Annotated in this window: 42 protein-coding genes; 19 read left to right on the plus strand and 23 right to left on the minus strand. The window is 68.2% G+C overall.

The features are described from left to right. Positions 1 to 227 precede the first annotated feature (227 nt). Positions 228 to 1,058, minus strand: a complete 831-nt coding sequence (locus ABGI63_RS24550) for a DUF429 domain-containing protein (RefSeq protein ID WP_349745187.1) — start codon at positions 1,056 to 1,058, stop codon at positions 228 to 230. A 35-nt stretch (positions 1,059 to 1,093) separates the two neighbouring features. Between ABGI63_RS24550 and ABGI63_RS24555 the strand changes: the two genes are divergently transcribed. Then, positions 1,094 to 2,572, plus strand: a complete 1,479-nt coding sequence (locus tag ABGI63_RS24555; RefSeq protein ID WP_349745188.1) for a S10 family peptidase — start codon at positions 1,094 to 1,096, stop codon at positions 2,570 to 2,572. Between the two features lie 11 nt (positions 2,573 to 2,583). On the opposite strand, the gene ABGI63_RS24560 is transcribed toward ABGI63_RS24555, so the two are convergent. From ABGI63_RS24560 to hutC, 6 genes are all read right to left on the minus strand, one after another. Beyond that, positions 2,584 to 4,140 (minus strand): methyl-accepting chemotaxis protein, encoded by a 1,557-nt coding sequence (locus ABGI63_RS24560; RefSeq protein ID WP_349745189.1) that lies wholly within the window; start codon positions 4,138 to 4,140, stop codon positions 2,584 to 2,586. 111 nt (positions 4,141 to 4,251) lie between these two features. Next, entirely contained in the window at positions 4,252 to 5,649 is a 1,398-nt protein-coding gene (gene hutF / locus ABGI63_RS24565; RefSeq protein ID WP_349745190.1) for a formimidoylglutamate deiminase, read from the minus strand. Beyond that, positions 5,646 to 6,446, minus strand: a complete 801-nt coding sequence (hutG, locus tag ABGI63_RS24570) for an N-formylglutamate deformylase (RefSeq protein ID WP_432767468.1) — start codon at positions 6,444 to 6,446, stop codon at positions 5,646 to 5,648. The genes hutF and hutG overlap by 4 nt, the downstream gene beginning before the upstream one ends. Continuing rightward, entirely contained in the window at positions 6,446 to 7,639 is a 1,194-nt protein-coding gene (hutI, locus tag ABGI63_RS24575; RefSeq protein WP_349745192.1) for an imidazolonepropionase, read from the minus strand. Before hutI ends, hutG begins: the two co-directional genes overlap by 1 nt. Beyond that, positions 7,636 to 8,202 (minus strand): HutD/Ves family protein, encoded by a 567-nt coding sequence (locus ABGI63_RS24580; protein ID WP_349745193.1) that lies wholly within the window; start codon positions 8,200 to 8,202, stop codon positions 7,636 to 7,638. Before ABGI63_RS24580 ends, hutI begins: the two co-directional genes overlap by 4 nt. Continuing rightward, on the minus strand, positions 8,199 to 8,918 hold the full coding sequence (gene hutC, locus ABGI63_RS24585) for a histidine utilization transcriptional repressor HutC (RefSeq protein WP_349745194.1): 720 nt from the start codon (positions 8,916 to 8,918) through the stop codon (positions 8,199 to 8,201). Before hutC ends, ABGI63_RS24580 begins: the two co-directional genes overlap by 4 nt. 76 nt (positions 8,919 to 8,994) lie before the next feature. On the opposite strand from hutC, the gene hutU reads away from it, so the two are divergent. The 7 genes from hutU to ABGI63_RS24620 all read left to right on the plus strand — a co-directional run bounded on the left by hutU (position 8,995) and on the right by ABGI63_RS24620 (position 17,801). After that, complete coding sequence (gene hutU / locus ABGI63_RS24590; RefSeq protein ID WP_349745195.1) at positions 8,995 to 10,677, plus strand: urocanate hydratase; 1,683 nt, start codon at positions 8,995 to 8,997, stop codon at positions 10,675 to 10,677. An 11-nt stretch (positions 10,678 to 10,688) separates the two neighbouring features. Further along, positions 10,689 to 12,242 carry a histidine ammonia-lyase gene (gene hutH, locus ABGI63_RS24595; protein WP_349745196.1) on the plus strand — a complete coding sequence of 518 codons (1,554 nt, stop codon included), beginning with the start codon at positions 10,689 to 10,691 and terminating at the stop codon, positions 12,240 to 12,242. Positions 12,243 to 12,369: 127 nt separating this feature from the next. Beyond that, positions 12,370 to 13,317: an ABC transporter substrate-binding protein gene (locus tag ABGI63_RS24600; RefSeq protein ID WP_349745197.1), complete on the plus strand. Its 948-nt coding sequence runs from the start codon at positions 12,370 to 12,372 to the stop codon at positions 13,315 to 13,317. Positions 13,318 to 13,324: 7 nt separating this feature from the next. Continuing rightward, positions 13,325 to 14,104: an ABC transporter permease gene (locus tag ABGI63_RS24605; protein WP_432767469.1), complete on the plus strand. Its 780-nt coding sequence runs from the start codon at positions 13,325 to 13,327 to the stop codon at positions 14,102 to 14,104. Beyond that, positions 14,101 to 14,886: an ABC transporter ATP-binding protein gene (locus tag ABGI63_RS24610; RefSeq protein WP_349745198.1), complete on the plus strand. Its 786-nt coding sequence runs from the start codon at positions 14,101 to 14,103 to the stop codon at positions 14,884 to 14,886. The genes ABGI63_RS24605 and ABGI63_RS24610 overlap by 4 nt, the downstream gene beginning before the upstream one ends. Positions 14,887 to 15,010: 124 nt before the next feature. Beyond that, entirely contained in the window at positions 15,011 to 16,645 is a 1,635-nt protein-coding gene (locus tag ABGI63_RS24615) for a rhodanese-like domain-containing protein (RefSeq protein WP_349745199.1), read from the plus strand. Between the two features lie 43 nt (positions 16,646 to 16,688). Then, positions 16,689 to 17,801 carry an ABC transporter substrate-binding protein gene (locus tag ABGI63_RS24620; RefSeq protein WP_349745200.1) on the plus strand — a complete coding sequence of 371 codons (1,113 nt, stop codon included), beginning with the start codon at positions 16,689 to 16,691 and terminating at the stop codon, positions 17,799 to 17,801. Positions 17,802 to 17,828: 27 nt separating this feature from the next. Here ABGI63_RS24620 and clsB read toward each other — a convergent pair whose 3' ends face one another. From clsB to ABGI63_RS24640, 4 genes are read right to left on the minus strand one after another with little or no spacing between them, the layout of a single operon-like run. Then, entirely contained in the window at positions 17,829 to 19,136 is a 1,308-nt protein-coding gene (gene clsB / locus ABGI63_RS24625; protein WP_349745201.1) for a cardiolipin synthase ClsB, read from the minus strand. Further along, the gene (locus ABGI63_RS24630) at positions 19,133 to 19,939 is read right to left on the minus strand and encodes an endonuclease/exonuclease/phosphatase family protein (protein WP_349745202.1); all 807 of its coding nucleotides are present in this window, start codon (positions 19,937 to 19,939) and stop codon (positions 19,133 to 19,135) included. The genes clsB and ABGI63_RS24630 overlap by 4 nt, the downstream gene beginning before the upstream one ends. Then, positions 19,936 to 20,412 (minus strand): dihydroneopterin triphosphate diphosphatase, encoded by a 477-nt coding sequence (nudB, locus tag ABGI63_RS24635; protein WP_349745203.1) that lies wholly within the window; start codon positions 20,410 to 20,412, stop codon positions 19,936 to 19,938. The genes ABGI63_RS24630 and nudB overlap by 4 nt, the downstream gene beginning before the upstream one ends. A 23-nt stretch (positions 20,413 to 20,435) precedes the next feature. Next, the gene (locus ABGI63_RS24640; protein ID WP_349745204.1) at positions 20,436 to 21,404 is read right to left on the minus strand and encodes a helix-turn-helix transcriptional regulator; all 969 of its coding nucleotides are present in this window, start codon (positions 21,402 to 21,404) and stop codon (positions 20,436 to 20,438) included. Between the two features lie 115 nt (positions 21,405 to 21,519). Here ABGI63_RS24640 and ABGI63_RS24645 point away from each other — a divergent pair, with 115 nt between their 5' ends. Beyond that, positions 21,520 to 22,131 (plus strand): glutathione S-transferase family protein, encoded by a 612-nt coding sequence (locus tag ABGI63_RS24645; protein ID WP_349745205.1) that lies wholly within the window; start codon positions 21,520 to 21,522, stop codon positions 22,129 to 22,131. Positions 22,132 to 22,147: 16 nt separating this feature from the next. Here ABGI63_RS24645 and ABGI63_RS24650 read toward each other — a convergent pair whose 3' ends face one another. Beyond that, on the minus strand, positions 22,148 to 23,068 hold the full coding sequence (locus ABGI63_RS24650; RefSeq protein WP_349745206.1) for a DMT family transporter: 921 nt from the start codon (positions 23,066 to 23,068) through the stop codon (positions 22,148 to 22,150). A gap of 132 nt (positions 23,069 to 23,200) precedes the next feature. Between ABGI63_RS24650 and ABGI63_RS24655 the strand changes: the two genes are divergently transcribed. Beyond that, on the plus strand, positions 23,201 to 23,659 hold the full coding sequence (locus ABGI63_RS24655) for an Lrp/AsnC family transcriptional regulator (protein WP_349745207.1): 459 nt from the start codon (positions 23,201 to 23,203) through the stop codon (positions 23,657 to 23,659). Between the two features lie 6 nt (positions 23,660 to 23,665). On the opposite strand, the gene ABGI63_RS24660 is transcribed toward ABGI63_RS24655, so the two are convergent. From ABGI63_RS24660 to ABGI63_RS24695, 8 genes are all read right to left on the minus strand, one after another. Further along, a complete protein-coding gene (locus ABGI63_RS24660; RefSeq protein ID WP_349745208.1) occupies positions 23,666 to 25,327 on the minus strand; it encodes an ATP-binding protein in 1,662 nt (553 codons plus the stop codon). Between the two features lie 90 nt (positions 25,328 to 25,417). Then, on the minus strand, positions 25,418 to 27,214 hold the full coding sequence (gene aspS, locus ABGI63_RS24665; protein WP_349745209.1) for an aspartate--tRNA ligase: 1,797 nt from the start codon (positions 27,212 to 27,214) through the stop codon (positions 25,418 to 25,420). A gap of 135 nt (positions 27,215 to 27,349) precedes the next feature. Further along, complete coding sequence (locus ABGI63_RS24670; RefSeq protein ID WP_349745210.1) at positions 27,350 to 27,982, minus strand: DUF502 domain-containing protein; 633 nt, start codon at positions 27,980 to 27,982, stop codon at positions 27,350 to 27,352. 27 nt (positions 27,983 to 28,009) lie between these two features. Next, on the minus strand, positions 28,010 to 28,300 hold the full coding sequence (locus tag ABGI63_RS24675) for an FmdB family zinc ribbon protein (protein WP_349745211.1): 291 nt from the start codon (positions 28,298 to 28,300) through the stop codon (positions 28,010 to 28,012). A gap of 68 nt (positions 28,301 to 28,368) precedes the next feature. Continuing rightward, positions 28,369 to 29,811, minus strand: a complete 1,443-nt coding sequence (locus ABGI63_RS24680; RefSeq protein WP_349745212.1) for a high affinity choline transporter 1 — start codon at positions 29,809 to 29,811, stop codon at positions 28,369 to 28,371. Positions 29,812 to 29,917: 106 nt separating this feature from the next. Then, positions 29,918 to 33,793, minus strand: a complete 3,876-nt coding sequence (locus ABGI63_RS24685) for a two-component regulator propeller domain-containing protein (RefSeq protein WP_349745213.1) — start codon at positions 33,791 to 33,793, stop codon at positions 29,918 to 29,920. Positions 33,794 to 33,883: 90 nt separating this feature from the next. Beyond that, positions 33,884 to 35,443, minus strand: a complete 1,560-nt coding sequence (gene ubiB / locus ABGI63_RS24690) for a ubiquinone biosynthesis regulatory protein kinase UbiB (RefSeq protein ID WP_349745214.1) — start codon at positions 35,441 to 35,443, stop codon at positions 33,884 to 33,886. Next, entirely contained in the window at positions 35,440 to 35,970 is a 531-nt protein-coding gene (locus ABGI63_RS24695) for a hypothetical protein (RefSeq protein ID WP_349745215.1), read from the minus strand. The genes ubiB and ABGI63_RS24695 overlap by 4 nt, the downstream gene beginning before the upstream one ends. A 186-nt stretch (positions 35,971 to 36,156) precedes the next feature. On the opposite strand from ABGI63_RS24695, the gene ABGI63_RS24700 reads away from it, so the two are divergent. Genes ABGI63_RS24700 through rfbC form a run of 8 tightly spaced genes read left to right on the plus strand, consistent with a single transcriptional unit; the run spans position 36,157 to position 44,705 of the window. Next, positions 36,157 to 37,551 carry an undecaprenyl-phosphate glucose phosphotransferase gene (locus tag ABGI63_RS24700; RefSeq protein WP_349745216.1) on the plus strand — a complete coding sequence of 465 codons (1,395 nt, stop codon included), beginning with the start codon at positions 36,157 to 36,159 and terminating at the stop codon, positions 37,549 to 37,551. A gap of 44 nt (positions 37,552 to 37,595) precedes the next feature. Beyond that, positions 37,596 to 38,798, plus strand: a complete 1,203-nt coding sequence (locus tag ABGI63_RS24705; protein ID WP_349745217.1) for an outer membrane beta-barrel protein — start codon at positions 37,596 to 37,598, stop codon at positions 38,796 to 38,798. 12 nt (positions 38,799 to 38,810) lie between these two features. Next, positions 38,811 to 39,830 (plus strand): UDP-glucose 4-epimerase GalE, encoded by a 1,020-nt coding sequence (galE, locus tag ABGI63_RS24710; protein ID WP_349745218.1) that lies wholly within the window; start codon positions 38,811 to 38,813, stop codon positions 39,828 to 39,830. Then, positions 39,827 to 41,266, plus strand: coding sequence for a mannose-1-phosphate guanylyltransferase/mannose-6-phosphate isomerase (locus tag ABGI63_RS24715; RefSeq protein WP_349745219.1), 1,440 nt, complete (start codon positions 39,827 to 39,829; stop codon positions 41,264 to 41,266). Before galE ends, ABGI63_RS24715 begins: the two co-directional genes overlap by 4 nt. A gap of 27 nt (positions 41,267 to 41,293) precedes the next feature. Then, on the plus strand, positions 41,294 to 42,352 hold the full coding sequence (gene rfbB, locus ABGI63_RS24720) for a dTDP-glucose 4,6-dehydratase (RefSeq protein WP_349745220.1): 1,059 nt from the start codon (positions 41,294 to 41,296) through the stop codon (positions 42,350 to 42,352). 12 nt (positions 42,353 to 42,364) lie between these two features. Further along, a complete protein-coding gene (rfbD, locus tag ABGI63_RS24725) occupies positions 42,365 to 43,246 on the plus strand; it encodes a dTDP-4-dehydrorhamnose reductase (protein ID WP_349745221.1) in 882 nt (293 codons plus the stop codon). A gap of 11 nt (positions 43,247 to 43,257) precedes the next feature. After that, on the plus strand, positions 43,258 to 44,142 hold the full coding sequence (rfbA, locus tag ABGI63_RS24730; protein ID WP_349745222.1) for a glucose-1-phosphate thymidylyltransferase RfbA: 885 nt from the start codon (positions 43,258 to 43,260) through the stop codon (positions 44,140 to 44,142). Between the two features lie 11 nt (positions 44,143 to 44,153). Next, positions 44,154 to 44,705, plus strand: a complete 552-nt coding sequence (gene rfbC, locus ABGI63_RS24735) for a dTDP-4-dehydrorhamnose 3,5-epimerase (protein ID WP_349745223.1) — start codon at positions 44,154 to 44,156, stop codon at positions 44,703 to 44,705. A gap of 121 nt (positions 44,706 to 44,826) precedes the next feature. Here the strand turns inward: rfbC and ABGI63_RS24740 are convergent, their stop codons facing one another. From ABGI63_RS24740 to ABGI63_RS24750, 3 genes are all read right to left on the minus strand, one after another. Continuing rightward, a complete protein-coding gene (locus ABGI63_RS24740) occupies positions 44,827 to 45,930 on the minus strand; it encodes a nucleotidyltransferase family protein (RefSeq protein ID WP_349745224.1) in 1,104 nt (367 codons plus the stop codon). Between the two features lie 58 nt (positions 45,931 to 45,988). Next, a complete protein-coding gene (locus tag ABGI63_RS24745; protein ID WP_349745225.1) occupies positions 45,989 to 47,329 on the minus strand; it encodes a UDP-glucose dehydrogenase family protein in 1,341 nt (446 codons plus the stop codon). A 207-nt stretch (positions 47,330 to 47,536) separates the two neighbouring features. Beyond that, positions 47,537 to 48,544 (minus strand): NAD-dependent epimerase, encoded by a 1,008-nt coding sequence (locus tag ABGI63_RS24750; protein WP_349745226.1) that lies wholly within the window; start codon positions 48,542 to 48,544, stop codon positions 47,537 to 47,539. A gap of 650 nt (positions 48,545 to 49,194) precedes the next feature. On the opposite strand from ABGI63_RS24750, the gene ABGI63_RS24755 reads away from it, so the two are divergent. After that, positions 49,195 to 49,860: carbohydrate-binding domain-containing protein (locus ABGI63_RS24755; protein ID WP_432767470.1), on the plus strand; the 666-nt coding region annotated here is incomplete at its 3' end.

Genomic DNA, 49,860 nt, shown 5'->3' on the forward strand with positions numbered 1-49,860 from the left:
CGCCGTGCCGTAGCGGGCCTGCAGGATCTGGTATTCGCCGTCGTCGTCACGGCCCCGCTGCGCGCTCGCCGTTGCGGCCAGCATCAGCATCAGCACCAGGGCGGTCCAGCCCTGACGCAGGATTGTTGCAAGACTCAAAATTTGCTCCCTTTGTGAGTTGTTTCATCAACGCCGCAGCCGCATGCGCGGTTGTCCGCCGGCACGCGCCGGCCTTGTTTGAATTTGTTTCAGGCGCTGGTGATCCAGCCTTCCAAGGGGTCGATCGCTGGCGGCAGGCCATAGCCCTCACGGTCCTGTGCCCAGGCCGCCTGCATCAGGCACAGCACCGCATCGAGCCGGTCGCCGCTGGCGTCGGCCACCAGCGCATCGCGCTGTGCATGGCTGAGCTTCAGGCGCAGCCCCAGCCGGCTGCGGCCCTGCTCCAGCGCTTCGAGCAGGTCCTTGCGCGCGATCAGGCGCTCGTCGCTTTGCTTGGCCTTGTCGTCGCTCTTGTAGGAGCGCCGCGCGATCAGCTCGCGCGCCAGCAGGCCGGGATAAGCCTCCAGCGCGACGCGACTCGCATCACCCGGATGAAGGCCCGGTAGATGCACACCGGCGCCCAGCAGCAACGGCACGCCGGCATGCAGCATATAGGCCACCGGCGGGTTGACCCATTTCATAGCCGGCGAGGCGCCGGCCGGCCCGTCGGTGGCGCGATGGGCAAACTTGGCGCCAACCGGGCGCGCATCACAGAAGGCCGCAAACTGCGCGCGGATCTCGGCGCGCGTCAGCGCCGCGTAGTGCGCGATCAGCGCCGGCCATTGCTGCGGCCAGTTCAAGGTCTGCACCAGCTCGCGCGGCAGGCCGAAGGGAAAGTCAAAGCCGCCCAGCCAGGGGCCGGGGCGCTGCAGGAACTCGCCGAAGGCCGGCAAGCTGTCCAGCGCCTCCAGCCGCTCCAGCAGCAAGACCTGGCCCCGGCGTCGGCCCAGCGCGACGGTGATGGGTTTGCGCCGGGTCGGCGCGCTGCTGAAATCGACGCCCAGCAACAAGGGATCGGCAAGAGGGGCGCTAGAGTGCATGGTCAGCACTGTAACCAGCCGCGGAGAGCGACACGATGACGAACGAGGACAAGGCCGAGATCACGGTCGAGGACAGAGGTGCTCCGCTGGTCGAGCGCCTGGTGACGACCGAGCACAAGCTCAGCATCGGCAAGAAGACGCTGGAGTACAGCGCCACCTGCGGCACCTTGTTGCTGCGCGAGATCGAGATCAAGGAAGGCGAACACAAGGGCGAGAAGACACGCGCCAGCGTCTTCTTCATCGCCTACACGCTGAAGAATCCCAAGAAGCCCGAGAACCGTCCGCTGAGCTTCAGCTTCAATGGCGGGCCGGGCTCCAGCAGCGTCTGGCTGCATCTGGGCATCCTCGGCCCGCAGCGTGTGCCCGCCGATGAGATGGGCCACTGCGGCGCGCCGCCCTACGGCCTGGTCGACAACGAGTTCAGCCTCCTGCTGGAGTCCGACCTGGTCTTCATCGACCCGGTCGGCACCGGCCTGTCGCGCATGGCCGAGGGTCAGAAGGCCGCCGAGTTCCACGACTACCAGCGCGACCTCGATGCGGTCGGCGAATTCATCCGCCTCTACCTGACGCGCTGGGGCCGCTGGGCCAGCCCCAAGTACCTGATCGGTGAGAGCTACGGCACGACCCGCGCGGCCGGCCTGGCCCGCCATCTGCAGGAAAAACATGATGTCCATCTGAACGGCCTGATGCTGGTCTCGCTGGCGCTGGACTTCCAGACCCTGAGCTTCGACGCCGGCAACGAGCTGCCCCACCCGCTGTACCTGCCCACCTATGCCGCCACCGCCTGGTATCACCAGGCGCTGCGGCCGGCGCAGCAGAAGAAGCCGCTCCAGCAGATCGTGGCCGAGGCCGAGGCCTTTGCCAACGGCGACTACTGGCTGGCGCTGATGCAGGGCAGCCGCTTGACGCCGGCCGAGCGCGCCCATGTGGCCGATCAGGTGGCGCTGCACACCGGACTGAGCGTCGACTATGTGCTGCGCTGCGATCTGCGCCCCACCGAGTTCCGCTTCTTCAAGGAGCTGCTGCGCGCGCGCGGCCAGACCGTGGGCCGGCTGGACAGCCGCTTCCTGGGGCTGGACCGCGACGACGCCGGCGAGCATCCCGAGGACGATGCCGGCATGAACAATCTGATCGGCGCCTATGCCACCGGCATCCACCGCGTGCTGCGCGAGCGCCTGGGCTGGAGCGGTGATCAGCCCTATCTGCTGCATGCGCCGCTGTGGAAGACCTGGGCCTGGAAGGGCTACGAGAACAAATACCTCAGCGTCGGCGACAGCCTGCGCCGCGCGCTGCAGGCCAACCCGGCGATGCGGGTCTATGTGGCCAGCGGCTATTACGACCTCGCCACGCCGCATGCGGCCGGCGATTACACCTTGGCCCATCTGGGCCTGCGCGAGCCGTTGCAGGGCCAGATCCGGGTCAGCTACTTCGAGGCCGGCCACATGATGTACATCCACCAGCCTTCGCTTGCGCGCATGGCCACCGAACTGCGCGAGTTTGTGCGCGCCGGCTGATCCGCCGGGCCTCAGGCCAGCTTGAACACCGAAACCGAGCGTGCCAGCTCGTCGGCCTGCATTTGCAGGCTTTGCGCGGCGGCCGCCGACTCCTCGACCAGGGCGGCGTTCTGCTGCGTCATCTGGTCGAGATTGGCGATCGCCTGGCCGATCTGGTTGATGCCGGTGCTCTGCTCGCTGGTGGCATTGCTGATCTCGGAGACGATGCCGCTGACCCGCTCGATCGCCCCCATGATCTCCTGCATCGTGTGACCCGCGCGCTCGACCAGCTGGGCGCCGTTCTCGACATTCTGGCCGCTGGCGGTGATCAGGGCTTTGATTTCCTTGGCCGCCTCGGCGCTGCGCTGGGCCAGGGTGCGCACCTCGCCGGCCACCACCGCAAAGCCGCGCCCCTGCTCGCCGGCACGCGCCGCTTCAACGGCCGCATTCAGCGCCAGGATATTGGTCTGGAAGGCAATGCCGTCGATCACCGAGATGATGTCGCTGATCTTGCTGGACGAGGCCGAGATGCGGCCCATGGTGCTGACCACCTCGCCGACCACCGCGCCGCCGCGCTTGGCCACCTCGGCCGCGTTCAGCGCCAGCTGATTGGCCTGGCGGGCCGAGTCGGCGTTGTGCGTGACGCTGGCGGTCAGCTCCTCCATCGCCGAGGCGGTCTCCTCCAGGTTCGAGGCCGCCTGCTCGGTGCGCATGCTCAGGTCCTGGCTGCCCACCGCCACCTCGCGAGAGGCCGTCGCGATGCTGTCGGTGGCGCTGCGCACGCCGCTGACCACCGAGCTCAGCGAGCCCTGCATCGCCGCCACACCGCGCATCACGGCGGCGGTCTCGTCGGCCCCGGCCACATCGATGCGCTCGCTCAGGTCATGGCGCGCGATCTGCTCGGCGCTCGACACGGCCGCCTTCAGCGGCTGCAGGATCGAGCGGATATTGAAGAAGGTGTAGGCGCCGATGACGGCAATGGCCACGATCATGATCAGATTCAGCGCCAGGCGGATGCGGCGCTCCTGCGTCGCCAGGCGCTGCACCTCCTCGGCCGAATGCTGCTCGATCAGCTCGGTCATCTCGCCGAGCTGCTTGTCGAGCGCACGCACCGGCCCCTTGATCGGCTCGGTGGCCTTGTTGGCCGCGGCAGTGTCGGCAAAGGCACTGGCCGCCACCTCGCGATGGATGCCCTGGAAGCCGTTTCTATAGCCCTCCAGCGACTGCAGCATCTGCGGCGGCAAGACCTTGATCTTGGGCGCAATGTCGAGCTTTTCGATGGACTTCAGGCCCTGGGTGACACGCTCGTAGGCGCCGTCCCAGTCCTTCTTGTAGCGCGCCACCGCAGCGGCATCGCTGAGGTTGATCAGCAAGTCCTTCTCGTAGCGGCGCAGATTGCCGACCCCGGCGCGGATCTCGGCCAGCACGACCAGGGAGGCCACATCATTATTCTGATAGTGAGAGAACTGCTCGCGGGCCTCGGAGAGGCTCCACAGCCCGCTGCCTCCGATCACCAGCATCGCCAACATCGAGAGCGCGGACAGGGCATACAGCCGCGCGCGAATCGTGAATCGGTGCAGAGCCAGCATGGGACCTCCGGAGCACCCAACGACAGGTGTGCGAATAGCGTACTGCGACGCCCTCAGGAAGGAAAGGCCCGCCGAGCAACAAGTCCCGGGTTCAGGGGAGTCGCCGAGGGGTCAGAGCTTGCCCCAGAGCTCGGCCATGCAGGCCGCGAAATCACCCCGGATCCGCGCCTCGGCCGGATGGCGGCCCTGCTGCAGCTGCGGCCGGCCCGCCACATAGACGTCCTGCCAGGCCCGCTCCTGGCTGGCAAACACCAGACCGTCGAGCAGGCTCGCCGCCGGCAGGCCCAGCAGGCCCGAGGCCTGGGCATCCAGCACCAGGAAGTCGGCCCGGGCGCCCGGCACCAGCCCCCAGCTGTCCAGCCCGGCCGGCGCCGCGCTGCCGCGCCGGCAGGCCTCGAACAGGCGCGCGGCGGTCGAGGGCTCGCGGCGCGGCTGCGCGGCCACATTGCGCTGTTGCAGGCCCAGGCGCTGGCCATACTCCAGCCAGCGCAGCTCCTCGACCCAGCCGCGCGTCACATGGCTGTCCGAACCCAGGCTGATCGGTGCGCCGCTGGCGAGCCAGCCCGGCAGATCGCACAGGCCGTCGCCCAGATTGCCCTCGGTACCGGGACAGATCACGACACCGGCGCCGCTGGCCGCCACCGCATCGATCTCCTCGGGCAGGCTGTGGGTCGCATGCACCAGCTGCCAGCGCGCATCGGGCGCGAACTCGCTGCACAGCCAGGCCATCGGCCGCTGCCCGGTCGCGGCCAGGCAATCGGCCACCTCCTGCTGCTGCTCGCTGATATGGATGTGGATGGGCAGGGCTTCGTCAGCGACCAGCTGCTGCAGCCGGCGGATGTCCTCGGCATGGGCGGCGCGCAGCGAATGCAGGGCCACGCCGGCATTCAGCAGCGGCCGGCCGGCGCTGTTGAGGCGTCGGCTGGCGGCCCAGACCCAGTCGGCGTCGCTGGCGAAGCGGCGCTGGTCGGGCCGCAGCTGCGGCTGGGCAAAACCGGCATGGGCATACAGCACCGGCAGCATCGTCAGGCCCAGCCCGACCTGGGCGGCCGCATCGGCCAGCGCCCAGCTCATCGCCAGCTCGTCGCCGTTGCTGGGGCCATAGGCGCTGCCGTCTTCGCGGTGCTGCAGATAGTGGAACTCGCAGACCTGGGTGTAGCCGCCCTTCAGCAGCTCCAGATAGAGCTGGGCCGCAATGGCCTGCAGCTGGGCCGGCGTGATGCGCAGTGCCAGCCCGTACATGCGGTCGCGCCAGCTCCAGAAATCATCATCACCGGCCTCGCGCCGCTCGGCCAGGCCGGCGAAGGCGCGCTGGAAGGCATGGCTGTGGGCATCGACCAGGCTGGGGATCACCGGGCCGTCCAGCCGCAGGGCATCGTCCGGCGCCGGACGACCGGCTTCGAAGCCGCTCCAGTGCCCCGACGAATTGATATGCATCAAGACCTGACCCTGCCAGCGCCCGTCAAGCCAGGCCTGCGGCGCCCAGAACTGCTTGGCACCGGTCTTCATGCTTTCTTCCAGCTCAGCAGTTGCAGCAGCAGACGGCGCAGCAGCGGCTGCACGCCGGCCGCGGCGGCCTCGTCATAGGCATAGGGCGGCTGTTCCTGCATATAGCAGCGCCAGCACATCTCCAGCTGCACCGCATGCTGGCCCAGATCGGGTCGGCCGTAGTGGCGGGTGATGTAGCCGCCCTTGAAGCGGCCATTGACCACCTGGCTGTAGTCGCCCTGCCCGGCCAGCACCTGGCCCAAGGACGCGGTGATGGCAGGGTCGCAGGAGCGGCCCTCGGCCGTGCCCAGGTTCAGATCGGGCAGCTGGCCCTCGAACAGCCAGGGCAGCTCGGACTTGATGCTGTGCGCGTCGAACAGCAGGGCATAGCCATGGGCCGCCTTGAGCCGGTCCAGCTCGGCCTGCAAGGCCTCGTGATAAGGCCGCCAGTAGGTCTCGCGGCGGCGCAGCTTCTCGGCCGCGTCGGGAGCCTGGCCGTCCAGATACAGCGGCTCGCCGCTGAAGAAACGGGTCGGGCACAGCTCGGTATTCGATGCCCCCGGATACATCGGCGTGTCCTCGGGCGGGCGGTTCAGATCGATCAGAAAGCGCGAGTAGTGCGGGACGATCAGGCCGGCGCCCAGCTCCTGGGCGATGCCGCCATAGAGCCGCTCCAGATGCCAGTCGGTGTCCTCGGTCTGCAGCGCACGCGGCTGGTAGCGGCCGCGCTGGTCCTCGGGAATGGCGGTGCCCACATGGGGCATGCTGATCAGCAGCGGCGTGCTGCCGCGCTGCAGAGTGACAACCTTGCTGCTCATCATCGTATCTTTCCGGCCCGCACCGCCCGGCGCAGCGGGTTGCGGCCAAAGTAGTAAGCCAGTTCATTGGGATGGGCGATGTCCCAGGCGCAGAAGTCGGCCCGCTGGCCGGCGAGCAGCTGGCCGCGGTCATCGCCCAGACCCAGCGCGCGCGCGGCGTTGACGGTGACGCCGCGCAGCGCCTCCTCGGGCGTCAGGCGGAACAGGGTGCAGGCCATGTTCAGCATCAGCAGCAAGGACAGGGTCGGCGAGGTGCCGGGGTTGTGGTCGGTCGAGATCGCGATAGGCACGCCGGCCTCGCGCAGCGCCGCCACCGGTGGCAGCTTGGTTTCGCGCAAAAAATAGTAGGCGCCGGGCAGCAGCGTGGCCACCGTGCCGCTGGCCGCCAGCGCGGCAACGCCCTCGGGGCTCAGATACTCCAGGTGGTCGCAGCTCAGGGCCTGGTACTCGCAGGCCAGCTGGGTGCCGCCCTGGTCGCTGAGCTGCTCGGCATGCAGCTTGACCGGCAGGCCCAGGCGCCTCGCCGTGTCGAAGACACGTCTTGTTTGTGCGGGGGTGAAGCCTATGCCCTCGCAGAAGGCATCGACCGCATCGACCAGCCCGTCCTGCTGCAGCCTGACCATCCAGTCGCAGACGGCCTCGACATAATCGTCCTGCCCGCCCTGGAACTCCGGCGGCAGGGCATGGGCACCCAGATAGCTGCAGCGCACATCGGCGCCACGCAGCCGGCGCGCAACGCGCAGGCTGCGCGCCTCAGATTCCAGGCTCAGGCCGTAGCCGGACTTGATCTCTATCGTCGTGACCCCCTCGGCCAGCAAGGCATTGAGGCGACGCTGGGCCAGCGCCAGCAGCTCATCCTCGCCAGCCTCGCGGGTGGCGGCTACCGTCGAGCGGATGCCGCCGCCGGCCCGCGCGATCTCCTCGTAGCTGGCGCCCTGCAGGCGCAGCTCGAACTCGCGGGCGCGCTGGCCGCCGTAAACCAGATGGGTATGGCAATCGATCAGGCCCGGCGTCACGACCGCACCGCCGAGATCGTGCTCGGCGTCGAAGTCCAGGGTCGGGATCTGCTCGGCCTCGCCGACCCACAGCAGCCGCTCACCCTCGGTGACCAGGGCACCGTCTGCTATCCAGCCCCAGGGCTGATCGCCGGCCATGGTGGCCAGCCGGCCATTGCGCCACAATACCCGGCTCATGCTTGTTCTCCCGCGTCGTCCTTCAGGACCAACCACCAGGCCGTGCCCGGCGTCGGGCTGTTGAACGCGCAGCGTTGCGCCACCGGTGCCTCGCACCAGGCCAGGCTCATGGGCGCCAGATTCATGCTGCGGCCCCCATGGCTCAAGACGCCGTCCCAGGCGGTGAACAGGCCCAGCCATTGCACGCCCTCGGGCAGCAGCGCACGGTCAGCCGGCACGACCTCGACGCGGCCACGGCCCCGTCTGTGCATCAGATTGAAGTCGCGCGTCATGCCGTCCAGCAACCGGCAGTCGGGCGCCAGCGCGCCGTCGAAGGCCAGCAGCCCGTCACCGCAGCGCAGCTCGCGGCCCAGCAGCTCGACGCCACCACCCTGCAGCACGCCGAACCAGCGATCGATGCCGGGAAAGGCCGAGAACGGCCCGTCCGCCTCGATATCGGCGACGCTGATACGCAGCAGCCATTGATCCGGCCGCGGCCAGGCCAGCAGCTCGCGGGTCCAGCCGCCCCCGTTCTTCCAGCGCTGCGGCGCCAGGTCTTGTGCGGAAACCGTGCTCCAACTCATGCTTGAAAACTCCCTTCGAGCAGGTAGCGAGATCCCGGATGGGTCAGTCGCACCGTCGTCACGGTCAGCCCGCGGCTGAAGGTGCGACGCTTGACGACCAGGCAGGGGTCGCGCTTGCCAATGCCCAGCAGCCGGGCTTCCAGTTCGCTGGGCAAGGTCGATTCAATCGTATACCGAGCCTCGGACAGCGGCGCCACTTCCAGCAGATAGTGGGTCGGCGTCACCGTCGCGAAGTCCAGGCCCAGATAGTCGGGCGCGCAGGCCGGGTTCACCAGCCGGTCCTCGCACTGGATCGCGACGCCGTTCTCCAGATGGACGATGACGCTGTGGAACAGCGTGGCGCCGGCCTTCAGGCCGAAGTCGGCCGCCTGCTCGGCCGTGGCCTTGAGCCGCTCCAGCAGGTGCACGCGCGACTCATGGCGGTGGCCGCGTGCGGCGATCTCGTCATGCACATCGCGCACCGTCAGGGTGCTGGAGATGCGGTGCAGCTGGGCCACGAAGGTGCCGACCCCCTGCACCCGCTCGATCATGCCCTCCTGGCTCAGCTCGCGCAGCGCGCGGTTGACCGTCATGCGGCTGACGCCGAACTGCGCCACCAGCTCGGCCTCGGAGGGCAGCAGATCGCCGGCCACCCAGTGGCCGGACGCGATGTGCTCGCGCAAATGATTCTTGACCTTCAGGTACTGCGGCGCCGGTGCGCTTGTGCTGCTTGCCATGTCGCCCATCCTACTTGACTGTACTTGTATAGACAACTAAAGTTCGCGACATTCCTTCCAGCCCCAGGAGATCCGCATGAGCTCGCAAGCCCGCACCGTCCGCGCCCCCACCGGCACCACCCTCGCCTGCAAGAGCTGGCTCACCGAAGCTGCCTACCGCATGCTGCAGAACAATCTGGACCCGGCGGTGGCCGAGAACCCCGACGCCCTGGTGGTCTACGGCGGCATCGGCAAGGCCGCCCGCAACTGGGACTGCTTCGACGCCATCCTGGCGTCGCTCAAGGCGCTCGACGAGGACGAGACCCTGCTGGTGCAGTCGGGCAAGCCGGTCGGCGTGTTCAAGACCCATCCGGATGCGCCGCGCGTGCTGATCGCCAACAGCAATCTGGTGCCGGCCTGGGCCAACTGGGAGCATTTCAACGAGCTGGACCGCAAAGGCCTGATGATGTATGGCCAGATGACGGCCGGCAGCTGGATCTATATCGGCAGCCAGGGCATCGTGCAAGGCACGTACGAGACCTTCGCCGAGGCCGGCCGCCAGCACTTCGGCGGCTCCATGGTCGGGCGCTGGATCCTGACCGCCGGCCTGGGCGGCATGGGCGGCGCGCAGCCGCTGGCCGCGACCTTTGCCGGTGCCTGCTCGCTGACCATCGAGTGCCAGCAGTCGCGCATCGACTTCCGCCTGAAGACCCGCTATGTCGACGAGCAGGCCACCGATCTGGACGATGCGCTGGTCCGCATTGCCAAATACACCGCCGAGGGCAAGGCCGTCTCCATTGCGCTGCTGGGCAATGCCGCGCGCATCCTGCCGGCCCTGGCCGAGCGCTGCAAGGCCGGCACCGCCATCAAGCCCGATCTGGTGACCGACCAGACCTCGGCCCATGACCTGATCAACGGCTACCTGCCGGCCGGCTGGAGCGTCGAGCAGTGGAAGGCCGCCGCCGCCGACCCGGCCCAGCATGCCGAGCTGAAGGCCGCTGCGGCGAAGAGCGCCGCCGAGCATGTCAAGGCCATGCTGCTGTTCCAGGCCATGGGCATCCCGACCGTGGACTACGGCAACAACATCCGCCAGGTCGCGCTGGACCAGGGCGTCAAGAACGCCTTCGACTTCCCCGGCTTCGTGCCCGCCTATGTGCGGCCGCAGTTCTGCGAGGGCCGCGGCCCCTTCCGCTGGGTGGCGCTCTCGGGCGACCCCGAGGACATCTACAAGACCGACGCCAAGATCAAGGAGCTGTTCCCGCATCACGCCGGCGTGCACCGCTGGCTGGACATGGCCAAGGAGCGCATCGCCTTCCAGGGCCTGCCGGCGCGCATCTGCTGGCTGGGCCTGGGCGAGCGCCATATCGCCGGCCTGGCTTTCAACGAGATGGTCCGCAAGGGCGAGCTGAAGGCGCCCATCGTGATCGGCCGCGACCACCTGGACAGCGGCTCGGTCGCCAGCCCCAACCGCGAGACCGAGAGCATGAAGGACGGCTCGGACGCCGTCTCCGACTGGCCGCTGCTGAACGCGCTGCTGAACACCGCCGGCGGCGCCACCTGGGTCAGCCTGCACCATGGCGGCGGCGTCGGCATGGGCTACAGCCAGCACAGCGGCGTCGTGATCGTCTGCGACGGCAGCGAGGCGGCCGACAAGCGCATCGCGCGCGTGCTGTTCAACGACCCCGGCACCGGCGTGATGCGGCATGCCGATGCCGGCTATGAGCAGGCCCAGGCTTGCGCCAAGGAACGCGGCCTGAACCTGCCGATGCTGAACAAGTAAGGAAGAGAAGAATGACGATCAAGACTCTGGAAATCACCCCGGGCGAGCTGACGCTCGATCAGCTGCGCGCGATCCGCAATGGCGGCATCACACTCAGCCTGCACGCCAGCGCCGCCGACATCATCCGCCGCAGCGCCGCCGTCGTGCAGGCCGCCGCGGCCGGCGACGCGCCGGTCTACGGCGTCAACACCGGCTTCGGCAAGCTGGCCAGCACCCGCATCAGCAAGGAAGACCTGGCCACGCTGCAGCGCAATCTGATCCGCTCGCACTGCGTCGGCGTCGGCGCGCCGCTGGCACCGTCGGTCGTGCGCCTGATGCTGGCCACCAAGGCGGCGTCCCTCGCGCGCGGCTTCTCCGGCGTGCGCGAAGAGGTCGTGCAATGCCTGCTCGACGCCTTCAACGCCGGCCTCGTGCCCTATGTGCCGGCGCAAGGCTCGGTCGGTGCCTCGGGCGATCTGGCCCCGCTGGCCCATATGACCCTGTCCTTGATGGGCGAAGGCGAGATGCTGGTGGACGGCCAGCGCCGCCCGGCGCTGGCCGAACTCGAGAAGGCCGGCGTCAAGCCGCTGGTGCTGCAGGCCAAGGAAGGCCTGGCCCTGATCAACGGCACCCAGACATCGACCGCGTTGGCGCTGGAAGGGCTGCTGCGCTTCGAGCTGGTCTATGCCTCGGCCATCGTCTCGGGCGCGCTGAGCCTGGACGCCGCGCGCGGCAGTGACGGCCCCTTCGATCCCCGCATCCATGCGGTGCGCGGCCAGCCCGGCCAGATCGAGGCCGCGCAGGCCTACCGCCAGATCCTGGCCGGCAGCGAGATCCGCGCCTCGCATCGCGAGGGCGACGAGCGGGTGCAGGACCCCTACTGCCTGCGCTGCCAGCCCCAGGTCATGGGCGCCTGCCTGGACCAGGCGCGCTATGTGCGCGATGTGCTCTTGCGCGAAGCGAACGCGGTCACCGACAACCCGCTGGTCTTCGCCAATGAGGACGGCAGCGCCGCCATGGTGTCGGGCGGCAACTTCCACGCCGAGCCGGTGGCCCTGGCCGCCGATGCGCTGGCCTGCGCGATCGCCGAGGTCGGTGCGATCGCCGAGCGCCGCATCGCGATGCTGATCGACACCAGCGTCTCCCGCCTGCCGCCCTTCCTGACCGAGAACGCCGGCCTCAACTCCGGCTTCATGATCGCCCATGTGACCGCCGCCGCGCTGGCCAGCGAGAACAAGAGCCTGGCCCACCCGGCCAGCGTGGACTCCATCCCCACCAGCGCCAACCAGGAAGACCATGTGTCCATGGCCACCTTCGGTGCGCGCCGCCTGGGCCCCATGCTGGACAACACCGCCCACATCATCGGCATCGAGCTGCTGGCGGCCTCGCAAGGCATCGAGTTCCTGCGCCCGCTGAAGAGTTCGCGCGCGCTGGAAGAGGTGCATGCGCTGGTGCGCAGCGCCTGCCCGCCGATGCCCGAGGACCACTATCTGGCGCCGGACATCGAGCGTGCGACCGAGCTGGTGTTTGCCGGCGAGCTGGCACGACTCGTGCAAAGGGAAGGCAGCATCGTCGTGCTGCCCTGAGCCTGCCCAACAGCAGGGAGCCGGCCGTGTGCCGGCTTTTTTTGCGCCCACCCCGGGTGAATCCCGAGGACGCAAACGCAGCGGCACGCACCATGATGGACACCCCTGCCACGGAGAACCGCTGACCATGAAGAAGACGCTGTCGCTGCTTGCCCTTGCCGCTTCGCTTGCCACCGCCGCCCAGGCCCAGGAGACCAAGGTCGGCGTCGGCATCTCCGGCTGGACCGGCTTCGCCCCGCTGACCCTGGCCAAGGAGGCCGGCATCTTCAAGAAGAACGGCCTGGACGTCAGCATCAAGAAGATCCCGCAGAAGGACCGCCATCTGGCGATCGCCTCGGGCGATGTGCAGTGCGCGGCGACGACGGTCGAGACCTGGATCGTCTGGAACGCCAATGGCGTGGCCACCACCCAGATCTTCCAGCTCGACAAGAGCTACGGCGCCGATGGCATGATCGTCAAACCCGGCATCGCCAGGATCGCCGACCTGAAGGGCAAGACCGTGGCCGCCAGCGCGCCCGGCACCGCGCCCTATTTCGGTCTGGCCTGGATGCTGAAGAAGAACGGCGTCTCGATCAAGGACGTCAAGGTCGTCAATCTGGAGCCGCAGGCCGCCGCCAATGCCTTCATCGCCGGCACCGGCGGTCTGGACGCGGGCATGACTTACGAACCCTATCTCTCCGGTGTGCGCGCCAAACCCGAGGCCGGCACCATCATCGCGACCACCTTGGACTATCCGATGGTGATGGACACCTTCGGCTGCACGCCCAAGTTCCTGGCCGAGAACCCCAAGGCCGCCAAAGCCCTGGCCGACAGCTATTTCGAGGCCCTGGAGCTGATCAAGAAAGACGCCAAGAAGAGCTTCGAGATCATGGGCGCCGACGTCAAGCAGACCGGCGAGGCCTTCGAGAAGAGCCAGGCCTATCTGCGCTGGCAGGACAAGGCGGCCAACCAGAAGTTCTTCGCCGGCGAGCATGCGGCCTTCAGCAAGGAAGCGGCCGAGCTCTTGCTGGAGGTGGGCATCATCAAGGCCATCCCCGACCTGAGCAAGCTGGCCGATACGCGCTTCATCCAGTAAGCGCAGCATGCGTCCACTGCAAGCGGTATCGCCCGGGGCCCGCGTGGCCCTGGGCCTGTCCTTCTTCGTGCTCTTCATCGCCGTCTGGGCCCTCGCCACCTTCGGCGGCTTCGTCGAGAAGACCTTTCTGGCCGACCCGCTGAGCATGCTTCGTTCAGGCTATGTGCTGCTGACCGAGATGGGCTTCGCGGCCGACATAGCCATGACGGTCTGGCGCGTGCTCGGCGGCTTTGTGATCGCCGCCGCGCTGGCCCTGCCGCTGGGCGTGCTGATGGGGGCTTACAAGCCCATCGAGGCCTTCTTCGAGCCCTTTGTCTCCTTCGCCCGCTACCTGCCGGCCTCGGCTTTCATCCCGCTCTTGATGCTGTGGGTGGGCATCGGCGAGGCGCAGAAGCTGGCGGTGATCTTCATCGGCAGCTTCTTCCAGCTGACCCTGATGATTGCGGTGACGGTGGGCAATACCCGACGCGACCTGGTCGAGGCCGCCTACACGCTGGGCGTTTCGGACGCCGGCCTGCTCAAGCGCGTGCTGCTGCCCGGGGCCGCACCCGAGATCGCCGAGATCCTGCGCATGGTGCTGGGCTGGGCCTGGACCTATGTGATCGTCGCCGAGCTGATCGGCGCTTCCAGCGGCATCGGCCACATGATCACCGACAGCCAGGCCCTGCTGGCCACCGACCAGATCATCTTCGGCATCATCGTGATCGGCCTGATCGGTCTGGTCAGCGACTACGCCTTCAAGGCCGCGAACCGCGCGCTGTTTCCGTGGGCGCAGCTAGGTAAATGAACGATAACAACATCCTGTCCGTGCGCGGCGTCTCGCGCACCTTCGTCACCGCCGGCGGCCAGCAGACCGTGGCCCTGCAAGCCACCGATCTGGACGTGGCCGAGAACGATTTCGTCACCATCCTCGGCCCCTCGGGCTGCGGCAAATCGACGCTGCTGCGCATCGTCGCCGGGCTGGATGCGCCCAGCGGGGGCCAGGTCTTGCTGGACGGCCGGGCCGTCACCGGCCCCGGGGCGGATCGCGGCATGGTGTTCCAGAGCTACACCCTCTTCCCCTGGCTGACGGTGCTGGACAATGTCTGCTTCGGCCTGCGCGAGCGCGGCATGGCCCGCGCCCAGGCGGTCGAGATCGCCCAGGGCTTTCTGGCCCAGGTGGGCCTGGCCAGGTTCGACAAGCACTACCCCAAGCAGCTCTCCGGCGGCATGCAGCAGCGCACCGCGCTGGCCCGGGCGCTGGCCAACCAGCCGCGCATGCTGCTGATGGACGAGCCCTTCGGCGCGCTGGATCACCAGACCCGCGAGCTGATGCAGGAGCTGCTGCTGGGCATCTGGGAGCGCGAGCGCAAGACGGTGCTGTTCGTGACCCACGACATCGACGAGGCCATCTTCATGGGCTCGCGCGTGGTCGTGATGAGCGCCCGGCCCGGCCGCATCAAGAGCGATCTGCCCTCGCCCTTTCCGCATCCGCGCCACTATTCGATCAAGACCGCGTCCGAGTTTGCGGCGCTCAAGCGCGAGCTGACCGAGCAGCTGCGCGTCGAGGTGCTGGCGGCCCAGGCCTGAGCGGCGCGTCGTCCGTCGGCCACCGCTGCGGACTGTCCTGCTGCGGCTGCAGCCTGTCGCAGCCGGCTCGCCGGCCGCACGGCGGCGGGCCACAGTGCACGACCGTCGCAACCGGAGCCCTGCCATGGCCAAGTTCCTGATCCACTGGATGCTGCTCGCCTTCAGCCTCTGCACATCCTTCGCGGCGCAGGCCAGCGGCCCCCTGGTCGATGCCGCCTGGCTGCGCCAGGCGCTGGCCGCCGGCACGCCGCCGCTGCTGCTCGACGCCTCGCCGACCCGCCAGCATGGCGCCGGCCACATCCCCGGCGCGGTCAGCGTGGACTTCTACAGCTACGGCGCCCGCGAGGTGGACGCTGCGACGATGCAGGCCCGCATGCGGTCCTGGGGCATCCGCCATGCCGGCGAGCAGCTGATCGTGATCCATGACCAGGGTGGCACGATGCTGGCCACCTGGCTGTTCTACGAGCTGCACCGCCACGGCGTCGCGCCCGAACGCCTGCGCCTGCTGGACGGCGGGCTGGCGGCCTGGAAAACGGCCGGCGGCGCCGTCGTCACCGAGGCCACGCCCGCGCCCCCGTCCGGCGATGTTCGCGTGGGCGTGCTGCGCGAGGAGGTCCGGGCACGGCTGCCCGATTTCCTGGCCGGCGCCGGCGACCCGGCCGGCCATGCGCTGCTGGAGGCGCTGGATCCGCCCTACTACTACGGCGGCGCCAAGTTCTTCAGCCGCGGCGGCCATGTGCCGCATGCGCTGCTGACGCCCACCGACGACTTTTTCCGGCCCGACAAGACCTTCAAGCCGCGCGCCGAGCTGGAGGCCTTGATGGCCCATCTGGGCGTGCGCCGCGAGCAGCAGGTCTACAGCTATTGCGGCGGCGGCGTGGCCGCCAGCGTGCCCTATTTCGCGCTGAAGTTCCTGCTCGGCTACCCGCGCGTCGCGCTCTACCAGGGCTCGCAAAAGGAATGGCTGGAGGACCCGCGCGGCCTGCCGCTGTGGAGCTATGCGGCCCCGGCCCTGCTGCGCGATGCCGACTGGCTCAACGGCTTCAGCAACACCATGCTGCGCACCTTCAGCCACAGCCCGATCAGCATCATCGATGTGCGCCCGGCCGAGGCCTATGCACTGGGCCATCTGCCCTTCGCGCTGAGCCTGCCTGCCGAGCGCTTCCAGCAGGACCTGGCACGCCCGGAACGCCTGGCCGCGCTGCTGGGCCCGGCCGGCGTCGACCCGGCGCACGAGGCGGTGATCGTCTCCGAGGGCGGGCTCAACAAGCGCTCGGCCCTGGTGTTCGCGCTGCTGGAGCAGCTGGGCCAGCGCCAGGTCTCGCTGCTGCTGGACTCGGTCGATGACTGGGGCCTGCGCGGCCTGAGCCTGAGCAAGGAGCCGACACGGGTCGGTGCAAAGAAGCCGGCGCTGGACCCGACCATCGCGCCGGTAACCTACCAGGCGGCAGCGCGCACGGTGCTGCTGCGCGGCGCCGAAGCGGCCGGGCCGGGTCTGCCCCGGGTCTATCTGGCCCTGGGCGCGCAGGCCCCCAGCCCCGCGCTGCCGGGCAAGACCGTGCACCTGCCCTATGGCCAGCTGCTCGACGCCGGCGGTCGCCCCAAGCCGGCGCACGAACTCTGGAGCCTGCTGGCCAAGGTCGGCCTGCCACGCCATGCGCAGATCATCAGCGTCGGCGACGATGTCGGCGAGGCTGCGATCGGCTACGTCCTGCTACGGCTGATGGGCTTTGCCGACGTCAAGCTCGGGGGGCTGTAGCCGCGCGGCGGGGCATCGGCCGGCATTGCACAATGCCAGCCTGATGCCGATCAAAGCCCTGCTCCATCGCGCCGCGCTGCTGGCCTGCCTGCTGGCGATGGCCCTGCCTGCCTGGGCCCAGCAGGTCTATTTCATCAACCCCGGCCACCGCGACGAGACCTTCTGGCGCCAAGCCGGCGAGGCCATGCAGGCGGCGGCCGACAGCCTGGGCATGGGCTTCAGCCAGGACTTCGCCGAGCGCGACCCGGAGCGCGCGCTGGCCCTGGGCCGCGCCGTCGCGGCACGGCCGGCGGCCCAGCGGCCCGACTATGTGCTGCTGGTCAACGAGAAAGCCACGCTGGTGGCCAATGCCCGGGTGCTGAGCGCGGCCGGCATCAAGAGTTTTGCCGCCTTCAGCGGCCTGCTGCCGCAGGAGCAGGCGCGTTTTGCGCCGCGCCGCGCGCCGCTGCAGCAGTTGCTGGGCAGCCTGCAGCCGCAGGCCGAGGATGCCGGCTATCTGACCGCCAAGGCCTTGATCGCGCGCGGCCTGCGCGACGCGCCGCGCGGCGCCGATGGTCGCCTGCACCTGCTGGCCCTGGCCGGTGACCGCATCACGACGATCTCGCTCGCCCGCAATGCCGGCCTGCTGAAGGCGCTGGCCGAGCACCGCAGCGAGGTGGTGATGGATGCGATGCTGGCGACCGACTGGAAGCGCGAGCTGGCCCGCCAGCACAGCGAGCGCCATCTGCAAAAGCATGGCGAGACCGCGCTGATCTGGTGCGGCACCGATCTGATCGCCTTCGGCGCGCTGGACGCGGCCCGCGCCGCCGGCCGCCGGCCCGGCCGGGACCTGCATGTCTCGGGCATCAACACCTCGGCCGAGGCCATGCAGGCGCTGGTGGACGGAGAACTCAGCGCGCTGGCCGGCGGTCATTTCCTGGCCGGCGCCTTCGCGCTGGTGATGCTGTACGACCACCACCGCGGCCGCGACTTTGCCGCCGAGGGGCTGACGCTGGAACACTCGATGTTCATCGGCTTCGATGCCGAGCGCGCCCGGCGCTTTCTGGCCCGTTTCGGCAGCAGCACGCCGGCCCTGGACATGCGGCCCTTCAGCAAGGCGCTGAACCCGCAGATCACGCACTACCGCTTCCCGGTGCAGGCGCTGCTGCTGCCCTGATCGGACGCAGCGTCTCAACAGGGCGCTCTAGTAGCGTCCTGTGGCCCCCGCCACCCGCAGATAGACATAGGCCGCCCAGGCCACCAGCGCGCGGCGCAGCACGCCGCGCAGCCCGCCGCCGCCGAGCTCGCGCATGTCGACGCGATGAGACACCGCCAGCGCGGCCTCGAACTCGGCCGCCACGCTGCGCGCAAACGGCGCGTCGTGCACCACCACATTGGCCTCCAGGTTCAGCAGCAGCGACAGCGGGTCGATATTGGAGCTGCCCACCGTGGCCCAGTCCTCGTCGACCACGCCGACCTTGGCATGCAGATAGGCTGGCGTGTACTCGTAGATCTGCACGCCATGGCCCAGCAGCTCGGCATACAGGGCCTGGGCCGCCATGCCGGCGATGCGGTAGTCGAGCTTGCCCTGCAGCAGCAGGCGCACCCGCACGCCGCGCCGCGCGGCATCGCGCAGCGCGCGCCGGAAGCCATGGCCGGGATAGAAGTAAGGCGTGATCAGATCGACCTGATCACGCGCCGCACGGATCGCGTCGATATAGCTGCGCTCGATGGTGCGGCGCTGGCGCAGGTTGTCGCGCAGCACAAAGGCGGCGCAGACCGGCGGCAGCTGTTGCTCGCGCTGCCGGGCCCGTTGGCGGTTGCGCGGCATGCGCAGGCGCCGGGCCAAGCGGCGCAGCCGCGCCACCGGCTCGGGGCTGCGCACCAGCGCGCGCAGCTCCTCGCCAAAATCGCGGCCCAGCCAGGCGCGCGTCCAGACCGCCCGCGCCGCCTGCGCCACCGGCTGCACCGCCGGGCCGCAGACGCTGACCGCATAGTCCAGCCGCGGCTCGTCGGTGGGGCCGTGGTTGAGGTCCATGCGGTCGTCGATGATGTTGATGCCGCCGACAAAGGCCTGCACGCCGTCGACCACACAGAGCTTCTGATGCAGGCGGCGCAGCTGGCCCGGTTGCAGCCAGCGCCACCAGCGGTCGATCGGCCGGAACACCGCCAGCGCGACGCCGGAATCCGCCAGCTGCTCGCGCAGCCAGGGCATGCTGGCCTTGGAGCCGAAACCGTCGACCACCACCCTGACCCGCACATTGCGCGCCGCCGCCGCGCACAGCGCCGCGGCCAGCTCGGCGCCGGCCTTGTCGTGATGAAAGATATAGGTGGCGACCCAGACCTCGTGCGTGGCGGCATGGATCGCGGCGATCTGGGCCGGGAACAGCTCGTCGCCGCCGCGCAGCAGGCGCAGCTCGTTGCCGCCGCTGAACTCCGGCAGCGCCACCGCATGCCAGCTGATCAGCGGATCGGGCTCTGCGGTGTCCGGGGTCGGCGCGCTGCTGCTCACGCCAGTTCAAGCTCTGCCAGCAGCGGCAGATGGTCGGACATGCGGGCCCAGGCCGGGCCCTTGGGCACCTGGGTCGAGACGCAGCGCATGCCGCGGGTGTAGATGCGGTCCAGCGAGAAAAAAGGCACGCGCGAGGGGAAGGTGGCCTGGCGGCTGCGGCCCGGCGAGATCGCGCGCGTCAGCCCGTTCTCGCGCATCGGCGCATCGAGCTTCTCGCCCCAGTCATTGAAATCGCCGGCCACCACCAGCAGCGCCTCGGGCGGCACATGGTTGGCGATGAACTCGGCCAGGCGCTGCACCTGGCGCACCCGCCCTCCATGCATCAGGCCCAGGTGTGCGACCACCGCATGCACCTCCAGACCATGCCACTGCACCGGCACATGCAGGAGGCCGCGCTGCTCGAAACGATGGTCGGACACATCGTGGTGGCCGATCTCGCCGATCGGCCAGCGCGACAGCAGGGCATTGCCGTGCTCGCCATGCTTGGTCACCGCGTTGGTGCGGTAGGCCACCTCATAGCCCTCGGGCGCCAGGAACTCGGCCTGGCCCTGCTCGGGCCAGCCGAACCAGGTGCGCTCGAACTGCTTGGCCTCGCGGTGGTGGAAGTGGCGCACCTCCTGCAGAAACACCAGGTCGGCATCCAGCGCCTCGACCCCCAGGCCCAGGTTGTGGATCTCCAGCCGCTTTTGCGGCCCGACGCCGCGCACGCCCTTGTGGATGTTGTAGGTCGCGACCCGCAGATAAGGGCTCAGGATGCTGGTCTGCGGCGGCTGGACCGAGTGCTTGAAGGCGGGCTTGATCATCGGGCGGCGTCCTGCTCCAGGAAGCGCGGCAGCTGCAGCACCGCCTCGGCATTGGACGGCGAGAAGCACAGGTCCGCCGCCTCGCGCCAGGGCAGCCAGCGATACTGCAGATGCTCGCGCGGCGCCAGCGTCACGGCGGTGCCGGCCGACACCGTCAGGCCGAACACATGCTCGGTATTGCGGGTCACGCCGGGCGCATAGCGATGCCGCCAGACCGGGTAGATCTCGTAGACATTGACCAGGCCCCAGTCGCGCAGCTCGCCCCCGGCAATTCCGGTCTCCTCCAGCACCTCGCGCCGCGCCGTCGCATCCAGCGCCTCGTCGGGCGCGTCCAGCGAGCCGGTCACGCACTGCCAGAAGCCGGGCTTGTCGGCCCGCTCCAGCATCAGCACCTGCAAGTCGGGTGTATGGATCACCACCAGCACCGATTCGGGGATCTTGTAGGGCCGGGCCAAGGCTGCGTTGTCGCTCATGGGGCAAGCATAGCGGAGCGGCATCACCCGCGCGCCAGGCCGCGCAGCACCCGCTCGGCCGCCAGCGCCAGCCGCTCGCGCAGCGCCGCGGGCGCCAGCACCTCGAACTCGACCTCCAGCACGATCAGCCAGTAGACCAGCGAGTCGAGCGCATGGGCGCCGCATTGCAGCAGGCAGCGCTGCGCGTCGCCGTCGATCGCCTCCAGCCGCGCGGCGGTGGCCGGGATGCAGGCGACCATCTGGGCCAGCGGCGCATGCAGGATCACCCGGGCCTGCTCGGCATGGGGCGAGAGCACCACGGAGCGCGCGACAAAGGCGCGCAGATCACCGCCCTCGGGACCGGCGCGCGGCGCGAAATGTGCGCCGAGCGCCGCCGCGCCGGCAATGCGGTCGATGCGGAAGGTGCGCCAGTCGCTGCGCCCCCGGTCCCAGGCCACCAGATACCAGCGGCTGCCGGTGTGGACCACGCCCTGAGGCTCGACCTGGCGACGGCTGGGTTCGCCCTTCGCATCGACATAGTCGAAGGCCAGGCCCAGCTGGTCGCGGCAGGCGCCGGCCAGATCGGCCAGCAGGCCGGCATCGACGCTGGGACCGACCGAGTCCATGGCCTGCACCGCCGAGCGCAGTGCATCGGCGCGCCGGCGCAGCCGTGCCGGCATCAGCTGCTCCAGCTTGACCATGGCCTGCAAGGCGGGCTCCTCGATGCCGCCGACCCGACCCGAGGCGGCGGTGCGCAGCGCGATCGCGACGGCCAGCGCCTCCTCGTCGTCCAGCAGCAGCGGCGGCATCGCCTGGCCCGGCCGCAAGGCATAGCCGCCGGCCACGCCGCTGCTGGCCGCCACCAGATAGCCCAGCTCGCGCAGCCGGTCGATGTCACGCCGCAGCGTACGCGGGTGCACGGCCAGGCGCTCGGCCAGTTCGGACCCGGCCCAATGGCGGCGGGCCTGCAACAGGGAGAGGAGCTGCAGCAGTCGGGAGGAAGCACTCAGCATCCGATCACTGTAGCTTTGATTGAGGGCCGAATCTGTCCGCAATGACTCCTACAGTGACCGCAGTCGTCGGCGCTGTGCCGACGCCCATCAAACCACTTGATCAGGAGAGCACACCATGTCCATCGTTCTGTACTGGCACCCGATGTCCAGCGCCACCCCCGTCGCCTGCGCGCTGGCCGAGCTGGGCCTGCCGCATGAGCGGGTCAAGATCGACATCCGGGCCGGCGAGCAGCATCGCCCCGACTATCTGGCGCTGAACCCGAATGGCAAGGTGCCGACGCTGACGGTGAACGGCGCGCCGATGTTCGAGGCCCTGGCCATCCAGCTGTGGCTGGGTGAGACCTACGGGGTCGAGCGCGGGCTGTGGCCGGCGGCCGGCACGCCCGAGCGGCTGCAGGCCCTGTCCTGGTGTGCCTGGGCCTATGTCAGCTACGGCGCGCTGCTGACACGCCTGCATGTCGCGACCATGGGCGAGCAAGCCCTGCGCAGCGGCGCCCATGCCGACGCGGCCCGCACCGGGCTGCATGAGCTGCTGGCCCTGCTGGACGCGCGGCTGGCAAGCCAGCCCTGGATGCTGGGCGACGCGTATTCGCTGGTGGACCTGCTGGTCGGCTCGGTGATCGGCTACAGCGTCTATATCGGCGCGCCGGTCGCCGCCCACGCCCATGTGCAGCAATGGCTGGACCGGGTCCAGGCCCGGCCGGCGATGCAGATCGAGGGGCTGTGAGGGTCGCGGCCCTCGCTCAGCGCTGGCGCTGACTCCACAGCACGCCGGCGACGATCAGCCCCATGCCCAGCAGGCTGACCGCCTCGGGCCGCTCACCGAACAGCGGCAGGGCCAGCAGGCTGGCCAGCACCGGCGTCAGCGCGCCCATGCTGGCGCTGCGCTGCGCGCCCAGCCGAGCCACGGCATAGCCATAGCTGAGCGTCGAGACCAGGCCAACGCCGATGCTTTGCAGCAGCACTTGCAGCAGCAGCTGTTCGTGCGACAGCGTCGGCAATACCAGCGGCCCCTGTGCCAATTGCCAGACCAGCCAGGGCAGCAACAAGGCCAGCGACACCGTCGAGATCAGCGCCGCCGCCTCCAGCGGCGCCAGCCGCGCCTCGCGCAGAGCCAGGGTGTAGGCCGACCACATCAGGCTGCCGAGCAGGAACAGGCCATAGCCCTGGGCCAGGCCGGCCTGGCCGGATTTGAGCGCCAGCATGGTCGCGACGCCGGCCGCGATGCATAGCAGGGCCGGCCAGCGGGCCAGGGCCTGGCGGCCATGCAGGGCCGCCGCCAGCAAGGCGGTGAACAGCGGCAAGGTGCCCGGGATCAAGGTGGCGCCGTCGGCCACCGGCGCATGACGCATGCCCCAGCCGGCGATCAGGAAGTAAGGCAGGCCGGCGCCGGCGACGATCAGCAGCCACAGCCGCGTGGGCAGTGCCGCGAAACGGGCGCGCCGGCGCCACAGCAGCGGTGCCAGCAGCAAGCCGGCCGGCCCGAAACGCAGCAGGGCCAGCTCGGCCGGCGGCAGCGCGGCGCGCGCGCCGGCACGCAGCGAGATAAAGAAGCCGGCCCAGATCAGCAGGGTCAGGGCCAAGGCGGCCCAGCCGACCAGGTCGGGGCGTGCGGTCGGGGTCGAGGGGGAGCCGATCAGGCCCGGGGACGCAGGAGAAGACATCAGCAACAGGGGTAGGGAACAGGCTCAATTTTCGAGCGCCTCCCCTGGTGGTTTCAGCCCATCTCAGCCATGAATTGACCTGATGAAGGCTTGTTCAGCCAATAATTCGCCATTCATTGACTGATTCAAGCCATGGACCGTATCGACACCCAATTGCTGGAGCTGCTGCAGCGCGAGGGCCGGCTGACGATTGCCGAGCTGGCCGAGCGGGTGGGCCTGTCGCAAAGCCCCTGCGCGCGCCGGCTCAAGCGCCTGGAAGACGGGGGCCTGATCGCCGGCTACCGCGCGGTGCTGGATCGCAAGGCGGTGCAGCTGGCGACCACGGTGTTCGTCAATGTGCGGCTGATGCACCACCGCGAGGATGCGGTCCAGCAGTTCGAGGCCGCGATGCAGGCGATGGCCGAGGTGATCAGCTGCCATGTGGTCTCGGGCAGCCACGACTATCTGCTCGAGGTGGTGGTCGGCGAGCTCAGCGACTACGAGCTGATCGTGCGCCGGCTGCAGGCCCTGCCGGTGGTGCAGGACATCAACAGCAGCTTCGCGATCCGCAGCGTCAAGAGCGGCGCGCCGCTGCCGCTGCGGGTGCGTTGAGCCCGCTCAGCTCTCGCGCAGCGCGCGCTCGATGCGCGCCGCGCCGGCGCGGATCTGGCCGGCCAGATCAAGCAGCTGCTGGCGGTTGATCACCTCGCCGGCCAGCAGCTCGCTGATGCGCTCGGCATGGCCGGCCAGCGTCGCGAGCTCGCCCAAGGCCAGCCGCTGCGGCTGGGCCTTGCCGACCGGCGCCAGCGAGGCGAGCAGCCGTGCCAGCAGCGCGGCCAGACGCTCGGCGCGGCTGATGTCGGCGCGCGACCAGGCGGCCCCGCCTTCGCGCTGCAGCCATAGCAAGGCCACGACATGGCCGTTCAGGCGCAGGCCCAGCTCCAAGCGCGCCCGGCCGGCCGCATCGGCAAGGGCCTCGTCCAGCTCGGCACGCCAGGGATGCTGCTCGGCGCTGCCGCACTGCAGGGCTTCGTCGGCCCGCGCCATCGCCTCCAGATAAGCGGGCATCCGGCCAGCCTGCAAGGGCCGACTCGTGGCCACACCGTCCAGGCCGTGATAGAGCCCGTCGCCATCACGCTCCCACCACAGCTGCAGCTGCTGCAGGCCCAGCGCCTCAATCAGCTGCGGCCGCAGCCGCGCCCAGGCGCGCTCGAGATCGGCCGCGCCGGCCAGTGTCCAGACCTGGCTGGACAGGCTCAGCAGCAGGGCATCGGCGCCCAGCGGGTCGGTATCGAAGCGGGCCAGCGCCTCCAGCTGGGCCGGCAACTGACCCTGGTGCAGGCTGGACTCCAGGCGCTGGCGCTGCTGCATATGGTGCCAGCTCGGGCCCAGCTCGCCCTGCTCGCGCATCAGCTCGCCCAGGCGCCCGTGGGCCGCCGCCTGCAAGGGCCGCGACTGCAGGGCCTCGGCCAGGGTCAGGGCTTGCCCGGCCCAGCCCAGCGCCACATCGCCGCGCTGCAGCTCGGACAGCAGCAAGGCCGCATTGGCCTGCAGCCAGCGGTAGCCGCAGCCCTGGGCCAGGCTCAGGGCCTGCTGGGCCAGGCTCAGGGCCTGGGCCAGGTCGCCGCTGTCACGGGCGCAGCGCGCGTGCTGGTAGGTGGCCTCGGCGCGGTAGTCCCGGTGGCCGGCGCGGCGGGCGGCCGTCAGCGCCTCGTCGAGCTCGGGCAGCGCCGCCTGCGGTCCCTGGGTGGCACGCAGCGAGGCGGCGCGGTTCAGCGCGATCTTGGCGCGCATATAGGGGTCGCGCGGCAGCTTCGCGTAATGCAGCTCGGCCTGGTCCAGCACCCGGCCGCCGCGGGCCCAGTCGCCCAGCGCATAGCAGAGATGGGCCAGGCCGATGCGAGCCAGGCAGGCACTGCGGGCGTCATCGCTGGCCCAGTCCAGGGTCTGGCTCCAGGCGGTGCAGGCCTGGCTGTAGTCACCTCGCTGGTAATGCAGCCGGCCCAGCGCCTCGCTGAGCTCGGCGGCCTCGGCCAGCGCGCGCTGCGCCTGCGCCTGCTGCAGCGCCTGCTGCAGCTCGGCCTGCAGCTCGGCCGCGCGGCCCCAGCGCTCCAGCACGAAGACCGCGCCCAGCAAGGCGGCGCGGGCGCGGCAGGCGTCGCGCTGGCGCATCGCGGCGCGCAGCTTGGGCAGGGCCAGCGCCGGATGGCGCATCACGATGCGCTCCCAGCGCGCCCTCTCGGCCAAGCCCAGTGTGGATCCCAGATCGGTCTTGTTCATGCCTGCTTCCAGATGCGAGGGGCACAGCATAGCCGGGACAAAAAAGAGCGCCCTCGGGCGCTCTCTCCTTCATCCGCCGAGGCTAGCGCTTCAGGCCGGCGTCACGCCGGCAGCATTGCGCAGACGGATGTGCAGCTCGCGCAGCTGCTTCTCGTCGACATTGGACGGCGCACCGGTCAGCAGGCACTGGGCGCGCTGGGTCTTCGGGAAGGCGATCACGTCGCGGATCGAATCGGCCTTGGTCATCATCGTGACGATGCGATCCAGGCCGAAGGCCAGGCCGCCGTGCGGGGGCGCGCCGTACTGCAGCGCGTCCAGCAGGAAGCCGAACTTCTCCTGCGCTTCCTCGGGGCCGATATTCAGCGCGCTGAACACCTTGCTCTGCACCTCGGCCTTGTGGATGCGCACCGAGCCACCGCCCAGTTCCCAGCCGTTGAGCACCATGTCGTAGGCCTTGGCGATGCACTCGCCCGGGCTGGTGGTCATCAGATCCTCGTGGCCGTCCTTGGGCGCGGTGAAGGGGTGGTGCACAGCGTTCCAGCGGCCGCCCTCCTCGTCCTGCTCGAACATCGGGAAGTCCACCACCCACAGCGGCGCCCAGACATCGTTGAACAGGCCCGTGCTCTTGCCGAACTCGCTGTGGCCGATCTTCAGGCGCAGCGCGCCGATGCCGTCGTTGACGACCTTGGCCTTGTCGGCACCGAAGAAGATCAGGTCGCCGTCTGTAGCGGAGGTGCGGCTCAGGATGTCGGCAATCGCCTGGTCATGCAGGTTCTTGACGATGGGCGACTGCAGGCCTTCGCGGCCCTTGGCCACTTCGTTGACCTTGATCCAGGCCAGACCCTTGGCGCCGTAGATCTTGACGAACTCGGTGTAGCTGTCGATCTCGCCGCGGCTCATCGCGGCGCCGCCGGGCACGCACAGCGCGACGACGCGGCCGCCCTTGGTGGTGGCCGGGGTCGAGAAGACCTTGAAGTCGACATCGCCCATCACATCGGTCAGCTCGGTGAACTCGAGCTTGACGCGCAGATCGGGCTTGTCCGAACCGAAGCGGTGCATCGCTTCCGAGTACTTCATCACCGGGTAGTCGCCCAGCTCGACGTTCAGCGCCTTGCGGAAGACATGGCGGATCATGCCCTCGAACATCGCGCGGATTTCCTCTTCGGTCAGGAAGGAGGTCTCGATATCGATCTGGGTGAACTCGGGCTGGCGGTCGGCGCGCAGGTCCTCGTCGCGGAAGCACTTGGTGATCTGGTAGTAGCGGTCGAAGCCGGCCACCATCAGCAGCTGCTTGAACAGCTGGGGCGATTGCGGCAGCGCGAAGAACATGCCGTCATGCACGCGGCTGGGCACCAGGTAGTCGCGCGCGCCTTCCGGCGTGCTCTTGGTCAGCATCGGCGTCTCGATGTCGACAAAGCCCTGCTCGTCGAGGAACTTGCGCACCTCCATGGCCACGCGGTAGCGCAGCATCATGTTGTTCTGCATGTAAGGGCGGCGCAGATCCAGCACGCGATGCGTCAGGCGCGTCGTCTCCGACAGGTTCTCGTCGTCGAGCTGGAAGGGCGGCGTCACCGAGGGGTTCAGCACTTCCAGCTCCAGGCACAGCACCTCGACCTTGCCGCTGGTCAGGGCCACGTTCTCGGTGCCGGCCGGGCGCGCGCGCACCTTGCCGACGATCTTCAGGCAGAACTCGTTGCGCACATCGGATGCGATCTTGAACATCTCGGCGCGATCGGGGTCGCAGACGATCTGCACGATGCCTTCGCGATCGCGCAGGTCGATGAAGATCACGCCGCCATGGTCGCGGCGGCGGTGGGCCCAGCCCATCAGGGTCACGGTTTGGTCGAGCAGCTTCTCGCTGACTTGGCCGGCATAACAGGTTCGCATGGTGTTCTCCGAAATCTTTGGGGGCCGCTGGTGCGGGCGCGGCCGGGGGTCATGTCTTGTGGGGCGCTGGCGGGGTTTCTCGGTCAGGAACCGGTCACCCTCAGGGCTGAGCACTTGCCGGGGTGCTCAGCCCGGTCAATTTCGGGCCACTCCAGGCTCGGACGGCGGCACCACACCCATCGAGATGATGTGCTTGAGGGCGGCGTCGACGCTCATGTCCAGCGGCCGCACGCTGGCGCGCGGCATCATCAGGAAGAAGCCCGAGGTCGGGTTGGGCGTGGTCGGCACATACAGGCTGACATGCTCTTCGGCGAAATGCCGGGCCGCCTCATTGCTGGGCCGGCCGGTGACGAAGGCAATCGTCCACGAGCCCTGGTGCGGGTACTGCACCAGCACGGCCTCGCGGAAGGCATTGCCGCTGCTGGAGAACAGCGTGTCCGAAACCTGCTTGACCGAGTTGTAGATGCTCTTGACGATGGGCGTGTTGGACAGCAGGCGGTGCCACTGGCGGAACATCCACTGGCCGAAGATATTGGTCACGAACACGCCGGTCAGCAGCAGCGCGGTCACCAGAATCACCAGGCCCAGGCCCGGGATATGACGCAGGGTCTCGATGCTGGCATGCAGGGTCTGCGGCAGCAGCGCCTGCGAGGCGCTCAGCAAGGCCGCGAACACGGCATCGATGATGCCCAGCACCCACAGCAGGACCCAGACGGTGATGGCCAGCGGCAGCCAGACCAGCAGGCCGGTGATGATGTATTTCTTCACAAGGCTCCTCGCGGGCCTGCGCCGGGCTCAGTGACTGGCACAGGAGCTCCCGCAGGTGTGCGTGCTGGCGGCCGGCTCGCTGCTGGCCGCCGCCGCCGGTGCGGAGGCGGCAGCGGTCGCCGCAGGCGCGGCCGCGCCGCCCTTGAAATCGGTGGCGTACCAGCCCGAACCCTTGAGCTGAAATCCGGCCGCCGTGACCTGCTTGCTGAAAGTCTCGGCGCCGCAAGCCGGGCAGACGCTCAGCGGGGTGTCGGAGAGCTTTTGCAGCACGTCTTTGGCGTGACCGCAGGCACTGCAGCGGTAAGCGTAGATCGGCATGGTGGGTCTAAACCGTTGATTAAAAACGAGAAATTATAGAGGGCCCGCTCATTGGACGGGCCAGGCCCTCATTGGCCGGCCAGTTTATGGTGCGCAGCATGCACGTTCTTGATGGCTTGCGGGCCCAGCGAGCCGATCAGCATGCCGACGATGCCAGCCAGGAAGCCGGCCAACTGGGCCGGGAAGCTCTCGCCGGCCGGCGTCAGCATGAAGAGCAGCCAGGTCAGGATGCCCAGCACGATCGCGAAGATCGCGCCCTGGGTGCTGGCACGCTTCCAGTACAGGCCGAACACCAGGGGCACGAAGGCACCGACCAGTGTCACCTGGTAGGCGGCCGACACCATCTCGTAGATCGGCGTGCCCTGCAGCGCGATCGCGTAGGCGCAGACGCACAGGCTGAAGATCAGCACCGCGATGCGCATGGTGCGCAGCTCCTGCTTGTCGGAAATGCGCGGGAAGACCTGGCGCCAGATGTTCTCGACAAAGGTCACCGAGGGCGCCAGCAGGGTGGCCGAGGCCGTGGACTTCAAGGCCGACAGCAGCGCGCCGAAGAAGAGCACCTGCATGATGAAAGGCATCTTGTCCATCACCAGCGTGGGAATCACCTTCTGCGGATCCTCGGCGATCAAGCTGGCGGCCTGCTCGGGCATGATGATCAGCGCGCTGACGACGATGAACATCGGCACGAAGGCGAACAGGATGTAGGCCACGCCGCCGATCACCGGCCCGCGCGTCGCCGCGTACTCGTTATTGGCCGACATGACGCGCTGGAACACATCCTGCTGCGGGATCGAGCCCAGCATCATCGTGATGGCCGCCGCGATGAAGAAGACGATGTCATGGAAGCTCGGCTCGGGCAGGAACTTGAACAAGTCCTTGCTGACGGCCAGATTGATCACCTTGTCGGCGCCGCCCGCCAGGTCGGCCGCGAACACCGCGATCAGGGCCAGACCGACGACCAGGATGATCATCTGGATGAAGTCGGTCACGGCCACCGACCACATGCCGCCGAACAGCGTGTAGGCCAGGATGGACACGGTGCCCAGAATCATGCCCATAGGAATGCTGATCGCGCCGCCCGACAGCAGGTTGAACACCAGACCCAGGGCCGTGACCTGGGCCGAGACCCAGCCCAGATAGCTGAGGATGATGATCAGCGAGCACACCACCTCGACCACCCGGCCATAGCGCTCGCGGTAGTAGTCGCTGATGGTCAGCAAGGTCATGCGATAGAGCTTGGCGGCGAAGAAGATGCCGACCAGGATCAGGCAGGAGCCGGCGCCGAAGGGGTCCTCGACCACACCGCCCAGGCCCGACTCGACGAACTTGGCCGGGATGCCCAGCACGGTCTCGGCGCCGAACCAGGTGGCAAAGGTCGTGGTGATGATCATCACCAGGGGCAGATGCCGGCCGGCAATGGCGAAGTCCGCCGTCGTCTTGACCCGCTTGGCGGCCCACAGACCGATGGCGATGGTGACGAGCAGATAGACAAAGACCAGGGTCAAGAGCATGGCGGCAATCCTTGCAACGGGAGGGTCAGGGCGGGCGGCATTATCCCTAAAACACGGGAACCGGGCCGCCAGCCTTCAGCAAGAGCTGTGCCGGCCTCCGAAACGCTCAATCAGCCGGCGGCTTGGGCGCCACCAGGGGCAGCAGCAGCTCGAAGCTGCAGCCCTGCCCGGCCTCGCTGTGCACGCTGATCTGGCCGCCCAGCAGCGAGTGCACGATGGTGTAGCAGATGTGCAGGCCCAGGCCGCTGCCGCCGCTGCCCAGCTTGGTGGTGAAGAAGGGGTCGAAGACCCGGCCCAGATGCTCGGGCGCGATGCCGGCGCCGTTGTCGCTGAAGCGCAGCCGCAGCTGAGCGCTGCCCAGCGCCTGTGCCTGCAAGACCATCAGCCCGCCCGGGCGCTCGCCGAAGCCGTGCAGCAGCGCATTGAGCACCAGATTGCTCAGCACCTGGCCCAGCGGGCCGGGATAGCTGTCCATCACCAGGCCCTCGGGCACCTCCAGGCGCAGCTGGTGCTCGTCGCGGCGCAGGCGGTTGGCCAGGGTCAGCGCCACCTCCTCGCAGACCTTGCGCAGCTCGAAGCGGCGGCGCTGGTCCGAGGTCTGGTCCACCGCCAGCTGCTTGAAGCTGGCCACCAGCCGGGCCGCGCTGTCCAGGCTGCGCACCAGCAGCCCGGCGGACTCCTGGGTGCTGGCGCAAAAGCGCTCCAGCTCGGAACGCCGCAGCGTGCCGTTGCCGGCCTGCTCGGCAAAGCGGCGGCTGTTGTCGTCCAGCGTGCTGGCCACCAGCAGGCTGTTGCCTATCGGTGTGTTCAGCTCATGGGCCACGCCGGCCACCAGCGCGCCCAGCGACGCCAGCTTCTCCTGCTGCACCAGCATGGTCTGCGTCAGCTGCAAGCGCCGGTAGGCCTCGGCATTGTCCAGCGCCACCGCCGCATAGGCGCCCAGCGTGCGCAGCATGTCCAGATCGGTCTCGGTATAGGCCTCAGCGCGTTCGCTGAGCACACTGACGACGCCGACCACCTGCTGCTTCAGCAGCATGGGCACATACAGGGCCGAACGCGCCTGCCCCGGCTCGGCCCCGCTTTGCAGCTGCAGCCGCTGCTGGCCGACACGCTGGCGCGTCACGGCGTCGAGTTCGCGGTTGTCGCGATCGAGATCGCCGATGCGCAGCTCGCGCGCGCCCAGCACGCATTGGGTGGCCGGCTGCTCGGCCGCGTCGAGGCTGCGCTGATAGGGCTTGAAGCGCTCGCCGCGCTGCATCACGAAATCGAAGTCGATGCGCCGCTCGTCCCAGCGCACCAGGCCGATGCCGAAGGCGCCGGCGTCCATCAAGGCCTCGACATGGCGGTACAGGGTTTGCGAGATCGCCTCGGCATCCAGCGAGGCGGTGATCTGGCGCCCGATCTCGCTGAGCAGCGCGATATTGTGGCGGGCCCGCTCGGCGCCGCGCTTTTCCTGCTCCACCTCGGCGGTGCGCTGCGCCACCTCGCTCTCCAGCCGCAGCTGCGCAGCGCGCAGCGCACGCAGGCGCAGCCGCCAGGCCAGCGCCAGGGCCGAGAGCAGCAGCAGCGCCATGGCCACGCGAAAGCCGGCATGACGCCACCAGGGCGGCGTCATCTCCAGACTCAGCAGCAGCCGCTGTGGCCCCCAGACCCCGTCCGGGCTGGCCGCTTTCGCATACAGGCGGTAGCGGCCCGGATCCAGATTCGTGTAGGTGGCCAGACCCTCGCCCGCCGCGCCCTCGATCCAGTCCTGATCGAAACCTTCGAGCCGCCAGGCATAGCGCGACAGGCCGTGCTGGTAGAAATGCAGCGCACTCAGCTCGAAGCTGAGCATGGCCTCGCGGTGGCTCAGCGTCAGCTCGCGCAGCTCGGCCAGCGGCGTCTGCAGGCGCAGCGGCGCCGGCTCGCCCGGCCGGGGCTCGGCCAGCAGCGAGCGATTGAACACGCGCAGATCGGACAGCTGCACCGCCGGCCCGGTCGGGTTGTCGCGCAGCGCCTGCGGATGAAAGTGCAGCAAGCCCTGGGCGCCGTAGAACAGGCTGCCATCGCTGCCCTGGGCCGAGGCGCCGAAATTGAAGGCACCGTCAAAACGCCCGCTGCGCGAGGGATAGAGCCGTGCCTGGCCACGGTTGGGGTCGAGCCGCAGCAGGCCCTGCGGGCTGCTCATCCAGAGTGCGCCGTCGGCAGCGGCCTCCAGATTGTTGACCCAGCCCTTGGGCATGCCCGCCACGCCGCGCCAGGACTTCAGACGCCAATTGCCGCCCTCCTCGATCAGCTGATACAGCCCCAGCTGGGTGCCCAGCCAAAGGCGGCCGGCGCCGTCCTGGCGCAGGCTTTGCACCATCAGTTCCTGCGGTGCCGGCATCTGCGCATCGGGCCGCAGCGGCTGGACAAAGCCCTCGCGCCGCTCGTCCCAGAGCTGCAGCCCGCCCTTGCTGCCCACCCACAGCCGGCCCTCGCGGTCCTGCAGCAGGCAGTCGATCGTGTCGTGGCTGAGCGCTGGGGCCGCCGAACTGCTGCGGAAGGTCCGCAGGCTGCCATCGGGCGAGAGCCGGTGCAGGCCGGCCGCGCTGGCGGCCCAGAGCCGGCCCTGGGCGTCCAGCAGCATCGCACTGATCGACAGGCCAGCCGGCGAGCTCGTGCCCAGCTCGATGCGGCGAGCCCGCCGCCCTGGCAACTCCAGCAGCCACAGCCCGCCCTCGCCGCCCACCCACAGCCCCTTGCCGGGCTGCTGCAGCAAGGCCTTGATATGGGTGATCGGCAGCTGCGCGGCGCTCAGCCGCTCGACCGCGCCGCTGGGCAGGTGCAGCCGGTTCAGGCCTCCGCCATAGCTGCCGACCCAGGCATGCCAGGCGCCATCGGGCAGCACCGCCTGCACCTGGGGGTGCGACAGGCTGCCGGGCTCGCCGGGCACCGCCAGATAGCTGCGAAAGCCGGCGCTGCCCAGATCGGCCAGATTGAGCCCGCCGCCCCAGGTGCCGACCCACAGTACGCCGCTGCGGTCCTGGTAGATCGAGGCCACACCGTCGTGGCTGAGGCTGTGGGGCATGGCCGCGTGGTGGCCGAAGTGCTCGGCGGCCGGCGCGCCGGCGCGCCAGCGCCACAGGCCCTGGCTGCCGCTGCCTATCCAGATCGACTGCTCGGCATCGCGCCGCAGCGCGTAAATCGTGTCGCCGGGCAGTCCCAGCCGGCGCGGCAGATCGCTGATCTCGCCGCTGCGGGCATCGAGCACCTGCACGCCGGCATGGGTGCCGACCCAGAGCCGGCCCTGGCCGTCGAGCGCCAGGCTGCGCACCGCCGGCGCACCACCGTCCGGCGCCGGCGCCAGCGGCCATTGCTGGCGCGGTCGGCCGTCCGGCCCGAGCCGCAGCAGCCGCGCGCCCAGCGCCACCCACAAGCCCTCTTCGCCATCGGCAATCATCGCGCGCAGCGGCTCGGCCGCCCCGCCAGGGCCGGGCGGCAGCGCCACCAGGCTGAAGCGGCCAGTAGCCGGATCGAAACCGAACAGGCCGCCGGTGGCCGCGACCCACAAGCGCCCTTCGCGGCCGGCCAGCAGGCCCAGCACCCGGCGCTGCTGCGGCGCCAGGCTGGCCGGCAAGGCGTGGCGGCGCAGCCGGTCGGTGGCCAGATCGATCTGGTCCAGCCCCGCGCCGGTGCCTACCCACAAGGTGCCGGCCGGCGCCTCCAGCAGCGCATAGACCAGCACATGGCTGAGCGTGGCCGGGTCGGCCGGGTCGGCGCTGAAAACGCGGGCACGCCGGCCGTCGTGGCGCAGCAGGCCGTCGGTCGTGCCCAGCCACATCAGGCCACGGCTGTCCTGCAGCGCGCTGACCACGGCCTCATCCACCAGCCCCTGCGCGGCGCGCCAATGGTCAAAGCGCAGGGTTTGCAGCGCGCCGGCCCAGGCCGGCGCGAGCAAGAGCCAGCACAGCACGGCACCAAGCCAGGCATGGATGGTGGGGAGGCGGCAAGGCGTCAGCACGCCCTGAGCCTAAGCGCAAAGCCGAGCCGGGCAACAGCGGTGTAAGCCCGCTTGTCCGGCGGTTTTCGGTGCTTTTTGAGGCGCCCTGGCTCAGCTCAGCAGACCGCCGCGCACCAGGATCTGGGCCAGCACCAGGCCGAAGGTGAAGCCGATGCCGGTGTAGAGCACCGCGCGCAGCAGCCAGTTGGTGCGGCGCTGCTCGCGCAGCAGGGCCAACAGCAGCTGGCTGTCCTGCGGGCCGGCCTGCTTCTTCAGGCTGTCATGCAGCAGCCGTGGCAGCTCGGGGAAGAGCTGGGCATAGCGCGGCGCCTCCTTGGTGAGCTGGTTGACGAAGGCGCGCCAGCCGACCTGCTCGTTCATCCAGCGCTCCAGAAAGGGCTTGGCCGTGGCCCAGAGGTCCAGATCGGGGTCGAGCTGGCGACCCAGGCCCTCGATATTCAAAAGCGTCTTCTGCAGCAGCACCAGCTGGGGCTGGATCTCGACATTGAAGCGGCGCGAGGTCTGGAACAGACGCATCAGCACCTGGCCCAGCGAGATGTCCTTCAGCGGCCGGTCGAAATGCGGCTCGCAGACGGCCCGCACCGCGCTCTCCAGCTCATCGACCCGGGTCTGGGGCGGCACCCAGCCCGAGGCGATATGCAGCTCGGCGACGCGCTTGTAGTCGCGCCGGAAGAAGGCGATGAAGTTCTGTGCCAGGTATTCCTTGTCGACCTCGGTCAGCGTGCCGATGATGCCGAAGTCCAGCGCGATATAGCGGCCGAAGGTGGCCGCGTCCAGGCTGACCTGGATATTGCCCGGGTGCATATCGGCATGGAAGAAGCCGTCGCGGAACACCTGGGTGAAGAAGATCGTGACGCCGTCGCGGGCCAGCTTCTTGATGTCGATGCCGGCCGTGCGCAGGCGCTCGAGCTGCGAGATCGGCACGCCCGACATGCGCTCCATCACGATGACCTCGGAGCTGCACAGCTCCCAGTGCATCTCCGGCACCATCACCAGATTCAGGTCGGCCATATTGCGGCGCAGCTGGGCCGCGTTGGCGGCCTCGCGCACCAGATCGAGCTCGTCATGCAGATAGGTGTCGAACTCGGCCACCACCTCGCGTGGCTTCAGGCGCCGGCCATCGGCCGAGAGCCGCTCGACCCAGCCAGCCACCGTGCGCAGCAGGGCCATATCGTCTTCGATGATGTCCAGCATGCCGGGCCGCAAGACCTTGACCGCAACCTCGCGGCCGTCATGCAGCACCGCGAAATGCACCTGCGCGATCGAGGCACTGGCCACCGGCTCGGCATCGAAGCTCTTAAACAGCTGCTCGACCGGCTTGCCGAAGGCCTTCTCGACCAGGGCCTGCGACAAGGCGGCCGGGAACGGCGGCACATTGTCCTGCAGCCGCGAGAGCTCGGCGACGATGTCGGCCGGGACCAGATCGCGCCGGGTCGACAGCACCTGGCCGAACTTGACGAAGATGGGCCCCAGATGCTCGAGCGCCAGGCGCAGGCGCACGCCGCGCGGCTGGTCCCAGTTGCGGCCCACCGAGATCAGGCGGCGCAGCAGGCGCAGGCGGCGCTGGCGGAAACCCGAGAGCGCGAGCTCGTCGAGCCCGAAGCGCAGCACCGTCCAGACGATGACCAGCAGGCGGGCGAAATACCTCATGCGCCGCCGCGCCCGGAGGAGCCCCCGGGCATCAGGCCGGCCGCGCCGCGCGCCAGCGTGGCCAGCCCCTGAGCCGCCGCGCGGCCCCAGCGCGCCAGCTGATGCGCCGGCATCGCGCCGACCAGCTGGGCCAGATCGTCCTCGATGTCCCAGCGCAGATTGTCCATCAGCCAGCTGATGTCGCCGGCCAGCGCCGCGTCGCCCTGCACCGAGACCTGGGGCCGCTCGCCGGTCAGGCTGCCCAGGGCCAGCAGGGCCGGGTTGGAGGCCTCGAGCTCGATGCGCAAGGCCTCAGCCGGCGCGGCGTCAAGCCGCTCCAGCAGGCCGGCACGAGTAATGCTAAGCACCAGATCGGGAGCCGGCGGCAGCAGCGCCGGCCAGCCCCGCAGATGCACCAGCACGGCGCGGCCGGCATGGGGAGCCAGGCGGGCCGTCGCGGCCGCCTCGCGCCCGATGACATGATTGAGCAACAGGCAGATGCGATCCTGCACGGCCGGGGCGAAGAGGTGGGACCAGTCTTGAAGCATGTTTCGGATTGTAGGCAGGCGCGCGGACCCAGCGAGTTAGGGGGGTGAGGCGCGAGCGGCGTGTCACAGGAATTGAGGGAGAATTCGCGGTCCGTGATCTGACCATGGGAGGCAGATTGCGGGCGCGTGAGTTGGCGGGTATTGCATTTCGCAAGGCCCAAACCTACGCCCAGGAGCAAAAGGACGATGTTCGAGGATCGCAGTTACAAAAGAACTTTCTATAGCGCACCGCAATCGGTCGAATCCTTGATCGCCGCTTTTCTGGAGCCCGGCATCATTGTCCTGAGCTATCTGCTCGTCAACGCCTTCTTCGACGAACCGGTATTGCGCTCCACACTGACGCTGTGCCTGCTGATATTTGCACTGACATTTCCGGGCCGCAATCGTTTTGCCGAGCATCCAGCCAGCGCCGGCATCGATGTGCTGAGCTCCTGGCTCATGCTGCTGGCGATTCTGGCGCTGTGCGGCTATGCCACCAGCTCGATGGGTTATTTCGAGAACGAGGTGCTGCTGTGGTGGGCCATCATCACGCCGCTGGCGCAGATGGTGGCCGTCGAGATCGGCCGGCGCCTGCGCCGCTGGATGGGCGCGCGCCCCGAGGCGCGGCGCTCCGCCGTGATCGTCGGCGCCGGGCCGCTGGGTGCCAAGGTGGCACGGGCGCTGCGCGATGGCAGCGACAGCGGCATCGATTTCCTCGGCTACTTCGATGACCGCCAGGACGAGCGCCTGCACCCCGACGCCAGCAACCGGCTGCTGGGCACGCTGGCCCAGGTCAGCGAGCAGGTGCGCGCCCTGGGCGTGCGCGAGGTCTACATCACCTTGCCGCTGGGTTCGCAGCCGCGCATCGTGCAGTTGCTGGAGCAGTTGCAGGGCACGACCGCGTCCCTCTTCTTCGTGCCCGATGTGTTCGGCATTTCCATCATCCAGGGCCGTCTGCAGGACATGAATGGCGTGCCGGTGGTGGGTATCTGCGAAACCCCGTTCACCGGCACCAACGAACTGATCAAGCGCATCAGCGATATGGTGCTGGCCAGCCTCATCCTGGTGCTGATCTCGCCCATCATGCTGGCCCTGGCGATCGGCGTGAAGCTGAGCTCGCCCGGCCCCATCATCTTCAAACAGCGCCGTAACGGCCTCGATGGCGAGGAGATCATCGTCTACAAGTTCCGTTCGATGCGCGCCATGGACAACGGCACGGTGGTCAAGCAGGCCACCAAGGGCGACCCGCGCATCACCAAGTTCGGCGCCTTCATCCGGCGCACCTCGCTGGACGAGTTGCCGCAGTTCATCAATGTGCTGCAGGGCCGCATGAGTATCGTCGGGCCGCGCCCGCATGCGGTCGCGCACAACGAGGAATATCGCCAGCTGATCAAGGCCTATATGGTGCGCCACAAGGTCAAGCCGGGTATCACCGGCTGGGCCCAGGTGAATGGCCTGCGCGGCGAAACCGACACGATAGACAAGATGAAAGCCCGGGTCGAATATGACCTCGAATATCTGCGCAATTGGTCGCTGGGCCTGGATTTGCAAATCATCGTGCGCACCGTGCGTCTGGTACTTTTTGACCGCCACGCTTATTGATGGCGCGCCGCGCGGCACCGAATTGAATTGAGGATTGGATGAATATGGCGCAACACCGATATACCCTGCTGGCCGCGAGCCTGCTGTGCGCGCTGCCGGCCCTGGCCCAGCAAAGCCCTTACTACCTTGGCGCCTCCTTGGGTGTGACCCATGTGTCGAATATCTACCGCAGCACACCGGGCCAGCCGAGCAATAGCGACAACGTCACCACCGCCACCCTGCTGGCCGGCCTGGACCAGCGCATTGGCCGCCAGCGCCTGTTCGGCGATGCCTCGATCCGCGCCAATCACTATGAAAACAACAGAACGCTGCGTAACAACGGTTACGCATTGAATGCAGGTGTTGATTGGCAAACGATAGAGCGGCTGTCGGGCCAGCTGAGCGTCAACTCGAACCGCAGCCTGGCGCAGTTCAATCCCGGCAATGGCGCGCCGAACATCACCAAGAAGAACATCGAGCAAACCGACCAGGCCCGCGCCTCGGTGCGCTACGGCCTGGTGTCGCTGCTGTCGCTGGACGGTTCGCTGACGCACCGCCGGCGCGACTACTCGGCCAGCGAGTACGACCGCTATGACTACAGCCAGAACGCCGTCTCGCTGGGCGTCACCTACCGGCCCAGCAGCGCGCTGAGCCTGGGCGTCGCGGGTCGCTACACGGACGGCAAGTACCCGCATTTCAGGCCGGTCACCAATGGCTTTGAGGCCGATGACTACACCCGCAAGGACATCGACCTGACCGGCACCTGGGTGGCCAGTGGGGCCAGCACGCTGACGGGCCGGCTGAGCTTTAGCAAACGCGACGCCAGCCAGGCCTCGTCGCGCGACTTCTCCGGTGGTACCGGCAGCATCAGCTGGAAGTGGCAGCCCACGGCCAAGCTGCTGATCAACAGCAATCTGATGCGGGACAGCGGCGATGAGACCTCGTTCTCGACCAACGGCCTGATCAGCGACTACAGCCGTATCACGACCAGCGCCTCGGTCAATGCCAGCTACGAGCTGACCGGCAAGATCATGCTCGACGCCGGCCTCAGCCTGGCCGACCGTGACCTCACCGATCCCTTCCTCAACACGCAACTCAAGTCCGGCGACAAGACCACCACGCTGAGCTTGGGCGGCCGCTGGGCGGTGAACCGCAGCACGACCCTGGGCTGCCAGCTCAACCGCGACAAGCGCACCGGCCTGTCCACGCTGTCCACGCCGTACAGCGCCAATAGCTACGGCTGCTACGCGCAGCTGATGGTGCGCTGAGGGATCGCAGCAATGAGCCAAAAAATCCTGCTGACCGGCGCGACCGGCTATATCGCCTCGCACACCTGGCTGGCCCTGCTGGCGGCCGGGCACGAGGTGGTCGGCGTCGACGACTTCTCCAACAGCTCGCCCGAGGTGCTGAAGCGGCTGGCCCGGCTCGGCGGCAGCACGCCCGAGTTCGAGCGCGCCGATGTCTGCGACGCGGCAGCGATGGAGGCGGTGTTCGCCCGCCACAAGCCCGCTGCGGTCGTGCATTTCGCCGCCTTCAAGGCGGTCGGCGAGTCCACCGCGATGCCGCTGGCCTATTACCGCAACAATCTCGGCGGCCTGGTCAACACCTGCGAGACCATGCGCCGCCATGGCTGCGAGCGCATCGTCTTCAGCTCCAGCGCCACCGTCTACGGTGCGCCCGAGTCGCTGCCACTGCGCGAAGACGCGCCGCTGTCGGCCGTCAACCCCTACGGCGCCACCAAGCTGATGGGCGAGACGATTCTGCGCGACCTGGGTGAGGCCGAGCCGAATTGGCAGACCGCCGCGCTGCGTTATTTCAACCCGGTCGGCGCGCACGAGAGCGGCCTGATCGGCGAAGACCCGCGCGGCATCCCGAACAATCTGATGCCTTATGTGACCCAGGTGGCCGTGGGTCGACGGGCCGAGCTGCAGGTCTTCGGCAGCGACTACGACACGCCGGACGGCACCGGCGTGCGCGATTACATCCATGTGAGCGATCTGGCCGAGGGCCATGTCGCGGCGCTGCGCTTCCTGCTCGACGGCCGCGACTCGATCACCGCCAATCTGGGCACCGGCCGCGGCTACAGCGTGCTGGAGGTCGTGCGCGCCTTCGAGGCAGCCAGCGGCAAAGCCGTGCCCTACAAAATCGCGCCGCGCCGCCCTGGCGACGTGGCCGCCTGCTATGCCGACCCCACGCTGGCACGTCAGCTGCTTGGCTGGGAGGCCAAACACGACCTCGACCGCATGTGCGAGGACAGCTGGCGCTGGCAAAGCATGAACCCCAAGGGATACGAAGAATGAGCACGATCCAAGTCCAACCCGTCATCATGGCCGGCGGCAGCGGCACGCGGCTGTGGCCGCTGTCGCGGGCCGGCTACCCCAAGCAGTTCCTGGTGCTGGAGGGCAATACCAGCCTGTTCCAGCAGGCGGCCACCCGGCTCGCCGCGCTGGCCGCGTCCGATCTGGCACTGGCCGGCCCGCTGATCGTCGGCAACGAGGAGCACCGCTTCCTGGTGCTCGATCAGCTGCGCGAAACCAGGGCCGAACCCAGCGCCGTGCTGCTGGAACCGATGGGCCGCAATACCGCACCGGCGATGACTTTGGCCGCCTTGCAGGCGATGGAAGGAGGCGCGGACCCGGTGCTGGTGGTGACACCGGCCGACCAGACCGTCACCCAGCCCGCGGCCTTTACCGCCGCGCTGCAGCAGGCTGTGCGCCGCGCCGCCGACGGCGCCATCGTGATCCTGGGCATCACGCCGGACCGGCCCGAGACCGGCTATGGCTATATCCGCGCCGAGGCGGCCGGCGCCGGCCTGGCTGTGGCCCAGTTCGTCGAGAAACCCGATCTGGTCACCGCCGAGGGCTATCTGCGCAGTGGCAGCTACTACTGGAACAGCGGCATGTTCGTGCTGCGCGCCAGCACCTGGCTCAAGGCCTTGCAGCGCTTCCGCCCCGACATCCTGGAGGCCACCCGTGCCGCCTTCGCGGCACGCAAAGAAGACGACAAGTTCGTGCGCCCGGGCAAGGCCGAGTTCGCCGCCGTGCCCAGCGAATCGGTTGACTATGCGGTGATGGAGCGCTGCCCCGGCAGCGACATTCCACTGGCCATGGTCGAGCTCGATGCCGGCTGGAATGACCTGGGCGCCTGGGAGGCGGTCTGGCAGGTCACCGCCAAGGACGCCGACGGCAACGCCAGCCGCGGCGACGCCATCGTCAAGGACAGCCGCAACACCCTGGTGCACGCGACCAGCCGTCTGGTCAGCGTGGTCGGCCTCGATGACATCGTCGTCGTCGAGACGGCGGACGCCGTGCTGGTGGCCGACCGCAGCAAGAGCCAGGACGTCAAGAAGATCGTCCAGCAACTCGATGCCAACCAGCGTGGCGAGCAGACCCTGCACCGCAAGGTCCACCGCCCCTGGGGCTGGTATGACAGCATCGATATGGGCGAGCGTTTCCAGGTCAAGCGCATCATGGTCAAGCCCGGCGCGACGCTGAGCCTGCAGATGCACCACCACCGCGCCGAGCACTGGATCGTCGTCTCCGGCACCGCCGAGGTCACCAACGGCGACAAGGTCATTCTGCTGACCGAGAACCAGAGCACCTATATCCCGCTGGGCCAGACCCACCGCCTGGCCAATCCCGGCAAGCTGCCGCTGGAGATCATCGAGGTGCAGTCCGGTTCCTATCTGGGCGAGGACGACATCGTGCGCTTCGAAGACACCTATGGCCGCAAATAAGCAAGCAATTCAAGAAGTGAGCAAGACATGACCCTCCTCGTCACCGGCGGCGCCGGCTTCATCGGCAGCAACTTCGTGCTCGACTGGCTGCGCCAGTCCGACGAGAAAATCATCAATCTCGATGCGCTGACCTATGCCGGCAATCTCGAGAACCTGGCCAGCCTGCAGGGCGACGCCCGCCATGTGTTTGTGCAGGGCGATATCTGCGACCGTGCGCTGATCGACACGCTGCTGGCCGAGCACCGCCCGCGCGCCATCGTGCATTTCGCCGCAGAGAGCCATGTGGACCGCTCGATCAGTGGCCCCGGCGCCTTCATGCGCACCAATATCGAGGGCACATACACCCTGCTCGAAGCCGCGCGCGCCTACTGGAGCCCGCTGCCCGAAGGGGAGAAAGCCGCGTTCCGCTTTCACCATGTCTCGACCGACGAGGTCTATGGCTCGCTGGCCAAGGACGACCCCGCCTTCGCCGAGACCAAGACCTACGAGCCCAACAGTCCCTACTCGGCCAGCAAGGCCGCCAGCGACCATCTGGTGCGCGCCTGGCACCATACCTACGGCCTGCCGGTGCTGACCACCAACTGCAGCAACAACTACGGCCCCTATCACTTCCCCGAGAAGCTGATCCCGCTGATGATCGTCAACGCACTGGCCAGCAAACCGCTGCCGGTCTATGGCGACGGCCAGCAGATCCGCGATTGGCTCTACGTCACCGACCACGCCAGCGCGATCCGCGCCGTGCTGGCCGGCGGCAAGCCCGGCGAGGTCTACAACGTCGGCGGCTGGAACGAGAAGGCCAATATCGACATCGTCAAGACGGTCTGCGCCCTGCTCGACGAGTTGCGCCCCGATGCGGCAGGCCCCTATGCCCGCCTGATCACCTACGTCACCGACCGCCCCGGCCACGATCGCCGCTACGCGATCGACGCCCGCAAGATCGAGCGCGAGCTGGGCTGGCGCCCGGCCGAGACCTTCGAGACCGGCATCCGCAAGACCGTGCAGTGGTATCTGGATCATCCCGACTGGGTCCAGCATGTGCAGTCCGGCAGCTACCGCGACTGGGTCTCCCAGCAGTACGGCGCCTGAGGAACGACACGCATGAAGATTCTGCTGCTGGGCAAGAACGGCCAGGTCGGCTGGGAGTTGCAGCGCGCCTTGGCGCCGCTGGGCGAATTGGTCGCGCTGGACCGCCATCAAGGTGCCGATCTGGCCGACATCGAGGCCTTGACCGCCACCGTGCGCGCCCAGGCGCCGCAAGTCATCGTCAATGCGGCCGCCTACACCGCCGTCGACAAGGCCGAGAGCGAGCCCGAGCTGGCGCGCCAGATCAATATGCTGGCCCCGGCCCGGCTGGCGCTGGAGGCCAAGGCCCTGGGCGCGCTGCTGCTGCACTACAGCACCGACTATGTGTTCGACGGCAGCGGCAGCGAGGTCCGCGCCGAAGATGCCCCGACCGCGCCGCTGAGCGTCTATGGCCAAACCAAGCTCGATGGCGAACAGGCCATACGCGCCAGCGGCTGCCAGCACCTGATCCTGCGCACCAGCTGGGTCTATGCGGCGCGCGGCGGCAACTTCGCCAAGACCATGCTGCGCCTGGCCGCCGAGCGCGAACAGCTCAAGGTGATTGCCGACCAGATCGGCGCGCCCACCGGCGCCGACCTGCTGGCCGACCTCAGCGCCCACATGATCCGCGCCACCCGTGCCCAGGCCGCGCTGGCCGGCACCTACCACGCGGTGGCCAGCGGCGAGACCAGTTGGCATGCCTATGCGCAGTATGTGATCGAGTTCGCCAGAGCGCGCGGCAAGCCCGTCAAGGTCGCGCCCGATCAGGTGCTGGCCATTCCTACCAGCGACTACCCGACCCCGGCAACGCGCCCGCTGAACTCGCGCCTGGCCAACGCCAAGCTGCAGCAGCGCTTCGGCCTGGCCCTGCCGCATTGGCAGCAGGGCGTCGAACGCATGCTCCACGAAATACTCTGAAGGGAATTCTGATGAAGAACCGCAAAGGCATCATCCTCGCCGGTGGCTCCGGCACCCGGCTGCACCCCGCCACCCTGGCGATGAGCAAGCAGTTGCTGCCGGTCTATGACAAGCCGATGGTCTACTACCCGCTGTCCACCCTGATGCTGGCCGGCATCCGCGACATCCTCCTGATCAGCACGCCGCAGGACACGCCGCGCTTCGAGGCCTTGCTGGGCGACGGCCGTCGCTGGGGACTGAACATCAGCTACTGCGTGCAGCCCAGTCCCGACGGCCTGGCCCAGGCCTTCATCCTCGGCAAGGATTTCATCGATGGCGCGCCCAGCGCCCTGGTGCTGGGCGACAACATCTACTACGGCCATGACTTCCAGGGTCTGCTGAGCAACGCCACCGCGCAGACCAGCGGCGCCAGCGTGTTCGCCTACCACGTCACCGACCCCGAGCGCTATGGCGTGGTCGAGTTCGACGCGCAGCAGCAAGCCCTGTCCATCGAAGAAAAGCCCAAGGCCCCGAAAAGCAATTACGCGGTCACCGGCCTGTACTTCTATGACAGCCAAGTCTGCGATATCGCCGCCGCGATCAAGCCCAGCCCGCGCGGCGAGCTCGAGATCACCGACGTCAATGCGCAATACCTGAAACAGGGCCAGTTGCAGGTCGAGATCATGGGCCGCGGCTATGCCTGGCTGGACACCGGCACCCACGACAGCCTGCTCGAGGCCGGCCAGTTCATCGCCACGCTGGAAAAGCGCCAGGGCCTGAAGGTCGCCTGCCCCGAGGAAATCGCCTTCCGCTCCGGCTGGATCACCGCCGAGCAGCTCGAAGCGTTGGCCAAGCCGCTCTTGAAGAACGGCTACGGCCAGTACCTGCAAAAACTCCTGAACGACCGCGCCTTCTGAGCGGCTACCCGATGAAGATCACCCCCACCTCCCTGCCCGAAGTCCTGATCGTCGAACCCAAGGTCTTCGGCGATGCCCGTGGCTTCTTCACCGAGAGCTGGAACGAGGCCGTCTTCAACCAGGCGGTCGGCTACGACGTTCGCTTTGTGCAGGACAACCACTCGCGCTCGGCCCGTGGCGTGCTGCGCGGCCTGCACTACCAGCTGCCGCCCCATGCCCAGGGCAAGTTGGTGCGGGTGGTCAGCGGCGCGGTCTTCGATGTGGCCGTGGACATGCGCAAGTCCAGCCCCAATTTCGGGCGCTGGGAAGGCGTGGAGCTGACGGCCGAGAACCACAGGCAGCTGTGGATACCGCCGGGCTTTGCCCATGGCTTCCTGGTGCTCAGCGAGACGGCGGACTTTCTCTACAAGACCACCGACACCTATGCACCACAGGCCGAGGGCTGCGTGCGCTGGGACGATCCGGCCATCGGCATCCAATGGCCCGCCACCGGCGTCGCGCCGTTGCTGGCCGACAAGGATGCGAAGGCGCCGCTGCTGGCCGAGGCCAAGTACTTCGACTGAAGGCTGTGGGGCGGGGCCCTCCGGTCGCCCTCGCCCGATGCCATGATGCTCGATACCCAGCGCCTTCGCCGGCCATAGGCCAACGCGATAGCAGCGGCCCCATGGGCCGCCAGGTTAGCGCTCAGGCGCGCGCATCGCCCCAGCGCAAGGGTGTGATCTCATCGCCCACATAGCTGGTATGGCCGCTACGGTCCACGCAGTACTGCGGCGACATGATCATCTCCTGCACCAGCATGCCCTCGCCGATGCGGGTGTGCTCGATCAGCACCGAGCGCTCCACCGTGCAGCCGCCGCGCAGATGCGAGCCGTGGCCTATCCAGGTCGGGCCCACCACCTTGGCACCGGCCTCGATGCGCACGTTCGAGCCGATATACACCGGCCCCTCGATCTGCACCTTGTCCCAGTCCACCGAGGTGTTCAGGCCCACCCACACCTGCGGGCGCACCTCGCGGCCCGGCACCTGCAACTGCGCCACCTCGCCGGCCAGCACCCGCTGCGTCACGGCCCAATAGTCCGCCACCCGGCCGATATCGATCCACTCGAAGGGCCGGTTCTGCGCATAGAAGGGCAGGCCCTTCTCGACCAGCAGCGGGAACAGATCGCTGCCGATATCGAACTCGAGGCCCGGCGGGATCAGGTCCAGCACCGCCGGCTCGAAGATGTAGATGCCGGTGGAGGCCAGGGTGCTCTTGGCCTCCTCGGGCTTAGGCTTCTCCTGGAAGGAGGTCACCCGGCCGTCGGCGTCGGCCACGACAATGCCGTAGTTCTTGGTCTCCGAGCGCGGCACATCCAGGGTCACGACGCTGGCGATCGCACCCTTGGCCTTGTGCTCGGCCAGCGCGGCCTCAATGTCCAGGTCGATGATGGCGTCGCCGCACAACACGATGAAGGTCTCGTCAAAGAAACCACCGAAGTCCTGGATCTTGCGCATGCCGCCGGCCGAGCCGACCGGCTTGCACACCACCTCGCCCTGCTCCCGCACGCCTTCGTAGCTATAGCCCAGCTCGACGCCCCAGCGCTCGCCGTCGCCGAAGTAGTTCTCGATCTTCCAGTGCATGAAGGCCACATTGACCATGATCTGCTTGACGTCGTAGCGCGCCAGATGCTCGATCAGATAGGCCATCACCGGCTTGCCCAGGATGGGCACCATGGGCTTGGGCGTGTGCTTGGTCAGCGGCCTCACCCGCGTGCCTTGGCCGGCAGCCAGAATCATTGCTTTTGCCATCGGGAACTCCCTTCAAACAATTCAGAAAACAGGGGCAAGCAACGCAAGGCCAACCTCATCAGGACGCCACAGGGCTGGCACTGCGGCCGATGCCATAGTGCTCAATGCCCAGGTTCTTCATCAGGGCCGGTTCATACAGATTGCGTCCGTCAAAAATCACCGGCTGCACCAGCGCGGCCTTGATGCCGTCGAAGTCAGGCGTTCGGAACTCCTTCCACTCGGTCACCAGGATCAGTGCCTCGGAGCCCTGCAGCGCATGCTCGGCTCGCTCGCAGAAACTCACACCCTGCACACCCTCCAGCAAATGGCGCGCCTCGCTCATGGCCACCGGGTCGTAGGCCGCCACTGCGGCACCGCGACGGACCAGTTCGTCGATGATGACCAGCGAGGGCGCCTCGCGCATATCGTCGGTATTGGGCTTGAACGCAAGGCCCCACATCGCAAAGCGCTTGCCGGTCAGGTCCTCGCCGAAGCGCGCCACGATCTTGTCCACCAGCACCAGCTTCTGGCGATCGTTGGCGGCCTCCACCGCATTGAGCACATGCAGATTCTGCGCATGCTCGCGGCCGATGCGAATCAGCGCCTTCACATCCTTGGGGAAACAGGAACCACCGTAGCCGGCACCGGCATAGAGGAACTGGAAGCCGATGCGTGGATCCGAGCCGATGCCACGACGCACCAACTCGATGTCCGCGCCCACCTTCTCGGCCAGCAGTGCCAGCTCGTTCATGAAGCTGATACGGGTGGCCAGCATCGCGTTGGCTGCGTACTTGGTGAACTCGGCGCTGCGCAGATCCATCACCAGCAGGCGATCATGGTTGCGGGTGAAGGGCGCATAGATGGCACGCATCATCAGCGTGGCTTGCTCGTCGTCGGAGCCGACAATGATGCGGTCGGGCCGCATGAAGTCCTCCACCGCAGCCCCCTCCTTCAGGAACTCGGGGTTGGAGACCACCGAGAACGACACCTCGACGCCGCGCTTGGCCAATTCCTCGGCAATCGCCGCCTTGACTTTGTCGGCCGTGCCCACCGGCACCGTGCTCTTGTCGACGATGACCTTGTAGTCCGTCATGCGGGCGCCGATCGAGCGCGCCGCCGCCAGCACATATTGCAGATCGGCCGAGCCATCCTCGCCGGGCGGCGTGCCCACGCCGATGAAAAGGATGGTGCCGTGATTGACGGCCAGATCCACATCGGTGGTGAACTGCAGGCGGCCGGCCGCTACATTGCGGCGCACCACCTCCAGCAGCCCTGGCTCATGAATCGGGATCTCGCCCGCATTAAGCACCCGGATCTTCTCCGGATTCACATCCAGACAGACCACATGGTTGCCCATTTCGGCCAGACAGGCCCCGGTAACCAAACCCACATAACCGGTACCAATAGCGGTGACCTTCATTCACAACTCCCTAAAATACAAATCGATCAATGCTAGGTGCAGCCCGTCGCACCCTTGTGACAGCCACATCGTCCCCGATGGATGGCGGCCAAGCTCGGGAGTTGGCGACGAGTTTGTAACGGCATTTCACCGGAACGGCGCGCCGATACACCATGCCGTAGCAAGACTGGGGCCTGCCAGCCGACGCAACAGGCCTGAGCGTCGCCCTCAAACCTTGAAATAGTCCCGGTACCAGGAGACAAAACGCTGCACGCCCTCGGGCACCGGCATCGCCGGCCTGAAACCGGTCCATTCGGCCAGTTCCTCGACATCGGCATGGGTGGCCGGCACATCGCCGTCCTGCAGCGGCATGAAGTTCTTCACCGCCTCGCGGCCGATGGCCTTCTCGATCGCCTCGACAAAGGCCATCAGCTGGATGGGCGCGTGGTTGCCGATATTGAAGACGCGGTACGGCACATTGGAGCGCGCCGGGTCGCTCTTGACGGCGTCGTACTCGGGATCAGCCGTCGCCGGCCGGTCCAGCACCCGCACCACGCCCTCGGCGATATCGTCGATATAGGTGAAGTCGCGCACCATCTTGCCGTGGTTGAACACGTTGATGGGGCGGCCTTCCAGGATGGCCTTGGTGAACAGGAACAGTGCCATGTCCGGCCGGCCCCAGGGTCCGTAGACCGTGAAGAAGCGCAGCCCCGTGGTCGGCAGGCCGAACAGATGGCTGTAGGTGTGGGCCATCAGCTCATTGGCCTTCTTGGTGGCCGCATACAGGCTGACCGGATGGTCGACGCTGTGATGCTCCGAGAACGGCATCAGCGTGTTGCCACCATAGACGCTGGAGCTCGACGCATAGGCCAGGTGCTGCACGCCGCTGTGGCGGCAGCCCTCCAGGATATTGGTGAAGCCGACGATATTGCTGTCGATATAGGCGTGCGGATTCTCGATCGAGTAGCGCACGCCGGCCTGGGCGGCCAGATGCACGACACGGTCGAAGCGCCCCTCGGCGAACAGCTTGGCCATGCCCTCGCGGTCGGCCACATCGAGCTTGACGAACTCGAAGCCCGGCTTGCCCGTCAGCCGCGCCAGCCGGTCGTGCTTGAGTTGCACATCGTAATAGTTGTTCAGATTGTCCAGGCCCACGACCTGATCGCCCCGCGCCAGCAGCAGCTGGCTCACATGCATACCGATAAAGCCGGCGGCGCCGGTGACAAGAACTTTCAACGCAATCTCCCAATACCCGAACCGACCAGCTCGCAGACCCATCACCGACAAAGCCCCAAGCGCGCACGATATTCTCGCCCAGCCCGGACCTCACCTGTCCGGTACCTGAGCGTGGCCCCCTATTTCGAGGGCAGGGGAGCGGCGTGGGCGCAGCCAGGCCCTGAAACCGCAACCTGAGGATCCCGGCAGCGGTAGTAATTCACCGGCGTTGCAATGCCTTACCCCTTGGTACGCCCAAGCGTGCTCGATCTCACTGAATGCATAGACCCGACTGCCGAAAATACCTACAACAGATCTTCCGCACGACGACGGGTGCTGTAAGTCTCAACTTGGGTAGTACGACCATGCTGCAACAGCTCCTCAGCGCCTCGCTGATTCGCACGGCCTCCCTCGCCGCCCTCTTTGCCACCTGCGTGGCGATCGCCGCTTACAGCGGCGGCGGTGACGCCGGGACCGGCCCGGTCGCTGCGCCGCGCCAATCCACGCCGAACACCTCTGCCACATCGGTCGCCAAGCCCGCTGCCACGACGGCCACGGCGGCCAGGGTGGTAGTTCCCGTTGTCACGGCGCCTGCGACCGCCTCGTCCGAGAGCGGACCGACCCTGCTGACCCTGCGCGCCCATGCCGACGTGGCAGGCGGCGTCGGCGCGATGGTGTCGCTGCNCGCCGTGGTCTTCGCCAACCCCGGCAGCGTCGGCAGCACGGACCGCCAGCTCAATGTCAGCTATCTGATCGCCGGCTCGACCTATCTCACCCCGTCCTCTTCCGGCGTCAGCTACACCGGCGGCAATCTGTCGGCCGCCTGGCCCAGCGCCAATCTGACCGACACCGTGACCCTGCGAGCCCATGCCGACGTGGCAGGCGGCGTCGGCGCGATGGTGTCGCTGCGGGTGGACGGCGTGGTCACCGACAGCGTGGAGGTGCGCGCCACCCAGCCCACCGACTACGCCCTGGCCGTGCCCACGCTCAAGCCCGGCAGCCTGGTGGACGTGGTCTACAGCAACGACGCCAACGTCAACGGCGTGGACCGCAACCTCTACGTGCAGCAGCTCAGCACCGCCGACACCGCCGTGCTGCCCACCGCCGCCATCGTCAGCTACGACAAGGGCGACGGCAACGCCGCCTTCGACGGCCAGAACGTCATCGCCGGCATCACCAGCGTCTACGCCAACGGCGCGCTGCGCCTGGCCTGGCCCGCACCCAACCTCACGGATCGCCTCACCGTGCGCGCCAGCGCCACCAGCGCCGGCGGCAGCGGTGCGCTGATGGTGGCCCGCGTCGACGGCATCGTCGTCGGCTCGGCCCTGGTGTCGTCC

Origin of the sequence: Roseateles cavernae (assembly GCF_040187885.1) — a bacterium.
Classification (GTDB): domain Bacteria; phylum Pseudomonadota; class Gammaproteobacteria; order Burkholderiales; family Burkholderiaceae_C; genus Roseateles_E; species Roseateles_E cavernae.

Coding starts and splice junctions, on each gene's coding strand:
- ABGI63_RS24550 (WP_349745187.1), bottom strand. CDS start 1,058: ATGCACTCTAGCGCCCCTCTTGCCGATCCCTTGTTGCTGGGCGTCGAT.
- ABGI63_RS24555 (WP_349745188.1), top strand. CDS start 1,094: ATGACGAACGAGGACAAGGCCGAGATCACGGTCGAGGACAGAGGTGCT.
- ABGI63_RS24560 (WP_349745189.1), bottom strand. CDS start 4,140: ATGCTGGCTCTGCACCGATTCACGATTCGCGCGCGGCTGTATGCCCTG.
- hutF (WP_349745190.1), bottom strand. CDS start 5,649: ATGAAGACCGGTGCCAAGCAGTTCTGGGCGCCGCAGGCCTGGCTTGAC.
- hutG (WP_432767468.1), bottom strand. CDS start 6,446: ATGAGCAGCAAGGTTGTCACTCTGCAGCGCGGCAGCACGCCGCTGCTG.
- hutI (WP_349745192.1), bottom strand. CDS start 7,639: ATGAGCCGGGTATTGTGGCGCAATGGCCGGCTGGCCACCATGGCCGGC.
- ABGI63_RS24580 (WP_349745193.1), bottom strand. CDS start 8,202: ATGAGTTGGAGCACGGTTTCCGCACAAGACCTGGCGCCGCAGCGCTGG.
- hutC (WP_349745194.1), bottom strand. CDS start 8,918: ATGGCAAGCAGCACAAGCGCACCGGCGCCGCAGTACCTGAAGGTCAAG.
- hutU (WP_349745195.1), top strand. CDS start 8,995: ATGAGCTCGCAAGCCCGCACCGTCCGCGCCCCCACCGGCACCACCCTC.
- hutH (WP_349745196.1), top strand. CDS start 10,689: ATGACGATCAAGACTCTGGAAATCACCCCGGGCGAGCTGACGCTCGAT.
- ABGI63_RS24600 (WP_349745197.1), top strand. CDS start 12,370: ATGAAGAAGACGCTGTCGCTGCTTGCCCTTGCCGCTTCGCTTGCCACC.
- ABGI63_RS24605 (WP_432767469.1), top strand. CDS start 13,325: ATGCGTCCACTGCAAGCGGTATCGCCCGGGGCCCGCGTGGCCCTGGGC.
- ABGI63_RS24610 (WP_349745198.1), top strand. CDS start 14,101: ATGAACGATAACAACATCCTGTCCGTGCGCGGCGTCTCGCGCACCTTC.
- ABGI63_RS24615 (WP_349745199.1), top strand. CDS start 15,011: ATGGCCAAGTTCCTGATCCACTGGATGCTGCTCGCCTTCAGCCTCTGC.
- ABGI63_RS24620 (WP_349745200.1), top strand. CDS start 16,689: ATGCCGATCAAAGCCCTGCTCCATCGCGCCGCGCTGCTGGCCTGCCTG.
- ABGI63_RS24630 (WP_349745202.1), bottom strand. CDS start 19,939: ATGATCAAGCCCGCCTTCAAGCACTCGGTCCAGCCGCCGCAGACCAGC.
- nudB (WP_349745203.1), bottom strand. CDS start 20,412: ATGAGCGACAACGCAGCCTTGGCCCGGCCCTACAAGATCCCCGAATCG.
- ABGI63_RS24640 (WP_349745204.1), bottom strand. CDS start 21,404: ATGCTGAGTGCTTCCTCCCGACTGCTGCAGCTCCTCTCCCTGTTGCAG.
- ABGI63_RS24645 (WP_349745205.1), top strand. CDS start 21,520: ATGTCCATCGTTCTGTACTGGCACCCGATGTCCAGCGCCACCCCCGTC.
- ABGI63_RS24650 (WP_349745206.1), bottom strand. CDS start 23,068: ATGTCTTCTCCTGCGTCCCCGGGCCTGATCGGCTCCCCCTCGACCCCG.
- ABGI63_RS24655 (WP_349745207.1), top strand. CDS start 23,201: ATGGACCGTATCGACACCCAATTGCTGGAGCTGCTGCAGCGCGAGGGC.
- ABGI63_RS24660 (WP_349745208.1), bottom strand. CDS start 25,327: ATGAACAAGACCGATCTGGGATCCACACTGGGCTTGGCCGAGAGGGCG.
- aspS (WP_349745209.1), bottom strand. CDS start 27,214: ATGCGAACCTGTTATGCCGGCCAAGTCAGCGAGAAGCTGCTCGACCAA.
- ABGI63_RS24675 (WP_349745211.1), bottom strand. CDS start 28,300: ATGCCGATCTACGCTTACCGCTGCAGTGCCTGCGGTCACGCCAAAGAC.
- ABGI63_RS24680 (WP_349745212.1), bottom strand. CDS start 29,811: ATGCTCTTGACCCTGGTCTTTGTCTATCTGCTCGTCACCATCGCCATC.
- ubiB (WP_349745214.1), bottom strand. CDS start 35,443: ATGAGGTATTTCGCCCGCCTGCTGGTCATCGTCTGGACGGTGCTGCGC.
- ABGI63_RS24695 (WP_349745215.1), bottom strand. CDS start 35,970: ATGCTTCAAGACTGGTCCCACCTCTTCGCCCCGGCCGTGCAGGATCGC.
- ABGI63_RS24700 (WP_349745216.1), top strand. CDS start 36,157: ATGTTCGAGGATCGCAGTTACAAAAGAACTTTCTATAGCGCACCGCAA.
- ABGI63_RS24705 (WP_349745217.1), top strand. CDS start 37,596: ATGGCGCAACACCGATATACCCTGCTGGCCGCGAGCCTGCTGTGCGCG.
- galE (WP_349745218.1), top strand. CDS start 38,811: ATGAGCCAAAAAATCCTGCTGACCGGCGCGACCGGCTATATCGCCTCG.
- ABGI63_RS24715 (WP_349745219.1), top strand. CDS start 39,827: ATGAGCACGATCCAAGTCCAACCCGTCATCATGGCCGGCGGCAGCGGC.
- rfbB (WP_349745220.1), top strand. CDS start 41,294: ATGACCCTCCTCGTCACCGGCGGCGCCGGCTTCATCGGCAGCAACTTC.
- rfbD (WP_349745221.1), top strand. CDS start 42,365: ATGAAGATTCTGCTGCTGGGCAAGAACGGCCAGGTCGGCTGGGAGTTG.
- rfbA (WP_349745222.1), top strand. CDS start 43,258: ATGAAGAACCGCAAAGGCATCATCCTCGCCGGTGGCTCCGGCACCCGG.
- rfbC (WP_349745223.1), top strand. CDS start 44,154: ATGAAGATCACCCCCACCTCCCTGCCCGAAGTCCTGATCGTCGAACCC.
- ABGI63_RS24740 (WP_349745224.1), bottom strand. CDS start 45,930: ATGGCAAAAGCAATGATTCTGGCTGCCGGCCAAGGCACGCGGGTGAGG.
- ABGI63_RS24745 (WP_349745225.1), bottom strand. CDS start 47,329: ATGAAGGTCACCGCTATTGGTACCGGTTATGTGGGTTTGGTTACCGGG.